Source organism: Rhizobium sp. 25PS6, from assembly GCF_032464655.1.
In the GTDB taxonomy this organism is placed as follows: Bacteria; Pseudomonadota; Alphaproteobacteria; order Rhizobiales; family Rhizobiaceae; genus Rhizobium; species Rhizobium laguerreae.
Map to the genome: position 1 here is coordinate 1 of NZ_JAWDIV010000013.1, position 54,778 is coordinate 54,778.

61 protein-coding genes and 1 pseudogene are annotated in these 54,778 nt (G+C 60.4%); 14 read left to right on the plus strand and 48 right to left on the minus strand.

From position 1 onward, the window contains the following. Positions 1–288: 288 nt before the first annotated feature. The 5 genes from RWK44_RS19215 to RWK44_RS19235 all read right to left on the minus strand — a co-directional run bounded on the left by RWK44_RS19215 (position 289) and on the right by RWK44_RS19235 (position 6,228). Positions 289–1,809, minus strand: a complete 1,521-nt coding sequence (locus tag RWK44_RS19215; RefSeq protein ID WP_316029269.1) for an aldehyde dehydrogenase family protein — start codon at positions 1,807–1,809, stop codon at positions 289–291. Then, the gene (locus tag RWK44_RS19220) at positions 1,809–2,588 is read right to left on the minus strand and encodes an enoyl-CoA hydratase/isomerase family protein (protein ID WP_316029270.1); all 780 of its coding nucleotides are present in this window, start codon (positions 2,586–2,588) and stop codon (positions 1,809–1,811) included. The genes RWK44_RS19215 and RWK44_RS19220 overlap by 1 nt, the downstream gene beginning before the upstream one ends. Continuing rightward, the gene (locus RWK44_RS19225; RefSeq protein ID WP_168326847.1) at positions 2,581–4,194 is read right to left on the minus strand and encodes an acyl CoA:acetate/3-ketoacid CoA transferase; all 1,614 of its coding nucleotides are present in this window, start codon (positions 4,192–4,194) and stop codon (positions 2,581–2,583) included. The genes RWK44_RS19220 and RWK44_RS19225 overlap by 8 nt, the downstream gene beginning before the upstream one ends. Before the next feature lie 9 nt (positions 4,195–4,203). Then, positions 4,204–5,250, minus strand: coding sequence for a LacI family DNA-binding transcriptional regulator (locus RWK44_RS19230; RefSeq protein ID WP_316029271.1), 1,047 nt, complete (start codon positions 5,248–5,250; stop codon positions 4,204–4,206). A gap of 519 nt (positions 5,251–5,769) precedes the next feature. After that, positions 5,770–6,228 (minus strand): cupin domain-containing protein, encoded by a 459-nt coding sequence (locus tag RWK44_RS19235; protein ID WP_168282594.1) that lies wholly within the window; start codon positions 6,226–6,228, stop codon positions 5,770–5,772. A gap of 242 nt (positions 6,229–6,470) precedes the next feature. Here RWK44_RS19235 and RWK44_RS19240 point away from each other — a divergent pair, with 242 nt between their 5' ends. Both RWK44_RS19240 and RWK44_RS19245 read left to right on the plus strand, forming a co-directional pair. Then, the gene (locus tag RWK44_RS19240; protein WP_316029272.1) at positions 6,471–8,006 is read left to right on the plus strand and encodes a sensor histidine kinase; all 1,536 of its coding nucleotides are present in this window, start codon (positions 6,471–6,473) and stop codon (positions 8,004–8,006) included. Positions 8,007–8,069: 63 nt separating this feature from the next. After that, the gene (locus tag RWK44_RS19245) at positions 8,070–8,687 is read left to right on the plus strand and encodes a carboxymuconolactone decarboxylase family protein (RefSeq protein WP_316029273.1); all 618 of its coding nucleotides are present in this window, start codon (positions 8,070–8,072) and stop codon (positions 8,685–8,687) included. Between the two features lie 39 nt (positions 8,688–8,726). On the opposite strand, the gene RWK44_RS19250 is transcribed toward RWK44_RS19245, so the two are convergent. After that, on the minus strand, positions 8,727–9,701 hold the full coding sequence (locus RWK44_RS19250; protein ID WP_316029311.1) for an alpha/beta hydrolase: 975 nt from the start codon (positions 9,699–9,701) through the stop codon (positions 8,727–8,729). A 467-nt stretch (positions 9,702–10,168) separates the two neighbouring features. Here RWK44_RS19250 and RWK44_RS19255 point away from each other — a divergent pair, with 467 nt between their 5' ends. Then, on the plus strand, positions 10,169–10,747 hold the full coding sequence (locus RWK44_RS19255) for a nucleoside 2-deoxyribosyltransferase (RefSeq protein ID WP_316029274.1): 579 nt from the start codon (positions 10,169–10,171) through the stop codon (positions 10,745–10,747). Positions 10,748–11,002: 255 nt separating this feature from the next. Further along, on the plus strand, positions 11,003–12,007 hold the full coding sequence (locus tag RWK44_RS19260; protein ID WP_316029275.1) for a ketopantoate reductase family protein: 1,005 nt from the start codon (positions 11,003–11,005) through the stop codon (positions 12,005–12,007). A 42-nt stretch (positions 12,008–12,049) separates the two neighbouring features. Here the strand turns inward: RWK44_RS19260 and RWK44_RS19265 are convergent, their stop codons facing one another. Further along, positions 12,050–13,045: an alpha/beta fold hydrolase gene (locus RWK44_RS19265; RefSeq protein WP_316029276.1), complete on the minus strand. Its 996-nt coding sequence runs from the start codon at positions 13,043–13,045 to the stop codon at positions 12,050–12,052. 135 nt (positions 13,046–13,180) lie between these two features. Between RWK44_RS19265 and RWK44_RS19270 the strand changes: the two genes are divergently transcribed. The 5 genes from RWK44_RS19270 (at position 13,181) to RWK44_RS19290 (ending at position 15,302) form a co-directional block, all read left to right on the plus strand. Next, positions 13,181–13,339, plus strand: coding sequence for a hypothetical protein (locus RWK44_RS19270; RefSeq protein ID WP_155247485.1), 159 nt, complete (start codon positions 13,181–13,183; stop codon positions 13,337–13,339). Positions 13,340–13,347: 8 nt separating this feature from the next. Next, on the plus strand, positions 13,348–14,268 hold the full coding sequence (gene dapA, locus RWK44_RS19275) for a 4-hydroxy-tetrahydrodipicolinate synthase (protein WP_316029277.1): 921 nt from the start codon (positions 13,348–13,350) through the stop codon (positions 14,266–14,268). Between the two features lie 117 nt (positions 14,269–14,385). Further along, entirely contained in the window at positions 14,386–14,568 is a 183-nt protein-coding gene (locus RWK44_RS19280) for a hypothetical protein (RefSeq protein ID WP_316029278.1), read from the plus strand. 25 nt (positions 14,569–14,593) lie between these two features. Then, on the plus strand, positions 14,594–14,857 hold the full coding sequence (locus tag RWK44_RS19285) for a hypothetical protein (protein ID WP_168326423.1): 264 nt from the start codon (positions 14,594–14,596) through the stop codon (positions 14,855–14,857). Between the two features lie 133 nt (positions 14,858–14,990). Further along, a complete protein-coding gene (locus RWK44_RS19290) occupies positions 14,991–15,302 on the plus strand; it encodes a DUF1883 domain-containing protein (RefSeq protein ID WP_316029279.1) in 312 nt (103 codons plus the stop codon). 13 nt (positions 15,303–15,315) lie between these two features. On the opposite strand, the gene RWK44_RS19295 is transcribed toward RWK44_RS19290, so the two are convergent. Both RWK44_RS19295 and RWK44_RS19300 read right to left on the minus strand, forming a co-directional pair. Then, positions 15,316–16,632, minus strand: a complete 1,317-nt coding sequence (locus tag RWK44_RS19295) for a replication-associated recombination protein A (protein ID WP_221951688.1) — start codon at positions 16,630–16,632, stop codon at positions 15,316–15,318. Continuing rightward, positions 16,629–18,032 (minus strand): DegQ family serine endoprotease, encoded by a 1,404-nt coding sequence (locus RWK44_RS19300; RefSeq protein ID WP_316029280.1) that lies wholly within the window; start codon positions 18,030–18,032, stop codon positions 16,629–16,631. Before RWK44_RS19300 ends, RWK44_RS19295 begins: the two co-directional genes overlap by 4 nt. A gap of 257 nt (positions 18,033–18,289) precedes the next feature. Here RWK44_RS19300 and RWK44_RS19305 point away from each other — a divergent pair, with 257 nt between their 5' ends. Together RWK44_RS19305 and RWK44_RS19310 are read left to right on the plus strand one after the other, a co-directional pair. Then, entirely contained in the window at positions 18,290–18,670 is a 381-nt protein-coding gene (locus RWK44_RS19305) for a YkvA family protein (RefSeq protein WP_131640318.1), read from the plus strand. A 23-nt stretch (positions 18,671–18,693) separates the two neighbouring features. After that, positions 18,694–19,047 carry a lysozyme inhibitor LprI family protein gene (locus RWK44_RS19310; RefSeq protein ID WP_011651430.1) on the plus strand — a complete coding sequence of 118 codons (354 nt, stop codon included), beginning with the start codon at positions 18,694–18,696 and terminating at the stop codon, positions 19,045–19,047. Between the two features lie 58 nt (positions 19,048–19,105). Here the strand turns inward: RWK44_RS19310 and ilvD are convergent, their stop codons facing one another. Beyond that, a complete protein-coding gene (gene ilvD / locus RWK44_RS19315) occupies positions 19,106–20,944 on the minus strand; it encodes a dihydroxy-acid dehydratase (RefSeq protein WP_168282613.1) in 1,839 nt (612 codons plus the stop codon). Positions 20,945–21,278: 334 nt separating this feature from the next. On the opposite strand from ilvD, the gene msrP reads away from it, so the two are divergent. Together msrP and msrQ are read left to right on the plus strand one after the other, a co-directional pair. After that, entirely contained in the window at positions 21,279–22,226 is a 948-nt protein-coding gene (msrP, locus tag RWK44_RS19320) for a protein-methionine-sulfoxide reductase catalytic subunit MsrP (RefSeq protein ID WP_020049541.1), read from the plus strand. Continuing rightward, positions 22,226–22,882 (plus strand): protein-methionine-sulfoxide reductase heme-binding subunit MsrQ, encoded by a 657-nt coding sequence (msrQ, locus tag RWK44_RS19325; protein WP_316029281.1) that lies wholly within the window; start codon positions 22,226–22,228, stop codon positions 22,880–22,882. The genes msrP and msrQ overlap by 1 nt, the downstream gene beginning before the upstream one ends. Positions 22,883–23,026: 144 nt before the next feature. On the opposite strand, the pseudogene RWK44_RS19330 reads toward msrQ, so the two are convergent. The 32 genes and pseudogenes from RWK44_RS19330 to rpsL all read right to left on the minus strand — a co-directional run bounded on the left by RWK44_RS19330 (position 23,027) and on the right by rpsL (position 42,600). Continuing rightward, positions 23,027–23,318, minus strand: a pseudogene (locus RWK44_RS19330) (DUF2809 domain-containing protein). Positions 23,319–23,402: 84 nt separating this feature from the next. Beyond that, the gene (gene rplQ / locus RWK44_RS19335; protein ID WP_003558556.1) at positions 23,403–23,825 is read right to left on the minus strand and encodes a 50S ribosomal protein L17; all 423 of its coding nucleotides are present in this window, start codon (positions 23,823–23,825) and stop codon (positions 23,403–23,405) included. A gap of 177 nt (positions 23,826–24,002) precedes the next feature. Beyond that, positions 24,003–25,013, minus strand: a complete 1,011-nt coding sequence (locus RWK44_RS19340) for a DNA-directed RNA polymerase subunit alpha (protein ID WP_003547579.1) — start codon at positions 25,011–25,013, stop codon at positions 24,003–24,005. A gap of 97 nt (positions 25,014–25,110) precedes the next feature. Next, positions 25,111–25,500 (minus strand): 30S ribosomal protein S11, encoded by a 390-nt coding sequence (gene rpsK / locus RWK44_RS19345; RefSeq protein WP_003547577.1) that lies wholly within the window; start codon positions 25,498–25,500, stop codon positions 25,111–25,113. Positions 25,501–25,633: 133 nt separating this feature from the next. Further along, positions 25,634–26,002 (minus strand): 30S ribosomal protein S13, encoded by a 369-nt coding sequence (gene rpsM, locus RWK44_RS19350; protein WP_003573772.1) that lies wholly within the window; start codon positions 26,000–26,002, stop codon positions 25,634–25,636. 222 nt (positions 26,003–26,224) lie between these two features. Continuing rightward, positions 26,225–26,875, minus strand: a complete 651-nt coding sequence (locus RWK44_RS19355) for an adenylate kinase (RefSeq protein WP_011651424.1) — start codon at positions 26,873–26,875, stop codon at positions 26,225–26,227. Further along, the gene (gene secY / locus RWK44_RS19360) at positions 26,872–28,212 is read right to left on the minus strand and encodes a preprotein translocase subunit SecY (protein ID WP_131664196.1); all 1,341 of its coding nucleotides are present in this window, start codon (positions 28,210–28,212) and stop codon (positions 26,872–26,874) included. The genes RWK44_RS19355 and secY overlap by 4 nt, the downstream gene beginning before the upstream one ends. 234 nt (positions 28,213–28,446) lie before the next feature. Continuing rightward, positions 28,447–28,923, minus strand: a complete 477-nt coding sequence (gene rplO / locus RWK44_RS19365) for a 50S ribosomal protein L15 (RefSeq protein ID WP_003547567.1) — start codon at positions 28,921–28,923, stop codon at positions 28,447–28,449. Positions 28,924–28,939: 16 nt separating this feature from the next. Further along, positions 28,940–29,149, minus strand: a complete 210-nt coding sequence (gene rpmD / locus RWK44_RS19370; RefSeq protein WP_003547566.1) for a 50S ribosomal protein L30 — start codon at positions 29,147–29,149, stop codon at positions 28,940–28,942. 14 nt (positions 29,150–29,163) lie between these two features. Then, positions 29,164–29,733, minus strand: coding sequence for a 30S ribosomal protein S5 (gene rpsE, locus RWK44_RS19375; RefSeq protein WP_003547565.1), 570 nt, complete (start codon positions 29,731–29,733; stop codon positions 29,164–29,166). Between the two features lie 131 nt (positions 29,734–29,864). Further along, complete coding sequence (gene rplR / locus RWK44_RS19380) at positions 29,865–30,227, minus strand: 50S ribosomal protein L18 (RefSeq protein ID WP_221946205.1); 363 nt, start codon at positions 30,225–30,227, stop codon at positions 29,865–29,867. Between the two features lie 12 nt (positions 30,228–30,239). After that, on the minus strand, positions 30,240–30,773 hold the full coding sequence (rplF, locus tag RWK44_RS19385; protein WP_112902575.1) for a 50S ribosomal protein L6: 534 nt from the start codon (positions 30,771–30,773) through the stop codon (positions 30,240–30,242). Positions 30,774–30,815: 42 nt separating this feature from the next. Beyond that, positions 30,816–31,214: a 30S ribosomal protein S8 gene (rpsH, locus tag RWK44_RS19390; protein ID WP_003547562.1), complete on the minus strand. Its 399-nt coding sequence runs from the start codon at positions 31,212–31,214 to the stop codon at positions 30,816–30,818. 12 nt (positions 31,215–31,226) lie between these two features. Next, the gene (gene rpsN, locus RWK44_RS19395) at positions 31,227–31,532 is read right to left on the minus strand and encodes a 30S ribosomal protein S14 (protein WP_003547561.1); all 306 of its coding nucleotides are present in this window, start codon (positions 31,530–31,532) and stop codon (positions 31,227–31,229) included. A gap of 32 nt (positions 31,533–31,564) precedes the next feature. Next, positions 31,565–32,122, minus strand: coding sequence for a 50S ribosomal protein L5 (rplE, locus tag RWK44_RS19400; protein WP_168282620.1), 558 nt, complete (start codon positions 32,120–32,122; stop codon positions 31,565–31,567). After that, positions 32,115–32,423, minus strand: a complete 309-nt coding sequence (gene rplX / locus RWK44_RS19405) for a 50S ribosomal protein L24 (protein WP_003547559.1) — start codon at positions 32,421–32,423, stop codon at positions 32,115–32,117. Before rplX ends, rplE begins: the two co-directional genes overlap by 8 nt. 11 nt (positions 32,424–32,434) lie before the next feature. Next, positions 32,435–32,803, minus strand: a complete 369-nt coding sequence (rplN, locus tag RWK44_RS19410; RefSeq protein WP_003547558.1) for a 50S ribosomal protein L14 — start codon at positions 32,801–32,803, stop codon at positions 32,435–32,437. A gap of 257 nt (positions 32,804–33,060) precedes the next feature. After that, positions 33,061–33,300 carry a 30S ribosomal protein S17 gene (gene rpsQ, locus RWK44_RS19415; protein WP_003547557.1) on the minus strand — a complete coding sequence of 80 codons (240 nt, stop codon included), beginning with the start codon at positions 33,298–33,300 and terminating at the stop codon, positions 33,061–33,063. A 12-nt stretch (positions 33,301–33,312) separates the two neighbouring features. After that, positions 33,313–33,513, minus strand: coding sequence for a 50S ribosomal protein L29 (rpmC, locus tag RWK44_RS19420; RefSeq protein WP_003547556.1), 201 nt, complete (start codon positions 33,511–33,513; stop codon positions 33,313–33,315). Between the two features lie 12 nt (positions 33,514–33,525). Next, positions 33,526–33,939, minus strand: a complete 414-nt coding sequence (gene rplP, locus RWK44_RS19425; RefSeq protein ID WP_003547555.1) for a 50S ribosomal protein L16 — start codon at positions 33,937–33,939, stop codon at positions 33,526–33,528. A 36-nt stretch (positions 33,940–33,975) separates the two neighbouring features. After that, positions 33,976–34,707 (minus strand): 30S ribosomal protein S3, encoded by a 732-nt coding sequence (rpsC, locus tag RWK44_RS19430; RefSeq protein ID WP_003547554.1) that lies wholly within the window; start codon positions 34,705–34,707, stop codon positions 33,976–33,978. Further along, positions 34,707–35,096, minus strand: coding sequence for a 50S ribosomal protein L22 (rplV, locus tag RWK44_RS19435; protein WP_003547553.1), 390 nt, complete (start codon positions 35,094–35,096; stop codon positions 34,707–34,709). The genes rpsC and rplV overlap by 1 nt, the downstream gene beginning before the upstream one ends. Before the next feature lie 2 nt (positions 35,097–35,098). Continuing rightward, positions 35,099–35,377, minus strand: coding sequence for a 30S ribosomal protein S19 (rpsS, locus tag RWK44_RS19440; RefSeq protein WP_003547552.1), 279 nt, complete (start codon positions 35,375–35,377; stop codon positions 35,099–35,101). Positions 35,378–35,392: 15 nt separating this feature from the next. Further along, a complete protein-coding gene (gene rplB / locus RWK44_RS19445; protein WP_077976456.1) occupies positions 35,393–36,229 on the minus strand; it encodes a 50S ribosomal protein L2 in 837 nt (278 codons plus the stop codon). 11 nt (positions 36,230–36,240) lie between these two features. Beyond that, positions 36,241–36,534, minus strand: a complete 294-nt coding sequence (locus RWK44_RS19450) for a 50S ribosomal protein L23 (protein ID WP_003547550.1) — start codon at positions 36,532–36,534, stop codon at positions 36,241–36,243. Next, positions 36,531–37,151 carry a 50S ribosomal protein L4 gene (gene rplD, locus RWK44_RS19455; protein ID WP_003547549.1) on the minus strand — a complete coding sequence of 207 codons (621 nt, stop codon included), beginning with the start codon at positions 37,149–37,151 and terminating at the stop codon, positions 36,531–36,533. The genes RWK44_RS19450 and rplD overlap by 4 nt, the downstream gene beginning before the upstream one ends. Before the next feature lie 13 nt (positions 37,152–37,164). After that, positions 37,165–37,806 (minus strand): 50S ribosomal protein L3, encoded by a 642-nt coding sequence (gene rplC / locus RWK44_RS19460; RefSeq protein WP_003547548.1) that lies wholly within the window; start codon positions 37,804–37,806, stop codon positions 37,165–37,167. Positions 37,807–37,845: 39 nt separating this feature from the next. Further along, positions 37,846–38,154 carry a 30S ribosomal protein S10 gene (gene rpsJ, locus RWK44_RS19465; protein WP_003547547.1) on the minus strand — a complete coding sequence of 103 codons (309 nt, stop codon included), beginning with the start codon at positions 38,152–38,154 and terminating at the stop codon, positions 37,846–37,848. Positions 38,155–38,308: 154 nt separating this feature from the next. Further along, positions 38,309–39,484, minus strand: a complete 1,176-nt coding sequence (gene tuf, locus RWK44_RS19470; RefSeq protein ID WP_020049533.1) for an elongation factor Tu — start codon at positions 39,482–39,484, stop codon at positions 38,309–38,311. A gap of 68 nt (positions 39,485–39,552) precedes the next feature. Next, positions 39,553–41,652 carry an elongation factor G gene (fusA, locus tag RWK44_RS19475; protein WP_018068032.1) on the minus strand — a complete coding sequence of 700 codons (2,100 nt, stop codon included), beginning with the start codon at positions 41,650–41,652 and terminating at the stop codon, positions 39,553–39,555. 29 nt (positions 41,653–41,681) lie between these two features. Then, positions 41,682–42,152 (minus strand): 30S ribosomal protein S7, encoded by a 471-nt coding sequence (gene rpsG, locus RWK44_RS19480; RefSeq protein WP_011651422.1) that lies wholly within the window; start codon positions 42,150–42,152, stop codon positions 41,682–41,684. Positions 42,153–42,228: 76 nt separating this feature from the next. Beyond that, positions 42,229–42,600 carry a 30S ribosomal protein S12 gene (rpsL, locus tag RWK44_RS19485; protein WP_003547537.1) on the minus strand — a complete coding sequence of 124 codons (372 nt, stop codon included), beginning with the start codon at positions 42,598–42,600 and terminating at the stop codon, positions 42,229–42,231. A gap of 497 nt (positions 42,601–43,097) precedes the next feature. Here rpsL and RWK44_RS19490 point away from each other — a divergent pair, with 497 nt between their 5' ends. Next, complete coding sequence (locus RWK44_RS19490) at positions 43,098–43,391, plus strand: hypothetical protein (RefSeq protein WP_003547528.1); 294 nt, start codon at positions 43,098–43,100, stop codon at positions 43,389–43,391. Positions 43,392–43,532: 141 nt separating this feature from the next. Here the strand turns inward: RWK44_RS19490 and rpoC are convergent, their stop codons facing one another. From rpoC to rplK, 6 genes are all read right to left on the minus strand, one after another. After that, positions 43,533–47,741 carry a DNA-directed RNA polymerase subunit beta' gene (gene rpoC, locus RWK44_RS19495; protein ID WP_026158635.1) on the minus strand — a complete coding sequence of 1,403 codons (4,209 nt, stop codon included), beginning with the start codon at positions 47,739–47,741 and terminating at the stop codon, positions 43,533–43,535. Positions 47,742–47,930: 189 nt separating this feature from the next. Further along, entirely contained in the window at positions 47,931–52,070 is a 4,140-nt protein-coding gene (gene rpoB, locus RWK44_RS19500; RefSeq protein WP_020049536.1) for a DNA-directed RNA polymerase subunit beta, read from the minus strand. A gap of 263 nt (positions 52,071–52,333) precedes the next feature. Then, positions 52,334–52,711, minus strand: coding sequence for a 50S ribosomal protein L7/L12 (rplL, locus tag RWK44_RS19505; protein WP_020049535.1), 378 nt, complete (start codon positions 52,709–52,711; stop codon positions 52,334–52,336). A gap of 58 nt (positions 52,712–52,769) precedes the next feature. Beyond that, the gene (gene rplJ / locus RWK44_RS19510; RefSeq protein ID WP_003547522.1) at positions 52,770–53,288 is read right to left on the minus strand and encodes a 50S ribosomal protein L10; all 519 of its coding nucleotides are present in this window, start codon (positions 53,286–53,288) and stop codon (positions 52,770–52,772) included. 329 nt (positions 53,289–53,617) lie between these two features. Further along, positions 53,618–54,319 (minus strand): 50S ribosomal protein L1, encoded by a 702-nt coding sequence (gene rplA / locus RWK44_RS19515; protein WP_003547520.1) that lies wholly within the window; start codon positions 54,317–54,319, stop codon positions 53,618–53,620. 4 nt (positions 54,320–54,323) lie between these two features. Beyond that, positions 54,324–54,755: a 50S ribosomal protein L11 gene (gene rplK / locus RWK44_RS19520; RefSeq protein WP_003547518.1), complete on the minus strand. Its 432-nt coding sequence runs from the start codon at positions 54,753–54,755 to the stop codon at positions 54,324–54,326. Positions 54,756–54,778 lie beyond the last annotated feature (23 nt).

Consider the following 54,778-nt stretch of genomic DNA (forward strand, 5'->3'; position numbering starts at 1 on the left):
ACATCTGCACTTCCTTGACGTCAGCGGCGTGGGCGGACACGCTGGCGCCGGCCAGAGCCAATGCGATCATTGCAGTCGTGGTCAAAAACCTGTTCATCGAAAGACCTCCCAGTCTTACATTTGGAAGGTGCGGGACCCATTCCCGCACCAGTCACCCGCCCTCCTCGAGCGTAGTTTGGCCGCCGTTACAGCGCCGCGCGTCTTTTCAGACGCGCAAAGGGCGCTGCAACACTTTGAATCGACGCATCGTGCTTTCCGAAAATCGATTCCGATTTTCGGGCCGATACGCTAAGCCAGCTTTTCTGTCTGCGGCATCCACCAGTTGGTGCGTTTGCCGATATGCATGTTGAGCGTCTTGGTCTCGGTGTAATCTTCAACCGCATGGCGGCCGAGCTCACGGCCGAGGCCGCTTTGCTTGTAACCGCCAAAGGGAAGTTCCGAGGCGCCGTCCATAAAGGTGTTCATCCAGACCGTCCCGGCTCGCACCGAGCGGCCGATGGTCAGGCAGGTGTCGAAATCGCGGCTCCAGACACCGGCCGACAGGCCGTAGTCGATGGAATTGGCGATGCTGATCGCTTCGGCTGCAGTTTCGAATGTCAGGACCGAAAGCACCGGGCCAAAGACTTCCTCGCGCGCCACTGCCATATCAGGGGTGACCTCTTCGAGGATCGTCGGCGACATGAACTGCCCCATGCCGAGGTCAAGCGTCTCGCCGCCATGCGCGACCCGGGCACCGCTGCCCCTCGCGCCGGCGACGTATCCTGATATCTTCACCAGATGCTCAGGCGTGATGATGGCGCCGACCTGCGTCGAAGGATCGAGCGGGTCGCCGACCTTCACCGCCTTCGACAGCTCGGCAATCCGCTTGACGACATCGGAAGCGATTGATTTGTGAAGGATCAGCCGCGAGCCGGCATTGCAGCACTCGCCGGCATTGAAGTATGCGCCGAAGACCGCGGCATCGATGAAGGCATCGAGATCGGCATCCGGAAAGACGATCTGCGGGTTCTTCCCACCAAGTTCCAACGAGACCTTCTTCAGCGTCTGTGCGGCATTCGACATCGTCAGCTTTCCGACACCGGTCGAGCCGGTGAAGGACACCATGTCGACGTCGGGATGCGACGTCATGACCGCGCCGACCTCAGGTCCCGTACCGGTGACAATGTTGACGACGCCATCCGGAATGCCTGCCTCTTGCAGAATCTCTCCCAGCACCAGCGTCGATCCTGAGGTCAGTTCCGAGGGCTTGACGACGGTCGTGCAACCTGCGGCCAAGGCGAATGGCAGCTTCTGGCCGACGATCAGGAACGGAAAGTTCCAAGGCGTGATGATCGACACCACGCCGATCGCTTCGCGCAAGACGACACCCAGGGTGCCATCGCCGAGCGTGTTGTAGCTTTCACCATGGAGGTCGCGGGCAAGAGCCGCCGCGTAGCGCCATATGTCGACGGAGCCTGCAATTTCTCCCCGCACCTGGGTGATCGGCTTTCCCGCCTCGATAGCATCGAGAAATGCCAACTCCTCTGCGCGCGCCGCGATCAAATCGGCAGCCTCGAGCAGGATGGCGGAACGTTCGGAAGCGGTCATTCGGGGCCACGGCCCGAGGTCGAACGCCTTGCGTGCCGAAGCGATCGCGCGCTCGGCGTCCCTCTTGCTGCCGGTCGGAAACCGGCTGACCACGACACCATGGCTTGGCGCGACACGCTCGATCGGATCGGAGGCGCCTGCCTCCCATTTGCCATCGATGAGCATCTTGAAATCACGCGCTTTGTGGTCGCTGAGCGCGGTGGGGTTGACGAGGACCGTCATTACCATTCTCCCTTGAACGTTGCCGGGCGCTTCTCGCTGAATGATGCGACGCCCTCCTTCAGATCGCCGGTCTTCGCAGCGAGGATCGAACCCAGGGCTTCGACCGCGGTTCCATTGTCTTCGCCGTTTGCCGATGCGATCATCAACTTCGCGATCTCCGTCGCAGCCGGCCCCCTTGCGGCAATCCGCCCAGCATAGTCCCTGGCAGCATTGAGTGCGTTTCCAGTGGGGACGACCGCGTCTACGATCCCGAGCAGGCGGGCCTCCTCGGCGGTGAATATCTCGCCGCCCAAGGCCATGCGCCGGACGGCCTGCGCCCCGAACCGGCGCACAAGACGCTGGGTCCCGGACCAGCCCGGCACCATGCCAAGGCCGGTTTCCGGGAGACCGATCTTGATCTGTTCCTCGGCAAGGCGAATGTCAGCGACTCCTGCAAGTTCAAGCCCTCCTCCAAGGGCATGGCCATTCAGAGCCGCGATCAGCGGCATCCGGAGCGTCGCCAATCTCTCGAAGATACGGTGGCCGTGGCGAACCCAGAGATGACCAAACTCCTGAGGCAACATTCCGCCCCAGGCCTTGATATCGCCGCCGGCGGAAAAGCCCTTTCCTTCGCCCGTGAGAATGGCAGCGCGCACATTGGCGTTCGCCTCTACCGCGTCGGCCGCGTCCGCCAACGCCTTGAGCATGTCGAGATCGAGCGCGTTCAGCTTCTCCGGACGAGAAATCGTCAGCGTCGCAACATGTCCATCGACGTCAATTCTGATTGTTCCGCTAGCCATGGAAGCTGCCCTCCAGCGTCCGTGCCCTCTTTTCTGGAAGGGACAGGCCGATGTTTGTCTCCTGGAAAAGCGCGGCGTCCATGACCTTCAGATCAGGCGCCACGATCAGCGGAAACTCCGACTGATCGAGGATGTGGGACTGGAGATCGACGCCTGGGGCAACCTCGGTGAGGACGACGCCACCGGGCGTCAGCTTCATCACGCACCGCTCGGTGACATAGGTGATGTCCTGCCCCTGCTCGATCGCGCGTTTGCCGCTGAAGGTGACATGTTCCACCTCGTTCACGAGCTTCTTCAGCTTGCCTTCCTTCTCGATGAGAAGAGCGCCATCGACGATCGAAAGCTTCGCTCCGGCATTGAACATGCCGGAGAAGACGATCTTCTTCGCGCGCGCCGTGATGTCGACGAAACCTCCGGCGCCAGCCGTCACATGCGGCCGGAAGGAGAGCTTGGAGACGTTGACCGAACCGTCTTTGCCGATCTCGAGGAAGGACAGCAGCGATGCATCGAAGCCTGCACCCTGGAAATAGGTGAACTGATAGGGCGACGGCATGTAGGCGTCGGCGTTGGAGGCGCAACCAAAGGCGAAGTCCAGCAGCGGCACACCACCGACCGCGCCTTGCTCGATGACCCAGGTGACCGCGCCGTGAAGCCCTTCCTCCAGCAGAATGCGCGGCACGTTGGCCGATATGCCAAAGCCGAGATTGACGCAGCTTCCCGCTTGCAGTTCCTGCGCAACACGGCGCGCGATGACTTTCTGAACATTGAATTCCGGAACGCTGAAACTATCGAGCGGGCGGAAGATCTCCCCGGAAATTGCCGGATCATATTGCGTCTGCGTCGTCTGCTTCTGTTCCGGATCGACGACCACATAGTCGACCAGCATTCCAGGCACCCGAACGTCATGGGGCTTCAGCGAGCCTTCCTTGGTGATCTGCTTGACCTGCGCGATGACGATGCCGCCGTTGTTGCGCGCGGCCAGCGCCTGATCGAGGCCGCCGAGATAGGCGCCTTCATGTTCGTATGTCAGGTTGCCGCGCTCGTCGGCGGTGGTGGCGCGGATGATGGCGACCTCAGGGGCGATCGAGGGAAAGAACAGCCAGTCGTCGCCCTCGAAGCTCACGCGCTTGACCACCGGATGTTCCGACGCCAGGCCGTTCATCGCGCAACCCTGCCGCTTGGGATCGACGAATGTGTCGATCCCGATCTTGGTCAGGACGCCTGGCCGCTTCGCGGCGGCCTCGCGATGAATATCGAAGAGGATACCCGAGGGAATGTTGTAGGCCGGGATTTCGTTGTTGGTGATCATTTGCCAGATCAGCGGCGGCTCTGACGATGACGGACCGGACGGATAGGAACCACCGATGATGCGCTTGAGCAGCCCCTTCTTGGCGATATGGTCGATGCCCTTGATGCCGCTCATGTCGCCGGCGGCGATAGGGTGAAGGGTCGTGATATCCCGCGGATGACCGGTCGCATCGAAACGCTCGCCAATCGCCTTCAGCATGAGGTCCGGGCAACCGAGACCGCTCGAGGAAGACACCGTTACAACAGCGCCATCCGGGATCAGCGCGGCCGCTTCGGTGGGGGTGAGATGCTTCTTCATCGGCATTACTCAGAGTCCTGTTTCGATTTTTACGCTCTGGCGGGCTCCGCAGCTCTCGCGAATGACCAGCCGAACGGCTGTTGTCACCGTCTCCGCCTCGGCCTTGCCTGCATTGATCTGCTTCAAAAGCAGTTGCGCGCCCCGGCGCCCGATGCCCTGCGGATCGACCGAGATCGTCGTGAGCGCGGGAACCGCTGCCTGAGCCTCGATGACGTCGTCGAAACCTACGACTGCGAAGTCGGAGCCGGGCTCCAGACGGCGCGCACGCAATCCATCGCAAACACCGAAGGCGACGGCATCGTTGAAGCAGACGGCTGCCGTGGGCTTGTCGGCAAGAAGGATTGCTTTTCCGATCGCCTCTACCCCGCCGGCTCGCGAAGGCGCGGACGAGATGACAAGTTCTTGGTGATGGTCGAGCCCGGCTGCCTCCATGCCGCTTCGGTAACCGGCAAGGCGGTCGTCGAAGACAGCGGTGTCGGGAAAGCCGCCGAGAAAAGCGATGCGCTTGTGGCCAAGCTCCGCCAAGTGCTTGACCGCGGACATCATGCCAGCCTGATTGTCGGAGACCACGGACGAGACTTTGGCGCCGGGCAGGTTTCGCACGACGACCACCACCGGAATCCCCGCGGCGACAAGCGGCTTGAAGTCTGCGGCATCGGTGGCGCGCGCCGGCGACACGATGAGCCCGGAAATGCCATGTTCCCGCATCGATGCGACAACCTCGCGCTGCCTGTCGATGCTCTCGCTGGTGTTCGACAGGAATTGCACGAACCCGGCCGACTGAACGACCATATCGACGCCGACCGCCAGTTCCGCGAAGAAGCTGTTCGTCAGGTCGTTCACCACGACCCCGATGATCCGCGATTTGGCGCCGGCCTGCCGAAGATTGGCTGCGCCGCGATTGTAGACATAGCCCAGCTCGCGCATCACGGCATTAACCTTGGTACGCGTCCCTTCATTGACCAGGGAGGAGCCCTGAAGCACCAGCGAAACCGTCGATTTCGAGACGCCGGCGGCCTTCGCGATGTCGATGACGGTTACCCGCGCCTTTGTCATTTCCCCTCCCGACACCAACGTCGACTGATTGCTTAAATATTTGGAACGTTCCAAATATGTCAAGAGAAATTTGTGCGGATTGTTATAAACCTACTCATTATGGCAGACTTTTGCCCTTCTCGTAGCGCTGGAATCCCATCTTAGAAATTGGAACGATCTAAAAATTGCCCTTGCCTGAGAAGCCTATGTCGATGTTTCTGCAAAAATGTGGAAGATTCGGGCTCGTCCGTTATTTCCGTCGAAGCGACAAGACCTTCTAAGAAAAACAGGAAGGGCTTCTGAAGTCCCTCGCCGCTGCCATTCCAAGAGGATTGAAAGAGTTAGAGCGTCTTTGTGCGTCCGAAAGAACGCACGGCGCTCTAGCAGACTTTCCTGGTCCAACAGGGACGACTATCTACTGCTCAGCCTGGCGTTCCATCTGAAGTCGACATACGGTTCGCCGCAGCCTGCCGGAGCAAGCAAAACAGCGTCTTCATTGAACCCTGGATCGGCTATCGCAATACGGTCGCGATAATCAAATCAAGCGGGCCAGTCGGACAGCAGGGTGATGCCAAATTTCGCGGAAGCCGTTCTGAGGCGTTCAACCTCCTCGGGTGTCGGCGGTACGGCCACTTCGCCTTGCCGGCGTTCGTGGCCAGCTTCTTCAAGGAACTGATCGAAGAGAGCCGGCGTATCGATCAGGATATAGCGTGCCGGCCGGCCGCTCATATTCATCAGTTGATGTGGCACCCCGCGCTCGAGAAAGATGCTCTGACCAGCGGTCAATCTGTGCCCTTCTCCGTTGACCACGGCGGTCAGGGCGCCCTCCATGACGTAGATGGTTTCGTCGTCCTCGGCGTGGACATGGATCGGCGTCTTCGTGTTTCCGCCGCTGATGTTTTCGAAGAGGCAGAACTGACCGTTGATCTGCCGGCCGGACAGTAGGCGTTTCATAACCACGCCGGCCAGAACAAACTCTTTCGTTTCCATGCTGCTCATAGCGATCATCCTTATTGGAATTTCGGGGTTTCGCTCCCACACGATCATTGCCAAGCGCTATCACCGGCAAACTAGCATGAGCCATTCGTCGGACAATAAAGCCAGTACAGGCCATGCTGCGGCGACCCGCTCTCTTCCAGGTTTCCGTCGAGGAATTCCCGACGATAGACATTAGCGAAACTTTATCGTTTCTGACGAATGCTACGGATACATGCAACGCGCCAGATCTGAAGCAGGACCGGATGATGCCACTCTTGTTTGAATCTATCCTGGAGAGCCTGCCTCAGGGCATTGTTCTGCTTGATCCTGCCGGTACGGTGACGGCTTTCAATTCCCGCACGCTTGATATTCTCGGCCTTGCGGAAGGAGCCATTCGCAAAGGCATGAATATCGACGGATTGCCGGGCACTGCGGACTGCCGTGCAGTGGCATCCCGCCGGTCGATGGCCGGTGCAGCGCCCACGTCTCAATTTGCCCTTTCCGACGGAGGGATGGTCGCATTGACCTGCGCGCCGTCGAAGGATGGAGGCTGGATCCTCAGCTACGAGGACATCTCGACCCTCATTCGCGTCGAAGACAGCCTGACTGAGCAACATCGCCGGTTCGACGCAGCCCTCAGCAATATGCCGCATGGGCTGTGCATGTTCGATTCGTCAAAGAATCTCATTCTGTGCAACGCCTCCTATGCACGAATGTACAATCTGCCGGACCTGCTGACGCAACCGGGAACGCCACTTGTGGATATCCTGGCCTATCGCAGCCGCGAGGGAAATGGCCCGGCCGATACCGCCGCCTATTTTGACGTGGTCTTCGAAGCGACCGCACGCGGTGCGCCGGCCAGCCAAAATATCGTCCTGGCCGATGGACGCGTTATCAAGATCACCCACAATCCGATGCAAACGGGTGGATATGTAGCCACGCATGAGGACGTGACAAAGACCGTGCGACTTGCCGAAGAGCTGCGCCGGCATCACGATCAGCTCGAAGCGACGGTTAAGAGCCGCACGGCGGAAGTCGAGCGGCAGGCGCGGGAGCTCGAGCGCATGCTGGCGCAGGAGCGGAACATCAACGAATTGCAACGGCAGTTCGTGGCGATGGCATCCCATGAATTCAGGACCCCGCTTGCCATCATCGACGCTGCTGCCCAGCGGTTGTTGCGAAAAAGGGGGGCGGTCGAGCCCGAATTTCTCAGCGACAAGGTCGATCAAATCCGCGCATCGGTGACCCGGATTGTCGATCTCATGGAGAGCATCCTGTCAGCCGGACGCCTTGATACCGGCAAGATCGATATCAATTACGACGCCTGCGCATTGAGATCATTGATAAAAACATGTTGCGAGCGGCAGTCGACGATTGCAAAATCGCACAGCTTTGTGTTGGATATCGATGGGTTGCCGGAGTTCATCGATGCCGATCCCCGCACGTTGGCCCAGGTCTTTACCAACCTGCTTTCCAATGCCGTCAAATACGCGCCTGGAACCTCCGAAATTCGCGTCACCGCATGGGCAGAGACGGGAAACGTCAAAGTTTCGATCAGCGATGATGGCGTGGGGATCGATGCCGAAGACGTGCCCCGGCTGTTCCAGCGCTATTTTCGTGCCCGGACGTCGACCGGGATTGCTGGAACCGGTATCGGCCTCAATCTGGTGAAGCAGATCGTTGAACTGCACAACGGCTCGATAGAGGTTCGAAGCGCAAGAGGATGCGGATCGACGTTTACCGTAACCCTTCCCATCAAGAGAAGTGGCAATGCTTCCGCGGCCAATAACGCTGCCTGACGTTTCAGGATTGCTGTCCTGCATATCTACCCTATCCTTCTCACTATAGAGGAGGATCACGCCATGGCTTTCATTCACACCCCCAACGCATCCGCCAGCGAGAAGACGACGTCGATGTATGCGTCGGCCGAGGCGAATTATGGTTATCTGCCGAACATGTACCGGGCCTTCGGCCATCGGCCGGAGGTGATGGAGAGCTGGGCGGCGCTGCTATCGAGCATTCGCGGCCATATGAGCTTGCGGCGCTACGAACTGGTGACGCTGGCGGCGGCCAAGGAGCTCAAATCCTCCTATTGCATGCTGGCGCACGGCTCGGTGCTGCTGCGCGAGGGTTTCACCAGCGACGGGCTGACGGCTGTTGTCAACGAGACGGAAAAGGCGCCGATCGATGCCGGCGAACGCGCGATCATGGCTTTTGCCGCCAAGGTGGCGCGCGATGCGACGTCGGTGACGCAGCAGGATATAGACGGGCTAAAGAAACATGGGCTGAGCGACGCCGATGTCTTCGACGTCACGGCTGCGGCAGCGGCCCGGTGTTTCTTCTCGAAAATGCTGGATGCGCTGGGCGCTGCACCCGACCACGCCTATATCGAGCTGCTGGAACCGAATGTGCGAAAGGCGCTCAGCGTCGGCCGGGAAGTCGAGCGGCCTCTGGCGCCGTCACCGTCTCGCGCGCAATGATGCGATGACGGAGGCGCCAGGACGCCTGGTCCTGCGGCCCTATTCCTGCGGTTTGTCGGCAAAATGCCGGATCGCAAATTCGGCGATATTCTGGCTCGACCGATCGGCATCGTCGAGCAGAGAGGGAAACAGCTGCCACTGATGGGGCATGCCCGGCCAGACCTCGGTGGTGACATCCACGCCCGCCTGGCGCGCCTTGTCGGCGAGCCGCAGCGTGTCGTCCAGCAGGACTTCGCCGGAGCCGACCTGCAGCAGCAGCGGCGGAAAACCGATCATGTCGGCATAGAGCGGCGACGCCTGGGGATCGGTCGGAGATCGGCTGCCGAGATAAGTCTTGCGCAAGCTCTCGATTGACATCTTGCTGACCAGCGGATCGCTTTCGGCATTCGATGTCATCGAGCCGCCCGTCGCGGCAAGATCAGTGATGGGGCTGAGTGCAATCACCGCCGCCGGCAGCGGTTTCGCCGCTCGCATCTGCCGCAGCACCGTCTCGATCGCGATATTGCCGCCGGCGCCGTCTCCGGCCACGATGACATTCTCGCTCCGATAGCCGTTGTCGAGAAGCCAGCGATAGGCGGTCAGCGCGTCGTTGATCTGCGCGGGATAGCCATATTCCGGCATCAGCCGATAATCAATGAGAAGAATGTCGCTGGATGCGGCCTTGGCGAGCGAGCCGGCAAGCAGGCTATGTGTGCGAATGGAGCCACTGGAAAAACCGCCGCCATGAATATAGAGAATTACCCTTTGGCCGATCGGGTGATGAAGACGGGCAGGCCACATCAGCTCGGCGTCGACGCCGTCGGCATCGACCTGCCGCACCTGGATGCGCGTCGGCCCCGGCGTCGTCTCCATCAGCGTCCTGAAGGCCGTTCGCTGCTGCTGCAGGCTATCGGCGCCGGCAAAGTGATCTTTCCAGAGGCCGACGAGTTTTTCGACCTGTTCGCGCGAGGCCGGGCTTTGCGGCCCAATGTCCCGCCCGACCGCCGCCGAGGCGAGCAGCGTCAGTGCAGCCAAAGCGGGGAACAGACATTTGAGCCGCTTTGGGGCTCTTCGAATACCAGCTGGCAAAATCCGACCGTTCATCAACCTCTCCCGACGATGCTGGCCAAGGTGGCATCTTTGGCCGGTTCGTCCACCGGAGTCAAAAGGGTGACAGGCGCGAACCCCCAGCTTTTTCATTCCACGAACATCGCCGCACCCGTCCGGGCCTGGGTGCGGTCGATGCCGCCTTGAGGGCCGTCCATATCAGGCGGCTGCTCGATGACGGAGATAGGGCGGATCCTCTGGACGTCCCTCCGCTCTGCCTGGAATGAAAGTCGGCAGCTGCCCGTTCCCTGTGGATTCGTCAGACTGCTCTTAAAAAATTGAACAATGGCTGCCAGCATGGCTTGCCATTTGCCGCGCTTCCGTCGGAAATGGACGACGTGCCTGGTTGTCCCCTGCCCTCGGCGCCTCGTCTTGCTTGTGAGTGAAGGATACCGATGACCACCATTTACCTTGCCGGCCCGGAAGTCTTTCTTCCGGACGCCATGCCCATCATGGCCGAGAAACGCCGATTGGCGCGCCAGTTCGGCTTCGAGCCGACCGGTCCCGGTAGCGACGAAAACCAGACGCCGGTGAAGCGGACGGCCGCAGAGATCTACGCACGCAATGACGACGCCATGCGTCGAGCCGAGATCTGCCTTGCCAACATCACTCCTTTTCGAGGCGTCAGCGCCGATCCGGGTACGGTCTACGAGATCGGCTTCATGATTGCGCTGGGAAAAGCGGTCTTCGCCTATACCAATCATCCCGACAACTATGGTCTGCGTGTTCGCTCGATCTGGTATGCGGGACTCGATATCGATGAGACGAGCGGGCGCCCACGCGGACCGGATGGCATTGCGATCGAAAACCACGGGATGGCCGACAACCTGATGATCGACGGAGGGGTTGAGGCGACGGGAGGCAAGGTGTTTCGTGCGGCCGCGCTCCCGGCGGATCCTGCCCGCGACCTGGCGGTTTATTTTGAAGCGATTCAGACGATTGCCGGAATGCGTGCTGATGGCAGTCAGCTTTGACATTGGATCGCGCTGACGGCACCGACTTCTTCCCTGTCAACGCTTCTCGTTGATATCAGAGAGCCCGGTCCGCCAGCACGCTCGCGAGCGAGAAGAGGACCGCAGCGATACGGTGGCCATAATCGAAGAGCAGCATGCGATCGCGCAAAGGCTCACCGTCTGGCGCCCGCTCGCCTTGCTTGCGGCAAATTAGCATTCGCCTTACGCCTTTCATGGCCTAGATCTAGGTTCGATCACCACCATGAAGAGGCGAGCATGTCCATCAAGTCCATCTGCATCTATGGCGCTGGGGCGCTCGGCGGCGCTATCGCCGCCAAGCTGGCACGCCAGGCCGGAAACGACGCCACCATCTCCGTCGTCGCGCGTGGGGCGCATCTCGACGCCATCCGCGACAACGGTCTCCGCCTGCGCGAAGCCGATGCGGAAAGGCCGCTCAATGTCCGCCTCACCGCGACCGACGATCCCATGACATTGCCGCCGCAGGATCTCGTCATCACCGGCCTCAAGGGGCATCAGCTGGCACCCGCTGCCGAAGGCATTGCAGGCCTCCTCAAGGAGGGCACCCGCGTCGTCATGATCCTCAACGGCATCCCGTGGTGGTATTTTCACCGCGATACCCAGAGCCGGCATGCCGAGCTGCAGTTCGATGAGCTCGATCCCGGCGGCAGGCTCTGGCGGCTGATCGGGCCGGAGCGCGTCATCGGCTGCGTCGCTTATCAGGGTGCCGAGGTGATCAACCCCGGCGAGATCCAGCTTTCCCACAACGGCAGCTTCGTGCTCGGCGAGCCCTCCGGCGACATCTCGCCCGATCTCGAGGCGATCGCCGCGGTGCTGACCGGCGCCGGCCTCAGCATTACGACGACAGCTGATATCCGCGGCGAGATCTGGAGCAAGCTGATGGGCAACGCCGCCTTCAACCCGATCAGCGCGCTGACCAGGGCGCTGATGACCGACATCATGGCGGATCCCGCCCTTTCGGCTACGGTCGGCAGGGTGATGAGTGAGGTCCGCGCCGTCGGCGAGGCCTTGGGTGCGCGGTTCAGCATGACCGTCGAACAGCGGCTGGAACAATCGCGCCATATCGGCGGCGTGCGCACATCGATGCTACAGGATCTGATCGGCGGCAAGGCGCTCGAAATCACGCCGCTGGTCGGCATGGTGGTGGCGCTCGGACGCCTGAGCGCCGTGCCGACGCCGGTTTCGGAAACGATCCTGGCGCTGGTGACCCAATTGGATCGGGAAAACCAGCGCGGCAGCTGATTGCGGAGGAAGGGCGGCCGGGAAAAACCCAGCCGCCTTCGCTTACTTTCCGACCTGGTCGGCCCAGTTCGGCGCCTTGCCGCCACCAGCGAGGAAGGTCATCGCCACATTCGCCATGAGGGGCGAGGCGAAGGTCTCGTAGTGGGTAAGATCGGGCAGGATCGCCAGCCGGTTCTTCGACATGTTTTCCCGCATCCAGCCCGCATCGCGCAGACCGCCGCCGAGCTTGTGGTAGAAGTCGATCATGTGCTCGGGCCGGATCATGTCGGCATCGCCATAGATCAGCATAACCGGCATGGTGAGCTTGGCGACGGCATCGCTATAGTCGATGGGTTCGCGCATCAGCGCGCCCATGGCGTCGAGCAGCTTCGGAAATTCCGAAACGTCAGGCGCCACCGCCTTGTAGGAGAGGAACATCGGCGTGTCCTTCATCATGTCGGCCATACCGGCGCCGACGGCCGCCTGCTGCGGCAGCATCTCCGGGAAGAAGCCGTTCTGCGCATAGGGTGCCGAGAGTATCACCAGCCGGCGCACCTGGTCGGGCGCGTTCGCCGCCATGTTCAACGCCACCCCGCCGCCGAAGGAATAGCCGAAGACGTCGAGCTTGTCGTAACCGAGCTGCTTCACCAGGATTGCGAGATCGGCGCCGATGGCCGGAAGCTCGATCGGCCGGTTGCCGAGCGGGGTGCGGCCATGGCCCTGCAGGTCGACGGCGATCACCTGCCGGTGGTCGGCGAAAACAGGCATGACCGGCGCGAACATCTCGATCTGCCCGAGGCCGCCGTGAAGGAGCAGCAGCGGTTCGCCCTCGCCGCGGATCTCGTAATAATAATCGATGCCGTTGACCGGCAGACTTCCCTTCCTGACAATCGGCGCTGCAGCCTTCTTCTCCTCGATAACAGGCGTGCTGCTGTCGGCGCCCGATATACCGGGCGCTGCCAGGAATGCGGCAGCCGTTGCGATCATCGAAATCAGCGTCATCTTCGACATGTCCTTGCTCCGTGTTTGCATCGATACCGCAAGGACGGCGGCGCTCATGTCTTTCCGACAGCACGCTTCGAAATTTCGCGCATCGGCCTTTATGCCGTTCCTATATTTTCGTGCCCCGCTCCGAATGGATTTCCTATCGCGCCCAGCAGTAGGCTTTCGCCATCACTGCAAAGGTCAAATGCCATGCGAAATGTCATGTCCTCCGGTTTCCAGCGCTTTCGCCCACACAGGGTCAAGCGCGGCAGCCGGCAGATGCGCGAAAAGCGCACCGCCCAGGCGCTGATCGTCTTTGGCGTGGTGCTCGCCTGCGTCGAACTCTACGTCATTTTCGGCGCGCTCTGAGATCCGCCATGGAAACGGCGAGAATGCCGCGCCTTGGCGGCGCGATCACCGCTCTTGTCACGCCTTTTCGCCATGGCGGCCTCGACAGGCCGGCGTTTCGGGCGCTTGCAGAATGGCAGATCCTCAGCGGCGTCGACGGGCTTGCTGTCTGCTCCGTGTCAGGGGAAGGCCCGACGCTTTCGCCGCAGGAGCGCGCTGAGGTGATCGACCTCAGCATCCGGTCCGCGGCCGGCCGCGTTTGCGTCATCGCCGCCACCGGCACCAACTCCACCGAAAGCACGATCGCACTCACCCGCGAGGCCGAAGCGCTCGGCGCCGCCGCCGCACTCGTCACCGTGCCCTATTATTCCAAACCCGGGCAGAAAGGCATCATCCACCACTTCGAGCAGGTGGCAGCGGCGAGCCGACTGCCTGTCATCGTCGACCATGCGCCGGCGCAGGCGGCGAGCGATCTTTCGACGGACACGTTCTTCAGCCTGGCCGCCATCCCGGGGATTGTCGGCATTCGCGACGCGACGGGCGACATCGCTCGCTTCGCCGGGCTTTCGCCGATCCTGCGACAGCGCTTCCGCTTCTTTTCCGGCCATGACCCTTCCGCGCTCGCCTTCACCATCGCCGGCGGCGACGGCGTGATCTCGCCGGGCGCCAACGTTCTGCCAAGGCTCTTCACTTCGATGCAGCAGGCAGCACGGGCCGGAAACCTTTTGGCCGCGCGTTCTCTGCAGGATCGGCTGCTGCCGCTGATATCGGCCCTCGGGCCGGAGGGCGATCCGGCGAGGATCAAACACGCGCTTCGGCTGATGCGCGGCCTTGAGGCCGAGCTTCGCCTTCCGCTTGTCGCTGCCGAGCCGGAGATGCGTTTCGCCATCGGCAAGGCGCTTGCGCCCTTCGTTGACGAAAGCAGCGCGAAGATGGCGTTATCCGTATGAGATTTTTATATCTTCGTTTTCGCCGCCAAATGGAAACCCTATCCACCCGAGCTTATTTTTGAAGCGTGACACCGCCGCTCGATCAAGCGGCGGCTGAGACTTCGAAAGGACAAACCGATGTCACACCTGACTGAACCGAGTGCCGAGAGCGACCCGCTGCAACGCAGCCGCCTCAGCACACTCGCCGCCGATCCCTCCCATTCGATGCTCTCCGGCCTTGCCGCGATTGCGCCCCGCCTTGCGATGACGCTGGCCTTTGCTGGCCTGGTCCAGATGATGTTCGACCTCATCTCCCGTTGAGCATCAGGACCGAAGGATCACCACAATGGCAAACGCACAGCAACGCCGCAGCCTTCCCGCTACGCCACCCTCGCCTTCCGCCCGCTTCACCGTCGGCCGAGAGAGAAGCGGCCACTGGATCGTCCACGACCGCGAAGGCCTCGTCGGCGGGCTCTTCATCAATGAAGCGGCCGCCCTCCATTTCGCAGCTGGGGAATGCAACTGCCCCTCCGCCGATATCCACAGGGCGGCCGCAGGCACGGTGCTCGAATTCGCGCCCTTTGCGCGCGGCACCGCGAATATCCACTAAATCTTGCCGTACTCCCGCTGTTTTCATGCAGCGGGAGTGCGAAGACATGAGCTGAACGGCCGATTTCCAACTTTTCCTTAACCCACATTCTGGTAAAATCCCCGGCGCAGAGACTTCAGACGCCACGAGACCGATGCCGAAACCGAATTTCCGCTTCACCCATTACGATCTCAAGGAACAACGCACCGGAACGATCATCGAGGTGTCGTTGAATGCCGTGAACAATGTCCGCCTGATGACGGCCCCGAATTTCCAGCGGTTCACCGAGGTTCTCGATTTCAAATATATCGGCGGCGTGGCACGCAAATCGCCGATCAAGATCGCGGTTCCGGAAAGCGGTCACTGGCATGTCATCGTCGATATGGAAGGTCATCACGGGCTTGCGGAATCTTCCGTCAAGGTGATCGCCGCGCCGGCAAATCAGAAGACGCCGCGCGCTTCCTGAGGTTTGCCCGGTTTCAGCGCGGATTACGCTCCTTGCGGAGTTTTGCCCACCATTCCAGCCGCTTGCGGATATCGCGCTCGAAGCCGCGTTCCGGCGGATCGTAGAAGATCTGGCGGCCCATCTTCTCCGGGAAATAATCCTGGCCGGAAAAGGCATCCGGCTCATCGTGATCGTAGCGATAGCCCTCGCCGTACCCCTCGCCCTTCATCAGCTTGGTCGGCGCGTTGAGGATATGCTTCGGCGGCAACAACGAGCCGTTCTGCTTTGCCGCCTGGCTTGCCGCCTTGAAGGCGTTGTAAACGGCATTCGATTTCGGGGCGGTGGCGAGATAGACGCAGGCCTGCGCCAGTGCCAGCTCGCCTTCCGGCGAGCCGAGATACTCATAGGCATCCTTGGCGGCATTGCAGATCACCAGCGCCTGCGGATCGGCAAGACCGATATCCTCCACCGCCATGCGCACCAGCCGCCGGCCGAGATAGAGCGGGTCCTCGCCGGCATCGAACATGCGGGCGAGATAATAGAGCGCGGCATCGGGATCCGAGCCGCGCACGGATTTATGCAGCGCCGAGATCAGATTGTAATGGCCATCCTGTGCCTTGTCGTAAACCGGGGCACGGCGCTGAACGATGCGCGTCAGGCCTTCGGTATCGAAGCTCTCGCCTTCGCGCGCTGCGCGCCAGACTTCTTCGGCAAGCGTCAGCACCGCGCGGCCATCGCCATCGGCCATGCGGATCAGGCTGGCGCGGGCATCCTCCGTCAGCGGCAGCGGCTTCTGCTCGATCGCCTCGGCACGCTTCAGCAGTTCCTCGAGACTCTCCTCGTCATGCGACTTGAAGGTGAGCACACGGGCACGCGACAGCAGAGCGGCGTTGAGTTCGAAGGATGGGTTCTCAGTGGTGGCGCCGACGAGGATGACGGTTCCATCCTCCATGACGGGCAGGAAACTATCCTGCTGGGCGCGGTTGAAACGATGGATCTCATCGACAAAGAGCAGCGTCTGACGGCCGTCCATACGCCGCAAACGGGCTGTCTCGAACACCTTCTTCAGATCGGCGACGCCGGAGAAGATCGCCGATATCTGCTCGAAGGCCAGTCCCGCCTCGCCCGAAAGCAGCCGTGCCACCGTCGTCTTGCCGGTGCCCGGCGGACCCCAGAAAATCATCGAACCAAGCGAGCCGCTTTCGATCATCCTTTTCAACACGCCATCCTCACCGGTCAGGTGTTCCTGACCGGTGACATCAGCGAGCGTCTTCGGCCGCAGCCGGTCGGCAAGCGGCCGCCTGGCGGCGACCTCCTCCGGAACGCGCGGCGCGAAGAGATCGTTGCTCATCGGAAAAATTGCCGGATGCGCTGGCCGTCGCGCTCTATCTCGACCCGCCAGAAGCCGGGGTCGCTATCGGCCATCTCGGACAGGTCGCCGGTCGACTTCACATCGGTGCCGTTGATCGAGACGATGATATCCTTCGGTTCGAAACCGAGACGGGCAGCAGGCGAATCCTCCTTTACCTCGGATACGACGACGCCCGACGATTCCGGCGGCATGCGCAGCTCGTCGGCGACACGCGGCGACAGGTTCTCGACGACGGCGCCGGTAAACGGCGTGTGTCCGCCGATGGTGCGCTGGTCGCGCGGCGAGGTTTCCGGGGCGCGGGCGAGCGTCAACGGCAGTTGCTCCTCGCGGCCGTTCTCGATGACGGTGAGCTTGACCGAATTGCCGAGACCGGCTGTGGTCAGCCGGTAGAGCAGCGCGTCGGGATGCTCGACGGAAATCCCGTCAACGGCGGTGACGATCTCGCCGGCCTTCAGCCCGGCTTTGGCCGCCGGCCCACCTTCCGAAACCTTGACGACGAGCGCTCCGCGAGCCTTGTTCAGCCCCAGCGCCTCAGCCACTTCCGAGGTCACCGCATCGAAGCTTGCGCCGACATAGGGGCGCTCGAAGGATTTGATGCCGGCATCGGCAGACGCGAGGAAGACCTTGACCAGATTGGCAGGAATGGCGAAACCGATGCCGTTCGAGCCGCCGCCGCGCGAGAAGATCGCGGTGTTGATGCCGATCAGTTCGCCCTTCATGTTCATCAGGGCGCCGCCGGAATTGCCGGGATTGATCGAGGCATCGGTCTGGATGAAGAAGCCGAATTCGTTCCTGATCACCTGGTTGCGGGCAAGCGCTGAGACGATGCCGCTCGTCACCGTCTGGCCGACACCGAAGGGATTACCGATCGCCAGCACGAGATCGCCGACCTCGACTGAATCGGAATTGCCGATCGGCAGCGCCGGAAAGCTTGCCGTGGTGTCGATCTTCAGCACGGCAAGATCGACGCGATCATCGCGCAGCACCACTTTGCAGGGGAACTCGCGGCCGTCCGAGAGGGCAATCTTGATGTCATCGGCGCCCTCGATGACGTGATTGTTGGTGACGACAGTGCCGTTCGCCTCGACGATGACGCCGGAGCCGAGCGAAGACTGCTTCTCCGAACGGTTCGGCATCTGCTGGCCGAAAAACTGCTCGAAGAAAGGATCGCCGGCAAAGGGCGACTGCCGCCGGATAGTCTTTTCCGCATAGACATTGACGACGGCACCCGACGTCTGTTTGACGAGCGGCGCGAAGGAGAGCTGCATCTGCATCTGGCTCTCGGGTATGGCCTTTGCCGTCTGCGCATGGGCAGCAATCGGCAGAACGAGCATGAGAGCGAATAGCGAGACGGAGGCGCGCTTGAACAGGCCTTGCATGGGTATCCCTTTTGAATCCTCTTGAGCAACGTTTTAGAGCATGATGCCGAAAAGTGTGAGCGGTTTTCGGACGGCATCATGCTCTAACTATTTAATAGCGAACAGGATTCAGATTTTAGGCCGAACCGGCCCAAAATCATCCTGTTCTGCGGCCCGACGCTAGAAAGGAAAGAGGGCGGAAGCATGGAAGAACAAGGCGAGAGGGCGTCTTGGAAACCGGTTGAAGTCATTGTGAATTTGATTCAGGAAGATTGGCCATGCAACTGATATCAAAAGCCAAAAACTGGGCGAAGTCACTGAAGCGTGACATCGTGGCCCTATGGCTTGCCGCCCGCGATCCCCGCGTACCGTGGCATGCCAAAGCGGTGGCCGGCGCCGTTGCCGCCTACGCGCTGTCGCCCATCGATCTCATCCCCGATTTCATCCCCATCCTCGGCTATCTCGACGATCTCTTCATCGTGCCGCTCGGTATCATGCTGGCGATCCGGCTCGTGCCAGTAGAGGTGATGAACGAGCTTCGTATGGAGGCGACAAGGCGCACCGAGCGTCCCTCCGGCCGGGTCGGACTGATCTTCATCCTTGCCGTCTGGCTCATCTGCATCATCTTCCTGGCTCTGGCACTGCGGAAGCTAACCTGACCGGCAGCAATGGGAACATATGAATGATCACGACAAGAACGACGACAGCGGCCCTCGGCTTTGCGATCCTGCTCATTGGATCGAACCTGGCACAGGCAGCAAGCTTCGATTGCGATGCGAAAGAATTGAAGGCGGATGAAAAAGCGATCTGCGACAACCGCGCCCTCAACGACGCCGATGTGAAGATGGTGACGACTTTCGAGTTGCTCTCCGGCCTGCTGGCGATGGGTTCGCGCGGAACATTGCAGGACGAACAGACGGCCTGGCTGAAGAAACGGCAGGAATGCGGGGCAGATGCAACTTGCATCAAGGCTGCCTATGACGAGCGGCTGAAGCAACTCGGCGAGTCTTATAAAAACATCAACCGGCCGCTTTGAATGCGACCGGTCGGTAGAGCACTTGACTTCTAATCAGTAGATCGTCGGTTCAGATGAGTCAGCGGGCGTTCAGATCGCGCACGGCACCGCGGTCCGCACTCGTTGCGAAGGCGGCGTAGGCCTTCAGGGCGGTCGTGACGTTGCGCTTGCGGACTTCTGTGGGATACCAGCCTTTGGCGTCCTGTTCGGCGCGGCGGGCGGCGAGCTCGGTCTCGCTGACACGGAGGCTGATCGTGCGGTTTGGGATGTCGATGTCGATCATGTCGCCTTCGCGCACCAGGCCGATCGTGCCGCCATTTGCCGCTTCCGGCGAGGCGTGGCCGATCGAGAGGCCGGAGGTGCCGCCGGAGAAGCGGCCGTCGGTGATCAGCGCGCAGGCCTTGCCGAGGCCCTTCGACTTCAGATAGCTCGTCGGATAGAGCATTTCCTGCATGCCTGGGCCGCCCTTCGGGCCTTCGTAGCGGATGACGACGACGTCGCCGGCCTTCACCTCGTTGGCAAGGATCGCCTTGACCGACGCATCCTGGCTTTCGAAGACGCGGGCGGGGCCGGAGAACTTCAGGATCGATTCATCGACGCCGGCGGTCTTGACGATGCAGCCGTCAATCGCAAGGTTGCCCTTGAGCACGGCAAGGCCGCCATCCTTGGAGAAGGGATGCTCGACCGAGCGGATGACGCCGTTCTCGCGATCGGTGTCGAGATCGTTCCAACGGGCTTCCTGGCTGAAGGCGACCTGGGTCGGGATGCCGCCGGGTGCGGCACGATAGAAGTTGCGCACGGTTTCGCTGTTGGTGCGGGTGATATCCCAGCGATCGATCGCATCGCCCAGCGTCTCGGCGTGGACCGTCGGGCAATCGCGGTTCAAGAGACCGCCCTTGTCGAGTTCGCCGAGGATCGACATGATGCCGCCGGCGCGATGGACGTCTTCCATATGCACATCACTCTTGGCGGGAGCGACCTTTGACAGGCACGGCACCCGACGCGACAGCGCATCGATATCGGTCATGGTGAAATCGATCTCGCCTTCGTGAGCGGCAGCAAGGATGTGCAGAACCGTATTGGTGGAACCGCCCATGGCGATGTCGAGCGCCATGGCATTCTCGAAGGCCTGCTTGGAGGCGATGGTGCGCGGCAGCGCCTTGACGTCGTCCTGCTCGTAATAACGGCGGGCGAGATCGACGATCAGATGGCCGGCCTCGACGAAGAGGCGCTTGCGGTCGAGATGGGTGGCGAGCGTCGAGCCGTTGCCGGGCAGCGACAGGCCGAGCGCTTCCGTCAGGCAGTTCATCGAGTTGGCGGTGAACATGCCGGAGCAGGAGCCGCAGGTCGGACAGGCGGAGCGTTCGATGGTCTGAACGTCCTCGTCGCTGATCTTGTCGTCGGCTGCGGCGACCATGGCGTCGACGAGGTCGAGCGCATGCGTCTTGCCGTGGAGCACGACCTTGCCGGCTTCCATCGGGCCGCCCGAGACGAAGACGGTCGGAATATTGAGGCGCAGCGACGCCATCAGCATTCCGGGGGTGATCTTGTCGCAGTTGGAGATGCAGACCATGGCGTCGGCGCAATGGGCATTGACCATGTATTCGACGCTGTCGGCGATGAGCTCGCGCGAGGGCAGCGAATAAAGCATGCCGTCATGGCCCATGGCGATACCGTCATCGACGGCGATCGTGTTGAATTCCTTGGCAACACCGCCGGCCGCCTCGATCTCGCGGGCAACGAGTTGGCCGAGGTCCTTCAGGTGCACATGGCCGGGCACGAACTGGGTGAAGGAATTCACCACCGCGATGATCGGCTTGCCGAAATCCGAATCCTTCATGCCCGTCGCGCGCCAAAGGCCGCGGGCGCCCGCCATGTTGCGGCCATGGGTCGTGGTTCTGGAACGGTAAGCTGGCATCGGTGTCTTCCTCAACGTGTCGGAATTATCAGGCGAAGCCGGGCGGCATGGAGCCTGCGGGCCGGGCAAACGCTGCTTTTTGGAATTGTCCTAATCCAATCGACGGGGGCTGTCACTACCGGGAAGCCCAAATCCGGTACGCCGGGGAGAAGCGCCATGAGGCGCATCGATCATATACGGTTCGACGCGACGTTTTGTTACAGCCTATTCCATCACGACCGAACACAAAAAATTGGCTTCACGTCTGTAATATTCAAGGCTTAGACACTAATCCGAACATGCGGGCGGGTCGTTTAAAGACTATATTGTAGAAATCCGCCCAGGAGATTTCAACATGCCAACCTATCGCCCAACGAAGATCGCCTCATCAGAGATCACGCCGCGCCAGATCTATCTGCGGCGTCGTGAATTCCTCGGCGCGGCAGCGCTTGGCGCCATGGGGCTCTACAGCGCCGGCAAGGCGAGTGCTGCGGCCCTCTCCGCCATTGAGAGCAAGTACAAGGTCGACGAGAAGGCGACGCCGATCAAGGACGTCACGACCTACAATAATTTCTATGAATTCGGCCTCGACAAGGGCGATCCCGCCGCACTTTCCGGCGATTTCAAGCCGCTGCCCTGGACGGTTAAGGTGGACGGCATGGTCAACAAGCCAGGCACCTTCGACCTCGAGGCGCTGATCAAGGAATTCCCGATCGAGGAGCGCACCTACCGGATGCGCTGCGTCGAGGCCTGGTCGATGGTCATCCCCTGGGACGGCTTTCCGCTGGCATCGCTGCTCGACAAAGTCGAGCCACTCGGCAGCGCCAAGTACGTCGCCTTCGAAACCGTGGTGCGGCCAGACGAGATGCCGGGTCAGAAGGGCTTCTTCCAGTCGCTCGACTGGCCCTATGTCGAAGGTCTGCGCCTCGACGAGGCGCGCCACCCGCTGACGCTGCTGGCCGTCGGGCTCTATGGCGAAACGCTGCCGAACCAGAACGGCGCGCCGATCCGCCTCGTCGTGCCGTGGAAATACGGCTTCAAGGGCATCAAGTCGATCGTCAGGATCACGCTCACCGACCAGCAGCCGAAGAATACCTGGCAGGTCACCAATCCGCAGGAGTATGGCTTCTACGCCAATGTCAACCCTGAGGTCGACCACCCGCGCTGGAGCCAGGCCAGCGAACGGCGCATCGGCGAGAGCGGCTTCTTCGGCGCGAGCCGCCATCCCACCCTGCCCTTCAACGGCTATGCCGACGAAGTCGCAAGCCTTTATGCCGGCATGGACCTGAAGGCGAATTTCTGATGGCGGAACTGTCGCTCGCCATCCCGAAGCGCTGGCAGCCCGCCTCCGTCTGGCTGCTTTATGTCGTCGGGCTCGTGCCTGCGGCCTGGACTTTCTATCTCGGCGCGACCGATCAGCTCGGCGCCGATCCGGTCAAGACCTTCGAGCTTTTCCTCGGCATCTGGACGATCCGTTTCCTGATCGCAACACTTGCCATTTCCCCTGCCCGTGAGCTCTTCGGCTGGAACTATCTGCGTTACCGCCGCGCGCTTGGCCTGCTGACCTTCTATTACGCGCTGATGCATTTCACCGTCTACATGGTGCTCGACCAGGCGATGGATATTACCGCCGTCATCAACGACGTGCTGAAGCGCCCCTTCATCATGTTCGGCATGGCCGGGCTTGCGATGCTCATTCCGCTGGCGCTGACATCCAACAATTTCTCGATCCGCCGGCTCGGCAAGAACTGGATCTGGCTGCATCGCCTCGTCTACATCATCGCCGCCTGCGGGGCGCTGCACTTCGCGCTCTCAACCAAGATCCTCGACCTCGAGCAATATATCTATGTCGGGCTGATCATCGCGCTGATCCTCTACCGCTCCTACCGACCGATCGCACGCAACAGACAGAAGGGCAAAGGGCGGACGCGCAATCGCGCAATGGCTTCGGCCTCGTGAGACGGCAGGTTTAGTGCATAACCCCGAAAATCGGAATCGATTTTCGGAAAGGATTATGCGCAGATTCAAAGTGATAGAGCGTCCTTAGCGCGTCTGAAAAGACGCGCGGCGCTGCAACGCAGTCCGGCGTTCCGGATCGAAGGCTCAGGCCGCAGCTATGCCGATTGCGTAAGCCAGCATGTTCCAAAGCGAAAAGACCCGGCCAAGCAGCAGGGCGCCTGCCGTGGTCAGCCGAACGCGTCGAGCCAGGGCGTGTGATAAAGCCGGAACAATTCCACTGAGATCGCGCTAAGTAGCGCTGTGACAGCTATTGCTGCCGGCGTGACTTTGCGGCTGCATTGCCAAACCGCCTGAGCATCAGTCCGAAAACGATGACAAGAAACAAGGTGGCCAGACGAAGGAACTGCGGACAGCGAGCCTGAATGATTTTGCGCAATGGAGCCGGTCCCGTCACTATATCAGAAACAAAAACAGCCGGGCTTTGCAGCCCGGCTGTTTTGTTTCCGCCGGAGCGAAAGATTTAAGCGGCGACGGCCTGCTCTTCGGCAGCGACGCGGGCCTTGTCGGCTGCGCCCTTGGCATAGGCATCGCGGTCAACGAATTCGATCACAGCCATGGCGGCATTGTCGCCCTGGCGGAAGCCGGCCTTCATGATGCGCAGGTAGCCGCCGTTGCGGGTGGCGTAGCGCGTTGCGATCGTGTCGAACAGCTTCGAAACGACGGCAGCATCGCGGATCTGCGAGATCGCCTGACGGCGAGCATGCAGGTCGCCGCGCTTGCCGAGCGTGACGAGCTTCTCGACGATCGGACGGATTTCCTTGGCCTTCGGCAGGGTCGTGACGATCTGCTCGTGGGTAATCAGCGAAGCCGCCATGTTGGCGAACATCGCCTTGCGGTGGCTTGCAGTTCTATTCAGCTTGCGGCCGGCTTTACCATGGCGCATTGCTATTCTCCTTTAATGCAGGTGCCCTTACGCTAAGTAGGCCTGCCGTTTCCTGGCACATGCAGGCGATCGGCCTGCTGTTTGACGGGGAAAGGCAGCCGAAAGAGCCTGCCTTTTGTTATGTTCTTGCGATCGGCGTGAGAGCGGAAAACCGCTTTACACTTTTCCTCACGCCGCTCAGTACTGGTCTTCGTAACGCTTGGCGAGATCTTCGATGTTCTCGGGCGGCCATGCCGGCACTTCCATGCCGAGGTGCAGGCCCATGGAAGCGAGAACTTCCTTGATTTCGTTCAGCGACTTGCGACCAAAATTCGGTGTGCGGAGCATTTCTGCTTCGGTCTTCTGAATGAGGTCGCCGATGTAGACGATGTTGTCGTTCTTCAGGCAGTTTGCCGAACGGACCGACAGTTCGAGTTCGTCCACCTTCTTCAGGAGAGCCGGGTTGAAAGCGAGTTCGGTGACTGCTTCCTCTTCGGTTTCCTTCTGCGGCTCGTCGAAGTTGACGAAGACGCCAAGCTGATCCTGGAGGATGCGCGCCGCAAACGCGACGGCGTCTTCGCCGGTGATCGAGCCATCGGTTTCGATGGTCATGTTCAGCTTGTCGTAGTCGAGAACCTGTCCTTCGCGGGTATTTTCAACCTTGTAGGACACCTTCTTGACCGGCGAATAGAGGCTGTCGACCGGGATGAGACCGATCGGAGCATCTTCCGCACGATTGCGTTCGGCCGGAACGTAACCCTTACCGTTGTTGACGGTGAATTCCATGCGGATCTCGGCGCCCTCGTCGAGCGTGCAGATGACATGCTCGGGGTTGAGGATTTCGATATCGCCGACCGTCTGAATGTCGCCAGCCGTGACAACGCCCGGGCCCTGCTTACGCACGACCATGCGTTTTGCATCATCGCCATCCATCTTGATGGCGATTTCCTTGATGTTGAGCACGATGTCCGTGACGTCTTCGCGGACGCCCGGAATCGAGGAAAATTCATGCAGCACGCCATCGATCTGCACCGCCGTGACGGCAGCACCGCGCAGCGAGGAGAGCAGAACGCGGCGAAGCGCGTTGCCGAGGGTGAGGCCGAAGCCGCGCTCCAGCGGTTCGGCAACAAGCGTCGCCCTGGTGCGCGAGCTCGAAGAGAACTCCACCTTGTTCGGCTTGATCAGTTCCTGCCAGTTCTTCTGAATCATGAGATTGCCTTCCGTTCGTTGCCACCATCCAATCGTGGCAACCGAGCTTGAAAACCACCGGGAGCGCGCAGGCGCTCACCGGTGACGAGAGCGATGATCAGACGCGGCGCTTCTTGCGCGGACGGCAGCCATTGTGCGGGATCGGGGTCACGTCGCGGATGGACGTGATCATGAAACCTGCAGCCTGGAGCGCGCGCAGAGCCGATTCACGACCCGAACCCGGACCGCAGACTTCGACTTCCAGCGACTTCATGCCGTGCTCCTGGGCCTTCTTGGCGCAGTCTTCGGCAGCGATCTGGGCAGCGAACGGGGTCGACTTGCGCGAGCCCTTGAAGCCCTTGGCGCCAGCCGACGACCAGGCGATCGCATTGCCCTGCGCATCGGTGATGGTGATCATCGTGTTGTTGAAGGTCGAGTTGACGTGAGCGACACCCGACGAGATATTCTTGCGCTCGCGACGGCGAACGCGGACGGCTTCCTTAGCCATGGTATTCCTTTCGTTGATCTCTTCACCGCCGTAATGCCAGCGGCTACACCGGAACGGCGCCTATATGGTCCCGCTCCAAACTCAAAGGAGGCCGGCGCAGACCGCCAGCCTCCCCACCCCGGTTTCCCGGAAATTACTTCTTCTTGCCAGCGATTGCCTTTGCCGGGCCCTTGCGGGTGCGGGCATTGGTATGCGTGCGCTGACCGCGAACCGGAAGGCCGCGGCGATGACGCAGGCCGCGGTAGCAGCCGAGGTCCATCAGGCGCTTGATGTTCATCGCGGTATCGCGACGAAGATCGCCTTCGACCTGATAGTCGCGGTCGATGGCTTCGCGGATCTGAAGGACTTCTGCGTCCGTCAGCTGATGCACACGACGTTCGGCCGGGATACCGACCTTTTCGACGATTTCCTGTGCGAATTTCGGACCGATCCCGTGAATGTAGGTCAGCGCAATAACAACGCGCTTCGCAGTCGGGATGTTGACGCCAGCGATACGTGCCACGCCTGTTCTCCTTGCATTCCAGTTGCCATCCGGCAAGTGGGCTTCGTTATGCGGCTCTTGAGAACCGCCCGTTCAGATTTACGTCCGTAACATGTCAAAACGACCGCACCCGGACTTCCCTGGGAAATCCGCGCCGATCGCATGGAATGTCGCGAGTTGGCGCGGTGTTTAGCGGAATCACTGCTGAAAAGCAACCGTTCCGCCAAGTTTATTTTCAAAGCCTTAAAGCTTGGAAAGAATGCTTTCAACTTCGGCCGTCACCTGATCGATCTCTGCCATCCCGTCCACGGACTTGAGCTTGCCCTTGGCATGGTAATAGCCGATCAGCGGTGAGGTCTCCTTGTAGTAGACCTGCAGACGAGCCGTCATGGTCTCCGGAGTGTCATCAGGACGGCGCTTGAAGTGCGTGGAACCGCACTTGTCGCACACGCCCTCGGCAGCCGGAACCTTATCGGTATCGTGATAGACGCTGCCACACTGTGCACAGGAGTAGCGACCGGCAACGCGACGAACCAACTCGTCGTCATTGACACGGAATTCGATGACGACCGAAAGGTCGAGGCCTTTTGCCTTCAGCATCGCCTCGGTGGCGTCCGCCTGGACAAGCGTCCTGGGGAATCCGTCGAGGATGAAGCCGTTGGCGCAATCGGGTTGATCGATACGCTCGGAAACGATGGCAATGACAATCTCATCCGAGACGAGCTTGCCGGCGTCCATGACCGCCTTCGCGCGCTTGCCGACATCGGTGCCGGCGTTAACCGCTGCACGCAGCATGTCCCCCGTGGAAAGCTGCGGAATGCCGTGCTTTTCCACGATCCGCTGGGCCTGGGTTCCCTTACCCGCGCCCGGCGGCCCCAAAAGGATAAGTCTCATCGCCCCCTCTTTCCTCCACGCAACTTCGATTTCTTGATCAGGCCTTCGTATTGCTGCGCGATCAGGTGACCCTGGATCTGTGCAACCGTATCAAGAGTTACGCTAACCACGATCAAAAGCGAAGTCCCACCAAGGGCTAATGGAATGCCGGTTTGCGACACCAATATCTCCGGAAGGATGCAGACGAAGACGAGATAGAGCGCGCCGATCACCGTGATTCGGGTCAGCACGTAGTCGATATATTCGGCGGTGCGCTCGCCCGGACGGATGCCGGGAATGAAGCCGCCATGCTTCTTCAGATTATCAGCCGTGTCCTTCGGATTAAAGACGATGGCCGTATAGAAGAAGGCGAAGAAGGCGATCAGCGCCGCATAGAGCACCATATAGAGTGGCTGGCCATGACCGAGGGCCGCGACGATCGATGTCGCCCAGGAGGGCATTGCCGTGGTGCTGGCAAAACCCGCAATCGTTGCCGGCAGAAGCAGCAGCGACGATGCGAAGATTGCCGGAATGACACCTGATGTGTTGAGTTTCAACGGCAGGTGGGACGTATCGCCCTGGAACATCCGGTTGCCGACCTGGCGCTTCGGATACTGGATCAGCAGTCGGCGCTGGGCGCGCTCGACGAAGACGATGATGGCGATGACGGCGATCGCGACGATGATCACGAGCAGGATCAGCGGGGTCGACAGCGCGCCGGTGCGGCCGAGTTCGAGCGTGCCGGCAAGAGCAGTGGGAAGGCCGGCGGCGATGCCGGCGAAGATGATCAGCGAGATGCCGTTGCCAATGCCGCGCGAGGTGATCTGCTCACCGAGCCACATCAGGAACATCGTGCCGCCGAGCAGCGTCAGAACGGTGGAGACGCGGAAGAACCAGCCCGGGTCGACGACCAAGCCTTGGCCGCTTTCAAGGCCGGCGGCAATGCCATAGGCCTGCAGCGCACCGAGGATAACGGTACCGTAGCGGGTATACTGGTTGATGATCTTACGGCCCTGCTCGCCTTCCTTCTTGAGGTTTTCGAGCGCCGGCACGACCGAAGTCATCAGCTGCACGATGATCGAGGCGGAGATATAAGGCATGATGCCGAGCGCGAAGATTGCCATGCGCTCAACGGCGCCGCCCGAAAACATGTTGAAAAGGCCGAGAATGCCGCCTGCCTGGCCGCGGAAAGCCTGGGCATAGGCTTCGGGATTGAGGCCTGGAAGCGGAATATGCGTGCCGAGTCGGTAGACGAGGAGAGCTGCCAGTGTGAACCACAAGCGCTTCTTCAAATCCTCGGCTTTGGCGAAGGTCGAAAAATTGAGGTTGGATGCCAATTGTTCCGCTGCAGAAGCCATGCATTTCTCCGCGCTACCAATTCCGGCGTCTCTGGGGGACAGACCGGACCCGGAATCAGTATGAAATTATTCAAAACCGGGCTTAGGACGGATTGCAACGCAACCCCATGCCTCACCCTTGTTTTCGAGTCTTACCGGCATGACGCGGGCGCGCCAGCCAAGTTTTTGTGAGGCCCACATATGGGAGCAAAATCGCCCGGTGTGAAGCACCCCGGGCGATATATCATCAGATTATTATTCGGCTGCAGCCGGAGCCGAAAGCAGCGTCACGGTGCCGCCGGCCTTTTCGATCTTCTCGACGGCAGGCTTGGAGGCGCCTGCAACGACGATGGTGATCTTGGCCTTGATCTCGCCATCGGCGAGAACGCGAACGCCATCCTTGACGCGGCGGATGACACCAGCAGCCTTGAGGGCAGCTGCGTCAACGGTCGTCTTGGCATCGAGCTTGCCGGCGTCGATCGCCGTCTGGATACGGGCCAGCGATACGACAACAAAATCAGAAGCGAAAATGTTGTTGAAGCCGCGCTTCGGCAGGCGACGATAGATCGGCATCTGGCCGCCCTCGAAGCCGTTGATGGCGACGCCCGAACGGGACTTCTGACCCTTCACGCCGCGACCACCAGTCTTGCCAGAACCCGAGCCGATACCGCGGCCGAGGCGCTTGCGGCTGTGGGTCGAGCCTTCGTTGTCTTTAATTTCATTGAGTTTCATGAGCGTTTCCTCCGTCTCACTTCTCGTCGACGACGCGAACGAGATGCTGGACAGCACGGATCATGCCACGAACGGAAGGGGTATCCTCCAGCGTGCGGCGACGGTGCATCTTGTTCAGTCCGAGACCGATCAGCGTGCGCTGCTGGACATCCGGACGGCGAATCGGGCTGCCGATCTGTTCGATCGTGACAGTCTTCGCTTCAGCCTTCTTGGTAGCCTTGGCCATCTGTCAAACTCCTCTTATTCTTCAGAGGCGTTGCCGGAGGCGCTACGACGAGCCTGCAGCGTTGCATACTTGATGCCGCGCTGAGCTGCGATGTCCTTCGGGTGAACCTGGTGCTTCAGAGCGTCGAAGGTGGCGCGAACCATGTTGTAGGGGTTCGACGAACCGGTCGACTTGGCGACGACGTCGTGCATGCCGAGCGTCTCGAATACGGCGCGCATCGGGCCGCCGGCGATGATGCCGGTACCGACCTTGGCCGAGCGCAGCAGAACCTTGCCGGCGCCGTGGCGGCCATGAACGTCGTGATGCAGCGTACGGCCGTCACGCAGCGGTACGAAGATCAGTTCGCGCTTGGCGGCTTCGGTTGCCTTGCGGATGGCTTCCGGCACTTCACGCGCCTTGCCATGGCCGAAGCCGACGCGGCCCTTCTGGTCGCCGACGACGACGAGTGCTGCGAAACCGAAACGACGGCCGCCCTTGACGACCTTGGCGACGCGGTTGATCGCGACAAGCTTGTCGACGAATTCGCTATCGCGCTCTTCACGGCTCTGGCGGTCGTCCCGCTGCGGCCTTCTTTCCTGTGCCATTGTCCTCTTCCTTTTTCTTTTCCGGGTGCAATCGGCAAACAAATGTGGACCGCATCAGCCTCCCCTTTCGGAGAGTGCCTGCGGTCCGGCGAAAATCCGGCCGGCGCTTGAGGCGTCCGGCCGGAAACTGATCAGAAGGTGAGACCGCCTTCGCGGGCCGCTTCGGCGAGAGCCTTGATGCGGCCGTGATAGATGAAGGCGCCACGGTCGAACACGACTTCCGTAACACCGGCCTTGGAGGCGCGCTCTGCGAGGAGCTTGCCCACAACGGTAGCGGCGGCGGTATCGGCACCGGTCTTCAGAGAACCGCGCAGATCCTTCTCGAGGGTGGAGGCAGACGCAAGCGTCTTGCCGGCCACGTCATCGATGACCTGGGCGTAGATGTTCTTCGAGGAGCGATGAACCGACAGGCGTGGACGGCCATTGGCCACCAACTTGAGATGACGGCGCACGCGGTTGGCACGACGTGCAAGTGCTTCTTTCCTGCTAGCCATTTCGCGTGATCCTTACTTCTTCTTGCCTTCTTTGCGGACGATCCGCTCGTCAGCGTACTTGACGCCCTTGCCCTTGTAGGGCTCGGGACCGCGATATTCGCGGATTTCGGCGGCAACCTGACCGACCTGCTGCTTGTTGATGCCGCTGACGACGATTTCCGTCGGCTTCGGAACAACGATCGAGATACCGATCGGCGGCTCGTAGATCACGTCGTGGCTGAAACCGAGGGCCAGCTGCAGGTTCTTGCCCTGCATGGCGGCGCGGTAACCGACGCCGTTGATTTCAAGCTTGCGCTCGAAACCGTCCTTGACGCCCTTGAAGATGCCTTCGATCATCGTGCGGGACATGCCCCACTTTGCGCGCGCATCCTTGGTCTGGTTCACCGGCGTCACGACGACGGCGTTATTTTCAAGCTTGAGGCTGATTTCGTCGTTAGCAACGAAAAACAGCTCGCCCTTCGGGCCCTTTGCAGTCACCTTCTGGCCATCGACCGTAGCCGTGATCCCAGCAGGCACCTGAACGGGCTTCTTACCGATACGAGACATGTTTCAATCCTGTCTGTTCGCTATGGAGATCCCTGCCCGATCTTAGAAGACCGAGCAAAGAACCTCGCCACCAACGTTCTGTTCGCGAGCCTGGTGATCGGCCATCACACCCTTCGGAGTCGAAAGGATGGTGATGCCGAGACCGTTCGCGACCTGCGGAATGGACTTGACCGAGACATAAACCCGGCGGCCCGGCTTGGACACACGGCCGATCTCACGGATCACCGATGCGCCTTCATAATATTTCAGCTCGATGCTGAGTTCCGACTTGCCATTGCCAAAATCGACAACGGAATAGCCACGGATGTAGCCTTCGGACTGCAGAACATCGAGAACACGTGCACGGAGCTTCGAAGCAGGCGTCGAAACCGACGACTTGCGGCGGGAAGCGCCGTTACGGATGCGAGTGAGCATATCGCCCAACGGATCAGTCATTGTCATGTAACCTGCTCCTTACCAGCTCGACTTGACGATACCCGGCACCTTGCCGAGATTGCCGAGTTCACGCAGCGCAATACGCGACATGCGCAGTTTGCGGTAATATGCGCGCGGACGCCCCGAAACTTCGCAACGGTTGCGAATACGGGTCTTCGATCCATCACGCGGCAGGGATGCCAGCTTGATCGAGGCCTTGAACCGCTCTTCGATCGGAAGAGCCTGGTTCATGATGATCGCCTTCAACCCAGCCCGCTTAGCGGCCTGGTTAGCGACCGTAGTACGGCGGCGCTTGTTCTTTTCAACTGCGCTTGTCTTCGCCATGTCAGGTTCCTTTTCTACGCTCGTCGTTACGGTTATTGACGGAACGGGAAGCTGAACTCTTTCAGAAGAGCCCGTGCTTCGTCGTCGGTCGTCGCCGTCGTGCAAACGATGATGTCCATGCCCCACATCTGATCAACCTTGTCGTAGTTGATCTCAGGGAACACAATGTGCTCCTTGATGCCCATGGCGAAGTTGCCACGGCCGTCAAAGCTTTTCGGGTTCAGGCCGCGGAAGTCGCGAACGCGCGGGAGCGCGATGTTCACGAGACGGTCCATGAACTCGTACATGCGGGCGCCGCGCAGGGTGACCTTCGCGCCGATCGGCATCTGTTCGCGGAGCTTGAAGCCTGCGATAGAGTTACGTGCGCGGGTGATGACCGGCTTCTGGCCGGCAATCGCTGCGAGGTCGGCGGCAGCTACCGTCGGCTTCTTCGAGTCAGCGGTCGCTTCGCCGACACCCATGTTGATCACGATCTTGTCGAGCTTCGGAATCATCATCTCGTTGACGTAGGAGAACTGCTCCTGCATCGCCTTGCGGATGCGCTCGACATATTCCTTCTTGAGCCGCGGCTCATATTTTGCCTCAGCCATCGATCACTTCTCCAGAACGCTTGGCCACACGGACCTTCTTGCCGTCAACAACCTTGAAACCGACGCGGGTCGGCTTGCCGTCCTTGTCGATGATTGCAACGTTGGAGAGGTGAACCGGGGCTTCTTTGTTGATGATGCCGGCTTCCTGGGTCTGCGTCTGGCGCTGGTGGCGCTTGACGACGTTGACGCCACGAACAACGGCACGATCTTCCTTCGGCATGACCTGGACAACTTCGCCGGTACGGCCCTTGTCCTTGCCAGCGAGCATGACGACCTTGTCGCCCTTACGAATCTTCTGCATCGCTTCGCTCCTTACAGTACTTCGGGAGCCAGCGAGATGATCTTCATGTGGTTCTTGGCGCGAAGTTCGCGCGGAACCGGTCCGAAGATACGGGTGCCGATCGGCTCTTTCTTGTTGTCGATGAGGACTGCTGCGTTGGTGTCGAAGCGGATGACGGAGCCATCCGCACGACGGATGTCCTTGGCGGTGCGAACGACAACCGCCTTCATCACGTCACCCTTCTTCACACGGCCGCGCGGGATCGCTTCCTTGATCGAAACGACGATGACGTCGCCGATCGAGGCATACTTGCGCTTCGAGCCGCCCAGCACCTTGATGCACATGACACGACGTGCGCCGGAATTATCCGCGACGTCGAGGTTTGTTTGCATCTGAATCATATCAGGTCGCCTTCTTGGTTTACCGGAATGGTTGGGCTAGCCCCCTACTCCGGCTTATGAAAATTTCGCCGGCCGAGCTGCCATGAGGCAGCACAGACGCGGCAATAGCTGAATAGCGCGGGATCGATCGTGCCAGGGTGGTTTCCCGAACGGGACCTTCCGTGCGCTCAAAGCAAAAGAACGCCCGGCATTCGAGCGTTCTGACGCTGCTTCATACAGATATTTCGGCGAGACGCAAGGCCCCGCGCAAAATTCTGTTACTTGCCCTGGGCGGAAATCACCGTCCAGCGCTTGTCCTTGGAGATCGGCGCGCATTCCTCGATGGATACGGTATCGCCAATCTTGTACTGATTGTTCTCGTCGTGGGCCTTGTACTTCTTGGAACGACGAACGGTCTTCTGGAGCAGCGGATGAGCGAAACGACGCTCGACACGAACCACTACCGTCTTCTCGTTCTTGTCGCCAACGACGACGCCCTGCAGGATGCGCTTCGGCATATTTTTCTTCCTTTAGGCCTTAACTTCTGCCGCCTTCTGGCGGGCAATGGTTTTCACGCGGGCGATGTCCTTGCGGACTTCGTTGATGCGCGAGGACTTTTCGAGCTGGCCGGTCGCCTTCTGGAAGCGCAGGTTGAACTGCTCCTTCTTCAGCTTGGCAAGCTCGTCCTTGAGTTGGTCGGCGGTGAACCCGCGAACGTCTGAGGCTTTCATGAGCTCAATCCCTTACTCTGCAATGCGCTGAACGAAGCGCGTCTTGACCGAGAGCTTGGCAGAGCCGAGGCGAAGCGCCTCACGGGCGATTTCTTCGCTGACACCGTCGATCTCGAACATCATACGGCCAGGCTTGACCTTGCATGCCCAATATTCAACGGAGCCCTTACCCTTACCCATACGGACTTCGGTCGGCTTTTTGGTTACCGGAACGTCCGGGAACACGCGGATCCATACACGGCCGGCGCGCTTCATATAACGCGTGATCGCGCGGCGGGCCGCTTCGATCTCGCGCGCATTGACGCGGTTGGGTTCCTGTGCCTTCAGGCCGAATTCGCCGAATGCCAGGTCAGAACCGCCCTTGGCGACGCCCTTGATGCGGCCCTTGAACTGCTTGCGGTACTTGGTACGCTTTGGCTGCAACATTTTCTTATTCTCCGAACTTCTCTGCCACGCGCGCTATCAAGCGTTGTCGCGGCGACGGTCTCTGTCGCGGTCACGATCACGGCTTGCCGGACCCTGGGCGTCACCTTCCATCGCGCGGCGCTCGGAAGCCATCGGATCATGCTCAAGGATTTCGCCCTTGAAGATCCAGACCTTGATGCCGCAGATGCCGAACGCGGTTTCTGCTTCAGCCGTGCCGTAGTCGATGTCGGCGCGCAGCGTGTGCAACGGCACACGACCTTCGCGGTACCATTCCGTACGGGCGATTTCAGCGCCGCCGAGACGGCCAGCGCAGGTGATCTTGATGCCTTCGGCGCCAAGACGCATCGCGGACTGAACGGCGCGCTTCATGGCGCGACGGAAAGCCACGCGACGCTCGAGCTGCTGGGCGATCGACTGAGCGACCAGCGTCGCATCGACTTCGGGCTTGCGCACTTCGACGATGTTGAGGTGCGTTTCCGAATTGGTCATCTCCGACAGCTTCTTGCGGAGCTTGTCGATGTCAGCGCCCTTGCGGCCGATGATCAGGCCCGGACGTGCCGAGTGGATCGTGACGCGGCACTTCTTGTGCGGACGCTCGATGACCACCTTGGAGATCCCGGCCTGCTTCAGTTCGCTCATGACGAACTTGCGCATCTTCAGGTCTTCGTGCAGCAGCTGACCGTACTCGGCATTGTCCGCAAACCAGCGGCTATCCCAGGTACGGTTGATTCCGAGACGGAAACCGATTGGATTGATTTTCTGACCCATTATGCGGCCTCCTCTGCTGCCTGCACTTCACGAACGACGATCGTCAGGTGCGCGAAGGGCTTTTCGATGCGCGACGCGCGACCGCGGCCACGAGCGTGGAAACGCTTCATGACGATCGACTTGCCGACATAGGCCTCGGCGACAACCAGCGAGTCGACGTCGAGATCGTGGTTGTTCTCGGCGTTGGCGATCGCAGATTCGAGCGTCTTCTTGACGGCGCCTGCGATGCGCTTGCGGGAGAACTCCAGCTCAGCGAGTGCGCGCTCGACCTTCTTGCCGCGGATAGCCGCAGCAACCAGGTTGAGCTTCTGGGGGCTGACGCGGAGCGTGCGGGCGACTGCTTGCGCCTCGTTGTCCTTCAGCCGGCGTTCGGCTTTTGCCTTGCCCATTGTTACTTCCTCTTCGCCTTCTTGTCCGCGCCGTGACCGTAGTAGGTGCGGGTCGGAGAGAATTCACCGAATTTGTGACCGACCATGTCTTCATTGACACTGACCGGGATATGCTTGCTGCCGTTGTAGACGCCGAAGGTGAGACCGACGAACTGCGGCAGGATCGTGGAGCGACGGCTCCAGATCTTGATCACTTCACTACGACCGCCTTCACGAACCTTCTCAGCCTTCTTGAGAAGATAGCCGTCAACGAACGGACCTTTCCATACTGAACGAGCCATTGGAGACTTCCTCTCTTACTTCTTACGCTGATGACGCGAGCGCATGATCATCTTGTCGGTCGACTTGTTCGACCGGGTGCGCTTGCCCTTGGTCGGCTTGCCCCACGGTGTCACCGGATGGCGACCACCGGAGGTGCGGCCTTCACCACCGCCGTGCGGATGGTCGACCGGGTTCATGACGACACCGCGGTTATGCGGACGCTTGCCGCGCCAAACGGTACGACCGGCCTTGCCGTCGTTGATGTTGGCGTGATCAGGGTTGGAGACGGCGCCGATCGAAGCAAGGCAGGAGCCATGGACGAGACGCTGTTCACCGGAGTTCAGGCGAAGGATCGCCATGCCCTGGTCGCGGCCAACGAGCTGTGCGTAACCACCGGCGGAGCGAGCGATCTGACCACCCTTGCCCGGCTTCATTTCCACGTTGTGGATGATGGAGCCGACCGGGATGAACTGCAGCGGCATGGTGTTGCCGGGCTTGACGTCGACAGCCTTCTCGGAAGCGATGACCTTGTCACCGGCAGCGAGGCGCTGAGGAGCGAGGATATAAGCCTTCTCGCCGTCAGCATAGTTCACCAGCGCGATGAAAGCCGTGCGGTTCGGATCGTATTCGATACGCTCGACCGTGCCTTCGACGTCGAACTTGCGACGCTTGAAGTCGACTAGACGATAGGTGCGCTTGTGACCGCCGCCGATGAAGCGGGCGGTGATGCGGCCGAGGTTGTTACGACCGCCACTCTTGGTCAGACCTTCCGTCAGCGCCTTGACCGGCTTGCCCTTGTAGAGGGCGGAGCGGTCGACGATGACCAGCTGGCGCTGGCTCGGGGTGATCGGATTGAAAGTTTTCAATGCCATTTTCTTATACCTCAGAGACCGGTGGAGACGTCGATCGTCTGGCCTTCAGCCAGCGTCACAACAGCCTTCTTCACGTCCTTCTGCTTGCCGACGAAACCGCGGAACCGCTTGGTCTTGCCTTTGCGCAGCAGAGTGTTGACAGCCGTGACCTTAACGCCAAACAGCGCCTCGACCGCAGCCTTGATTTCCGGCTTCGTCGCCTGCTTGGCGACATTGAAAACAACCTGATTGTTTTCGGATACCAGCGTGGACTTTTCGGTGATCGCCGGAGAGACGATCACATCGTAGTGGCGAAGATCGGTCACTTGAATCGCTCCTCTAGCGCTTCAACCGCAGCCTTGGAAAGCACGAGCTTGCCGCGGCGCACGATGTCGTAAACGTTGATGCCCTGAATCGGCAGAACATCGATGTTCGGGATGTTCTGAGCTGCGAGCTTGAAGTTGCCGTCAAGCTCTGCGCCGCCGATGAAGAGGGCGTTGGTCAGGCCGAGCGTCTCGAAAACGGACGCGAGCGACTTGGTCTTGGCTTCAGCGGCAACCAGGTTGTCGATGACGATGACGTCATCGGCCTTGATCTTGGCCGAAAGTGCGTGGCGAAGGCCGAGTGCGCGAACCTTCTTCGGAAGATCGTGCTCGTGGCTGCGGACAACCGGGCCGTGAGCCTTGCCGCCGCCGCGGAACTGCGGAGCGCGAGCCGAATGGTGGCGGGCGCGGCCCGTACCCTTCTGCTTGTACATCTTGGCGCCGGTGCGCGAAACTTCCGCGCGGCCCTTAGCCTTGTGCGTGCCCTGCTGCTTCTTGGCAAGCTGCCAGCGGATGACGCGGGCGAGAATGTCTTCGCGGGGCTCGAGGCCGAAAATAGCGTCCGAAAGGGAAACCTTCCCGGCGTCTTTTCCCTCGAGGGTCTTGACGTTGAATTCCATTGATCTGGCTCCCTTACTTCGCGGCCGACTTGACGGCGTCGCGCACGATGATCCAAGCACCCTTGGAACCAGGAACAGCACCCTTGATCAGGATCAGACCACGATCTTCGTCGGTCGAAACTACTTCCAGGTTCTGCGTCGTGACGCGCGTCTGGCCCATGTGACCAGCCATCTTCTTGTTCTTGAAAACCTTGCCCGGATCCTGGCGCGAGCCGGTCGAACCGTGCGAACGGTGAGACACCGACACACCGTGCGTGGCACGCAGACCGCCGAAACCGTGACGCTTCATGGCGCCGGCAAAACCCTTACCGATCGTCGTGCCCGTCACGTCGACGAGCTGACCGGCTGCAAAGTGACCCGCCTTGATCTCAGTGCCGACCTCAAGCAGTTGATCTTCCGACACGCGGAATTCCGTCAGCTTGGCCTTCGGCTCGACGTTGGCAATGGCAAAGTTGCCGCGCATCGCCTTCGACGTGTTCTTCACCTTCGCCTGGCCGGCACCGAGCTGAACTGCGGTATAGCCATTCTTTTCGACAGTGCGCGTGGCTACGACCTGGCAGCCTTCCATACGCAGTACCGTTACCGGGACATGCTCGCCGGCGTCGTTATAGACGCGGGTCATTCCCACCTTCTGTGCAATCACACCTGAACGCATCGGTTCAATCCTTCTCACTCAGCCCGAAGACCCGAGGTCTCAGAGCTTGATCTCAACATCGACACCGGCGGCGAGATCGAGCTTCATCAGCGCGTCTACCGTCTGCGGGGTCGGGTCAACGATATCGAGAAGGCGCTTATGCGTGCGCATCTCGAACTGTTCGCGGCTCTTCTTGTCGATGTGCGGGGACCGGTTGACCGTAAACTTCTCGATGCGGGTCGGAAGCGGAACGGGGCCCCGGACGCTTGCACCGGTGCGCTTAGCCGTCGATACGATCTCACGCGTTGAGGCGTCGAGAATCCGGTGATCGAACGCCTTCAGGCGGATGCGGATATTCTGGCCGTTCATTCGACTTTATCCTTGTGTCTGTTATCCGCGTGTCACCGCTTAGGGACACGACTTACCTTCAGTTACGTTAGCGGGCCACCGGTTTCAAAGATCGAGAGGGACACCGAGATCGGCGTCCCTATCCTTTCCTTGGGCCAGGTGGCCCAGCCGCTAATTACTCGACGATCGACGCGACGATACCGGCGCCGACGGTGCGGCCGCCTTCGCGGATGGCGAAACGCAGCTTTTCTTCCATCGCGATCGGAACGATCAGCTCGACCGATACCGTGACGTTGTCGCCCGGCATGACCATCTCCGTACCTTCCGGCAGCGTCACGATGCCCGTCACGTCGGTCGTGCGGAAGTAGAACTGCGGACGATAGTTGGTGAAGAACGGCGTATGACGGCCACCCTCTTCCTTCGTCAGGATGTAGGCTTCTGCCATGAACTTCTTGTGCGGCTTGACTGAACCCGGCTTGCACAGAATCTGGCCACGCTCAACGCCATCACGGGTGACGCCGCGGATCAGCGCACCGATGTTGTCGCCAGCCTGGCCCTGATCGAGCAGCTTGCGGAACATTTCAACGCCGGTCACCGTCGTCTTCGTCGTCGGGCGGATGCCGACGATCTCGACTTCTTCGCCAACCTTGACGATGCCACGCTCGACGCGGCCGGTCACAACCGTGCCGCGGCCAGAGATCGAGAACACGTCTTCGATCGGCAGCAGGAACGGCAGGTTGATCGGACGCTCAGGCGTCGGGATGTAGGCGTCGACAGCGGCCATCAGTTCGCGGATCGCGTCTTCGCCGATCTTCTTGTCCGAATCTTCGAGAGCAGCAAGCGCCGAACCCTTGACGATCGGAATATCGTCGCCCGGGAAGTCGTAGGACGACAGCAGTTCGCGCACTTCGAGCTCGACCAGTTCGAGAAGCTCGGCGTCGTCAACCTGGTCGACCTTGTTCAGGAACACCACGATTGCCGGAACGCCGACCTGGCGAGCCAGCAGGATGTGTTCGCGCGTCTGCGGCATCGGGCCGTCAGCGGCCGAGCATACCAGGATCGCGCCGTCCATCTGGGCAGCACCGGTGATCATGTTCTTGACGTAGTCGGCGTGGCCGGGGCAGTCGACGTGGGCGTAGTGGCGCGCCGGCGTCTCGTACTCAACGTGGGCCGTCGAAATCGTGATGCCACGCGCCTTCTCTTCCGGAGCCGCGTCGATCTGATCGTACGCCTTGTACTCACCGAAGTACTTCGTGATCGCTGCCGTCAGAGACGTCTTGCCGTGGTCAACGTGGCCAATCGTGCCAATGTTGACGTGCGGCTTGTTGCGCTCAAACTTACTCTTTCCCATTTTCGGGTCTCCGTTTTGCTAGTCCCCGAAGGGATCTAATTCTTGTTATCGGTCAATTGGTATTCCGGTCACTTCTGACCGGAATACTTTGCCTGGATTTCAGTTGCGACGTTCGACGGGACCGGCGAATAGTGATCGAAGGTCATCGTGTACTGGGCGCGGCCCTGGGACATGGAGCGCAGGTTGTCGACGTACTTGAACATATTCGCGAGCGGGACGTTCGCGTTGATGACGACGGCGATACCACGGCTTTCCTGGCCCTGGATCTGACCGCGACGGGAGTTCAGGTCGCCGATAACGTCGCCGACGTAATCTTCCGGGGTGACGACTTCGACCTTCATCATCGGCTCAAGCAGCTGAGCGCCGGCCTTCTTGGCTGCTTCACGGAAGCAGGCACGCGATGCGATTTCGAAGGCGAGAACCGAGGAGTCGACGTCGTGGAAGGCGCCATCGATGAGGGTTGCCTTGACGCCGAGCATCGGGAAGCCTGCGAGCGGACCCGAAGACAGAACGCTTTCGATGCCCTTCTGGACGCCGGGGATGTATTCCTTCGGAACGGAACCGCCGACGATCTTCGATTCGAATTTGAATTCGTCGCCTTCCGGGTTCGGTTCGAAGACGATCTTGACGCGCGCGAACTGGCCGGTACCACCGGACTGCTTCTTGTGCGTGTAGTCTTCTTCATGCGTCCGGGTGATGGTTTCACGGTAGGCAACCTGCGGCGCGCCGACGGTTGCTTCGACCTTGAATTCACGACGCATGCGGTCGACGATGATGTCGAGATGCAGTTCGCCCATGCCGGCGATGATGGTCTGGCCTGATTCCTGGTCGGTCTTGACGCGGAAGGACGGATCTTCAGCAGCCAGGCGGTTGAGCGCGAGGCCCATCTTTTCCTGGTCGCCCTTGGTCTTCGGCTCGATGGCGATCTGGATGACCGGCTCCGGGAATTCCATGCGCTCGAGGATAACCGGTTTCAGCGGATCGCAGAGCGTGTCGCCTGTCGTGGTTTCCTTGAGGCCGGCGAGAGCCACGATGTCGCCTGCGAAGGCTTCTTCGATGTCTTCACGCGAGTTGGAGTGCATCTGCAGCATACGGCCGACGCGCTCGCGCTTGTCCTTGACCGTGTTGATGACCGACGCGCCCTTTTCGAGCTTGCCGGAGTAGATGCGGGCGAAGGTCAGCGAACCGACGAAGGGGTCATTCATGATCTTGAAGGCGAGCATGGAAAGCGGCTCGCTGTCGTCGGCATGACGCTCGATTTCGGCTTCCGTCTTGAAGTCGATGCCCTTGATCGCCGGGATGTCCATCGGTGACGGCAGATAGTCGACGACGGCGTCGAGCAGCGGCTGCACGCCCTTGTTCTTGAAGGCAGTGCCGCAGAACATCGGGTGGAACTTGACGTCGATCGTGCCGCGGCGAACCAGCGCACGGATCTGATCGTTGTCGGGCAGAATACCTTCGAGGTATGCTTCGGTGGCGGCTTCGTCGATGTCGACGACCGTCTCGATCAGCTTTTCGCGATATTCTTCAGCCTTGGCCTTCATGTCCTCGGGGATCTCGACGACATCCCACTGGGCGCCGAGCGACTCGTCGCGCCAGATGAGTGCGTTCATCTCGACCAGGTCGATGACGCCCTTAAATTCGGTCTCCGCACCGATCGGCAGCTGCATGACGACAGCCGTTGCACCGAGACGGGTCTTGATCATCTCGACGGAGCGGTAGAAGTCCGCGCCGGTCTTGTCCATCTTGTTGCAGAAGATCATCCGCGGGACATTGTACTTCTCGGCCTGACGCCAGACGGTTTCCGTCTGCGGCTCAACACCGGCGTTGGCGTCGAGCAGCGCGATGGCGCCGTCGAGAACGCGCAGCGAACGCTCGACTTCAATGGTGAAGTCGACGTGGCCGGGAGTGTCGATGATGTTGAAGCGGCGCATTTTGCCGTCACGGCCCTTCCAGTAGGTCGTGGTGGCAGCAGAGGTGATCGTGATGCCACGCTCCTGCTCCTGCTCCATCCAGTCCATGGTGGCTGCGCCGTCGTGGACTTCGCCGATCTTGTGCGACTTGCCGGTGTAATAAAGAATACGCTCGGTGGTCGTGGTCTTGCCGGCGTCGATATGCGCCATGATACCGAAATTGCGGTAGTCTTCGATCTTATATTCGCGAGCCATTGTGGACTGCCTTTCGATACCGTTCGGAATTACCAGCGATAGTGCGAGAACGCACGGTTGGCGTCAGCCATCTTGTGCGTGTCTTCGCGCTTCTTGACGGCGGAGCCGCGGTTGTTGGACGCATCGAGCAGTTCGCCGGAAAGGCGGTCAACCATAGTCGTTTCATTGCGCTTGCGGGCAGCAGCGATCAGCCAGCGAATAGCAAGAGCCTGGCGGCGCTCCGGACGAACATCGACAGGGACCTGATAGGTCGCACCACCGACACGACGCGAGCGAACTTCAACGTGCGGCGCAATGTTCTCAAGCGCAGAATGGAATACCGTGAGCGGCTCCTGCTTGGCCTTGCCCTGGACAACGTCGAACGCACCGTAGACGATGTTTTCAGCAACGGACTTCTTGCCGTCGAGCATGATGGCATTCATGAACTTGGTGACGACGAGATCGCCGAACTTCGGGTCCGGATTGATTTCGCGCTTTTCTGCTTTATGACGTCTGGACATATTTTGTCTCTTCAACCGTTAAGGCGCTTCATGACGCGGAGGACCTCGCGCAGCGCCGGATTATTCAAAAACCGAATTACTTCGGACGCTTCGCGCCGTACTTGGAGCGGCGCTGCTTGCGGTTCTTGACACCCTGAGTATCGAGAACGCCGCGGATGATGTGATAACGGACACCCGGAAGGTCCTTGACGCGGCCGCCACGGATCATGACGACGGAGTGTTCCTGAAGGTTGTGACCTTCGCCGGGGATGTAACCAATGACTTCGAAGCCGTTGGTCAGGCGGATCTTTGCGACCTTACGCAGAGCCGAGTTCGGCTTCTTCGGCGTCGTCGTGTAGACGCGCGTGCAAACGCCGCGCTTCTGCGGGTTCTCCTGGAGTGCGGGAACCTTGTTACGCTTTACGTTCGCCTGGCGAGGCTTGCGGATCAGCTGGTTTACGGTAGGCATTCAACCATCCCTTACGTTTTATCTCAGTACCCTTGCGGGCTTGAACTCGCGCCGTCTCCGGCAGTGACGCATGCTTTCCGTCAATGCGCAAAATATGGCCCGATCCGCTTCCGCAGATGGACCACAAGGAGCAGAGGACGCATAGAATATGCGTCGTGCGTGCAGCATCATGACTTCAACGTGCGTTTAGAACCTTGTTTGAGGTGAACTTCAGGGCGAGTCGCCCCGAACAGCCAAGCCTCACATGGGATCTGATGGCCGGGGTACTACTGGTTTCCACCCGTCTCGTCAAGGCCGGTTAAGAAATAAACTCGCCGTATCGCCTTGATATGCCGGCCGAACGCCCTGTTTCATCCTTCTAGACGAATTGACGGGCGTGCACCAAGATAAAAACTTGGGCATTGCAGCAAAAACAGTTAAGGAATCAGCAATTGCGGCGTTCGGCCCTCACAGCAGGATTCGAGCGACCGAATCGTCAAAGAGCCGAAGGACAGGCGATGATCACAACACCTGATAACGACAATAATTTCGACGGCCCGATGATCTTCATCATCATCGGCAAGGGCTACGAGTCCGACGCCAGCGAAGGCATCGACCTGCACATCATGCTGAAGGCGCCTGACGACGACACTGCCGTACGCGAGGCCTTGAACGCCCTTGCCGAGGAAGGCTTCATCGAGGCCGATCTCGACCAGATCGGCATGCTGACCGAGGTCCCGGCCGAAGAGCCACACGCATCTGCCTACCAGGGCGCCGTCGAAGGGGAAGTCGCGATCATCCGGTTCAACTGAAGGGAGCCGCCGCTCACGCTGTCAAGGCAGCATAAGCGGAAGCAGCCTCCCTCCCCGCCCGTCCTATCAGAGCAACCTAAATATGAAAAACCGCCCGGATCGCTCCGGGCGGTTTTTCAATTCATCGACTTCAGCTGCGGATTATTCCGCAGCCGGAGCCTTTTCGGCCATGTCCTGCAGCATGGGCGTGGCGACGGCAGCACCCGTGCCCTTGCGGCGCTCTTCGAGGATCATCTCGTCGCGCGACGTGGCGATGCGGCGGATCTGGGTCATGGTGCCGCCGGTACCGGCCGGGATAAGGCGGCCGACGATGACGTTTTCCTTCAGACCCTGCAGGCCATCGGTCTTGCCGGCGATCGCAGCTTCCGTCAGCACCTTCGTCGTTTCCTGGAAGGACGCGGCCGAGATGAAGGACGGGGTCTGCAGCGATGCCTTGGTGATGCCGAGAAGAACCGGATCGCCATAGGCTGGCTTCTTGCCCTGCTCGATCAGGTGATCGTTGACGTCTTCGAGCTCGATCCGGTCGACATTGTCGCCGACGATATAGGTCGAGTCGCCTGCATCGGTGATCTCAACCTTCTGCAGCATCTGACGGACAATCACCTCGATGTGCTTGTCGTTGATGACGACGCCCTGCAGGCGGTAGACTTCCTGGATCTCGTTGACGAGGTAGGAGGCCAGAGCCTCCACGCCCTTGATCGCCAGGATGTCGTGCGGAGCCGGGTTACCGTCGAGGATGTAGTCACCCTTTTCGATATAGTCGCCTTCCTGAAGGTGGAAGGGCTTGCCCTTCGGGATCAGGTATTCGACAGGCTCGACACCGTCTTCCGCCGGCTCGATGATGACGCGACGCTTGTTCTTGTAGTCACGGCCGAGACGGATCGTACCATCGATCTCTGCGATGATGGCATGGTCCTTCGGACGGCGGGCTTCGAACAGCTCGGCAACACGCGGCAGACCGCCGGTGATGTCCTTGGTCTTGGCGCTTTCGAGCGGCGAACGGGCGAGAACGTCACCCTGGGAGACCTTCGTGCCCGGCTCGACCGACAGGATCGCATCGACCGAGAGGAAGAAGCGAGCGTCACCGCCACGAGACAGCTTCGCGATATTGCCGCTGGCATCCTTGATGACGATCGCCGGCTTGAGGTCCGAGCCGCGCGGGGTCGAACGCCAGTCGATGACCTGACGCTTGGTGATGCCGGTCGATTCGTCGGTCGCTTCCAGAACGGAAAGACCGTCGACCAGATCCTCAAACTGAACGGTACCGGCCACTTCCGTCATCATCGGACGGGTGTAGGGGTCCCACTCTGCCAGGCGCTGGCCGCGCTTGACCTTGTCGCCTTCGTCGACATGCAGCTTCGAACCGTAGGCCACGCGCTGCGACGACCGCTCGACACCACGTTCGTCCAGGATCTGGACGGTCATGTTGCGGCCCATGGCAACGAGGTTGCCATCGGAGTTGCGCAGGATGTTGCGGTTCTTGATCTGCACCGTACCTTCGTACGAGGCTTCGAGGAACGACTGGTCGACCACGGTTGCTGTACCACCAAGGTGGAAGGTACGCATGGTGAGCTGGGTGCCCGGCTCGCCGATCGACTGAGCAGCGATGACGCCGACGGCTTCGCCCATATTGACCGGCGTACCGCGCGCGAGGTCGCGGCCGTAGCAGACCGAGCAGACGCCCGTCTGGATTTCGCAGGTCAGTGCCGAGCGGATGCGGATCGACTGGATGCCGGCCTTCTCGATTTCGACGACGTCGGGCTCGAGGATCATCCTGCCGGCATCGACGATGCGCTCACCCGTGACCGGATGATCGATGTCATCGAGCGCCGTGCGGCCGAGGATACGGGCGCCGATCGAGGCAACCACCTGGCCGGCATCGACGATGGCGGTCATGGTGAGGCCCGTCTGCGTTCCGCAATCGACATGCGTGACGATGCAATCCTGCGCGACGTCGACGAGACGGCGGGTCAGGTAGCCGGAGTTGGCGGTCTTCAGGGCGGTGTCTGCCAGACCCTTACGGGCGCCGTGCGTCGAGTTGAAGTACTCGTTGACGGTCAGGCCTTCCTTGAAGTTCGAGATGATCGGCGTCTCGATGATTTCGCCCGACGGCTTGGCCATGAGGCCACGCATGCCGCCCAGCTGGCGCATCTGGTTCGGAGAACCGCGGGCACCGGAGTGGCTCATCATGTAGATCGAGTTCATCGGCTTCTGGCGACCGGTCTTCTCGTCGAATTCAACCGCCTTGATGCGGGCCATCATCTCTTCGGCGACCTTTTCGGTCGCCTTGCCCCAGGCGTCGACAACCTTGTTGTACTTCTCGCCCTGAGTGATGAGGCCGTCATTGTACTGCTGCTCGTATTCCTTCACCAGGTTTTCGGTGTCGGCAACGATCTTGGCCTTGGCATCCGGAATGACCATGTCGTCCTTGCCGAATGAAATGCCGGCGCGGCAGGCGTGGGCGAAGCCGAGCTGCATGATGCGGTCGCAGAAAATGACCGTGTCCTTCTGGCCGCAATGGCGATAGACCGTGTCGATCATCTTCGAGATGTTCTTCTTGGTCATTTCCTGGTTGCAGATATCGAAGGGAACCTTGCCGTTCTTCGGCAACAGTTCGCCGATGAGCAACCGGCCAGGCGTCGTCTCATAGATCTTCGAGTAAGGCTTGCCATCCTCGTCGACCGACTTGAAGCGGCCGCGGATCTTGGTGTGCAGCGTCACGACCTTGCTTTCGAGGGCGTGATGCAGCTCGCCGAGATCGGAGAAGGCCATGCCTTCGCCCGGCTCGTTCTGGTTGAGGATCGACAGATAGTAGAGGCCGAGAACCATGTCCTGCGAGGGAACGATGATCGGCGCGCCGTTGGCCGGATGCAGGATGTTGTTGGTCGACATCATCAGCACGCGGGCTTCGAGCTGGGCTTCGAGTGACAGCGGCACGTGGACGGCCATCTGGTCGCCGTCGAAGTCAGCGTTGAAGGCCGTGCAGACGAGCGGATGCAGCTGGATCGCCTTGCCTTCGACCAGGATAGGTTCGAAGGCCTGGATGCCCAGGCGGTGCAACGTCGGTGCGCGGTTCAAGAGAACCGGATGCTCGCGGATGACCTCGTCGAGGATATCCCAGACTTCCGGCTTTTCCTTTTCGACCAGCTTCTTGGCCTGCTTGACGGTCGAGGAGTAACCCTTGGCGTCGAGGCGGGCATAGATGAACGGCTTGAAGAGCTCGAGCGCCATCTTCTTCGGCAGGCCGCACTGGTGCAGCTTCAGTTCCGGACCGGTGACGATGACCGAACGGCCGGAATAGTCGACGCGCTTGCCGAGCAGGTTCTGGCGGAAGCGGCCCTGCTTGCCCTTCAGCATGTCGGAGAGCGACTTCAGCGGACGCTTGTTGGCGCCGGTGATGACGCGGCCGCGACGGCCGTTGTCGAACAGCGCGTCAACGGATTCCTGCAGCATGCGCTTTTCGTTGCGGATGATGATGCCAGGCGCACGAAGCTCGATCAGGCGCTTCAGACGGTTGTTACGGTTGATGACGCGGCGGTAGAGATCGTTCAGATCCGACGTCGCGAAACGGCCGCCGTCGAGCGGCACCAGCGGACGCAGATCCGGCGGGATGACCGGAACGACCTTCATGATCATCCATTCCGGACGGTTGCCCGACTCCATGAAGTTCTCGACGATCTTCAGGCGCTTCATCAGCTTCTTCTGCTTGAGATCCGACGTGGTGTCGGCAAGCTCGGCGCGAAGGTCGCCAGCGATCTTTTCGAGGTTCATCGAGGCCAGCATCTCGTAGATCGCCTCGGCGCCGATCATCGCGGTGAACTGGTCTTCGCCGTATTCGTCGACGGCGAGCATGTACTCTTCTTCCGAAAGGAGCTGGTGCTCCTTCAGGGCGGTCAGGCCCGGCTCGGTGACGATGTAGTTTTCGAAGTAGAGGACGCGCTCGACATCCTTCAGCGTCATGTCGAGCAGCGTCGAAATGCGTGATGGCAGCGACTTCAGGAACCAGATGTGGGCAACGGGAGCAGCGAGCTCTATATGGCCCATGCGCTCACGGCGAACGCGCGACAGCGTGACTTCGACGCCGCACTTTTCGCAGATGATGCCCTTGTACTTCATGCGCTTGTACTTGCCGCACAGGCATTCGTAGTCCTTGATCGGCCCGAAGATGCGCGCGCAGAACAGACCGTCGCGTTCCGGCTTGAACGTACGGTAGTTGATGGTTTCCGGCTTCTTGATCTCACCGTAAGACCAGGAGAGGATCTTCTCCGGAGACGCGATCGAAATCCGAATGGAATCGAAATTCTGTGCAGGCACCTGCGGATTGAAAAGATTCATGACCTCTTGGTTCATGCCTGTCTCCTTCATGGGCTAAAGCGCCCTCAAAATGCGATGGTCGGCGGCGAATTCCCGGGAGCCGCCTCCCTCGCTTAAACGAGAATAACCGCTGGATGCGGCGAAACTTCCCTTCCGGGCCGACACGGATCGGCGCCCGGTGGGACCGGCGTGCGCCGCATTGGCAGCGCACGCCCTATCAAGTGCTTACTCGGCCGCGTCGGGCAGCTGAGCTGCCTGCGCCTCGTCAAGCTTGGTGTTCTCGAGCTCGACGCTGAGGCCCAGCGAGCGCATTTCCTTGACGAGAACGTTGAAGCTTTCCGGAATACCGGCTTCGAACGTGTCGTCTCCGCGGACGATGGCTTCGTAGACCTTGGTGCGGCCGGCGACGTCGTCCGACTTCACCGTCAGCATTTCCTGCAGCGTGTAGGCCGCGCCGTATGCTTCGAGCGCCCAGACTTCCATTTCGCCGAAGCGCTGGCCGCCGAACTGCGCCTTGCCGCCCAGCGGCTGCTGGGTCACTAGCGAGTAAGGACCGATCGAACGAGCATGGATCTTGTCGTCGACCAAGTGGTTGAGCTTCAGCATGTAGATGTAGCCCACGGTCACCTGGCGGTCGAACTGTTCGCCGGTACGGCCGTCATAGAGCGTCGACTGACCGCTATCCTTGAGACCTGCCAGACGCAGCATGTCGTTGACGTCGGCTTCGTTCGCGCCGTCGAAAACAGGCGTCGCAATCGAAACGCCGCGCTTCCACTGGTCGGCGAGACGCAGAACCGAGTCATCGTCGAACTCGTGGACCTGTTCGGCCTTGGGGCCGTCTCCGACGACATCGCCGATGGTCTTGCGCAGCGGCTCAATGTTGCCATTGGCCTTGTATGCGTCGATCAGTTCGCCGATTTGGCGACCCATGCCGGCGCAAGCCCAACCCAGATGGGTTTCCAGGATCTGGCCGACATTCATGCGCGAAGGCACGCCGAGCGGGTTCAGAACGACGTCGACATGCGTGCCGTCTTCGAGGAACGGCATGTCCTCCACCGGAACAATGCGCGAGACGACGCCCTTGTTCCCGTGACGGCCGGCCATCTTGTCGCCCGGCTGGATCTTGCGCTTTACGGCGACGAAGACCTTGACCATCTTCATGACGCCAGGGGGCATTTCATCGCCGCGCTGGACCTTTTCGACCTTGTCCATGAAGCGCTGTTCGAGGCGCGACTTGGATTCGTCGTACTGACCGCGGAGCGCTTCGAGCTCGCTCTGGACCTTTTCGTCTTCGACCGCGAACATCCACCACTGCGAGCGGGGATATTCGGAGACGACGGCGTTCGAAAGCTCGGCTCCCTTCTTGAAGCCCTTCGGGCCGGCAATAGAGGCCTGGCCGCGCAGCATCTCGATCAGACGGCCGTAGACGTTACGGTCGAGGATCGCCTGCTCGTCGTCACGATCCTTTGCCAGACGTTCGATTTCTTCGCGCTCGATCGCCATCGCGCGCTCGTCCTTTTCAACGCCGTGGCGGTTAAAGACGCGGACTTCGACGATGGTGCCGTAAGTGCCGGGCGGCATGCGCATGGATGTGTCGCGCACGTCGGAGGCCTTTTCGCCGAAGATGGCGCGCAGAAGCTTTTCTTCCGGCGTCATCGGGCTTTCGCCCTTCGGGGTGATCTTGCCGACGAGGATATCGCCCGGCTGAACTTCGGCGCCGATATAGACGATGCCGGCTTCGTCGAGGTTCTTCAGCGCTTCTTCCGAAACATTCGGAATATCGCGGGTGATTTCCTCAGGACCAAGCTTGGTGTCGCGCGCCATCACTTCGAATTCCTCGATGTGGATGGAGGTGAACACGTCGTCGGCAACGATACGCTCGGAGAGCAGGATCGAGTCTTCGTAGTTGTAGCCGTTCCAGGGCATGAACGCGACGAGCGCGTTGCGGCCGAGCGCCAGGTCGCCGAGATCCGTCGACGGGCCGTCGGCGAGGATGTCGCCGCGGTTGACCTCGTCACCGACAGTGACCAGCGGGCGCTGGTTGACGCAGGTGTTCTGGTTCGAACGCTGGAACTTCTGCAGGCGGTAGATATCGACGCCGGACTTTCCGGCTTCGAGGTCTTCCGTGGCGCGGATAACGATACGCGTCGCGTCGACCTGGTCGACCACGCCGCCGCGGCGGGCGCCAATGGCGGCGCCAGAGTCACGGGCAACGACCGGCTCCATGCCGGTCCCGACGAACGGAGCTTCGGCACGCAGCAACGGCACTGCCTGACGCTGCATGTTCGAGCCCATGAGCGCGCGGTTGGCGTCGTCGTTTTCCAGGAACGGGATGAGCGCGGCTGCGACCGAAACGACCTGCTTCGGCGAGACGTCCATCAGGTTCATGCTGTCGCGCGGGGCGAGCATGACTTCGCCGGCGTGACGGCAGACGACGAATTCGTCGACGAAGGAACCGTCAGCGTTCATCTCGGCATTGGCCTGGGCGACGTAGTACTTCGCCTCTTCCATGGCGGAGAGGTAGAGCACGTCGCTCGTCACCTTGCCGTCGACGATGCGGCGGTACGGGCTTTCGATGAAGCCGTACTTGTTGACGCGGGCAAAGGTCGCAAGCGAGTTGATCAGACCGATGTTCGGGCCTTCCGGCGTTTCGATCGGGCAGATGCGGCCATAGTGAGTCGGATGCACGTCGCGGACTTCGAAGCCGGCGCGCTCACGGGTCAGACCGCCCGGGCCAAGAGCCGAAAGACGGCGCTTGTGGGTGATTTCCGAGAGCGGGTTGACCTGGTCCATGAACTGCGAGAGCTGCGAGGAACCGAAGAATTCGCGCACGGCAGCAGCTGCCGGCTTGGCATTGATCAGATCCTGCGGCATCACCGTGTCGATCTCGATCGAGGACATGCGTTCCTTGATCGCGCGCTCCATGCGCAGCAGGCCGAGACGGTACTGGTTTTCCATCAGCTCGCCGACCGAACGGACGCGACGGTTGCCGAGGTTGTCGATGTCGTCGATCTCGCCCTTGCCGTCGCGCAGTTCGACCAGCATCCTGACCACGGCCAGGATGTCGTCCTTGCGCAGGATGCGGACGGTGTCTTCGACGGTCAGGTCGAGGCGCATGTTCATCTTGACGCGGCCGACGGCGGAGAGGTCGTAACGCTCCGCATCGAAGAACAGCGAATTGAACATGGCTTCGGCCGATTCCATGGTCGGCGGCTCACCCGGACGCATGACGCGGTAGATGTCGAACAGAGCGTCCTGACGGTTCTCGTTCTTGTCGGCTGTCAGCGTGTTGCGGATATAGGCGCCGACATTGATGTGGTCGATGCCGAGAACCGGGATCTCGTCGAAGCCGTTCGCCAGGATGATGCCGAGCGTCTTCTCGTCGATTTCGTCGCCGGCCTCGAGGTAGATCTCACCCGTCGAGTAGTTAACGATGTCGCCGGCAAGATAGTTGCCGTAAAGATCGTCATCGGCGGCCTTGAGTGCCTTCAGGCCCTTGTCGGAGAGCTGGCGCAGCAGGCGCGGGGTCAGCTTCTTGCCGGCTTCCACGACGACTTCGCCGGTATCGGCGTCGACCATCTCGGTGATCGCCTTGGCACCCTTCAGCGTTTCCGGCTTGAAGGGAATGCGCCAGCCTTCGCCGTCGCGCTTGTAGAGCGACTTCGTGTAGAAGGTGTCGAGAATTTCCTCGCCGTCCATGCCGAGCGCCATCAGCAGCGACGTCACGGGGATCTTGCGACGGCGATCGATACGAGCGTAGACGATGTCCTTGGCGTCGAATTCGATATCGAGCCAGGAACCGCGATAAGGGATGACGCGCGCAGCAAAGAGCAGCTTGCCGGACGAATGGCTCTTGCCCTTGTCGTGGTCGAAAAAGACGCCCGGCGAACGGTGCATCTGGGAGACGATGACGCGCTCGGTGCCGTTGACGATGAACGTGCCGTTGTTGGTCATGAGCGGCATGTCGCCCATGTAAACGGACTGTTCCTTGATGTCCTTGATCGACTTCGCGCCGGTATCCTCGTCGATATCGAACACGATGAGGCGCAGCGTCACCTTCAGCGGCGCTGCATAGGTCAGGTCGCGCTGACGGCATTCGTCAACGTCGAACTTCGGCGGTTCGAACTCGTAGGACACGAATTCCAGCATGGATGCGCCGGAGAAATCGGTGATCGGGAAAACCGACTTGAAGACGGCCTGAAGACCCTCATCGGGTCGGCCGCCCTTCGGCTCTTCAACCATCAGAAACTGGTCGTAGGATGCCTTCTGAACCTCGATGAGGTTCGGCATTTCTGCGACTTCGGGGATCTTACCAAAAAACTTGCGTACGCGCCTGCGACCGTTGAACGAAAGGGTCTGAGCCATCGTCGCTCCTTCAAAATCTTGCACCCGGGCCTGCAACGGACGGGAACCGATGGCCAGTCGATCCCGTCAATCAATGAGTAGTTCAATCTCGTCCGACCCCAGAAAACGCTCAGCTCGGATTGCTGTGCTGCCCTCGGTGCGAGACCATCCTTTTGAAGAACCCATTACCCAAAAGCCGTTTCGACGCGGCTTTTGGGTAATTCGTTCAGAAAAACGGCAAATGGGAGGCAGTAGAGATACTGCCTCCCAAAAGCAGTTCAAGATTACTTGACGTCGGCCTTGGCGCCAGCGTCTTCAAGCTTCTTCTTGATGTCAGCGGCTTCAGCCTTGTTGACGCCTTCCTTGACAGCCTTCGGAGCGGCTTCAACGAGATCCTTGGCTTCCTTGAGGCCGAGACCAGTGATGGCGCGGACTTCCTTGATGACGTTGATCTTGTTGGCGCCGACATCCGTGAGGATGACGTCGAATTCAGTCTTTTCTTCTTCAACGACAGCAGCAGCAGCACCGCCGGCAGCGGCAGCAACAGCTACCGGAGCAGCAGCGGAAACGCCCCACTTTTCTTCGAGAAGCTTCGACAGTTCTGCAGCTTCCAGAACGGTCAGCGAGGAGAGGTCGTCAACGATCTTTGCGAGATCAGCCATTTTACTAGTTCCTTTTGTTCGGTTCGAACCGGTTGATTATAAACAGCGAAAAACCGCCTTACGCGGCTTCGTCCTTCTTGGCGTAGGCCGCAAACACGCGGGCAAGCTGGCTTGCCGGTGCTGCAACAACCCCTGCGATGCGGGTAGCCGGTGTCTGGATCATGCCCAGCAGCTTCGCACGCAGCTCATCGAGCGAAGGCAGGGTCGCAAGCGACTTGACTGCATCGGCGTTGAGCGTGGTTGTTCCCATGGCGCCGCCCAGAACAATGATCTTGTCATTGGTCTTGGCGAAATCCATGACGACCTTCGGAGCGGTGATCGGATCGGTGCTGTATGCAATCAGCGTCTGACCCTTGAAGAGATTGGACATCCCTTCCGCTTCCGTACCCTGAAGGGCAATCTTGGCCAGGCGGTTCTTCGCGACTTTGACGGTGCCGCCAGCTGCGCGCATCTTCGAACGAAAATCGTTCATCTGCGCGACTGTGGCACCAGCATAGTGGGCCACGACAACTGAGCCCGAAGCCTTGAAGACTTCGTTCAGTTCCGTGACGAATTCGCGTTTTTCCGCTCTTTCCACTGCCTATCTCCAGTTGGCGGGACCGAAAATGGGCCCGCCGGTTGCCTTTTGCCTCCTGGGATCATGCGAGATCCCAAGCGACGCTTGAGGATCCTGTCCCCCCGCGCTCTCGCGCCAATCAAGGCTAAAGAGGCACAAGGCATCCAAGGCTCGAACCGAGTTCCTAGAAGCGAACTTCTTGCAATTCGGGTCTTACCCGTCTCATGCAGGCACAGTGATTAAGGGAAAACCACCTGCAATCTCGGACAGGATTCCGGATTTCTCCGGAATATTCCGGCCCCTTGCGAGGCCGGAAATTCAGTCGCCGGACTTAAAGCCCGGCCATAAACTTACGCAGCCGGAGCACCGGTGACCGAGCCGGGCTCGATCTTGACGCCCGGACCCATGGTCGACGAAATCGCCACGCGCTTGACGTAGTTGCCCTTGGCGCCAGCCGGCTTCGCCTTGATGACGGCGTCAGCAAAGGCGCGGATGTTTTCTTCCAGAGCCTTGGCGTCGAACGAGGCCTTGCCGATACCGGCATGGACGATGCCAGCCTTCTCGACGCGGAACTCGACAGCGCCGCCCTTGGAAGCCTTGACGGCTCCGGCGACATCCATGGTGACGGTGCCGACCTTCGGGTTCGGCATCATGCCGCGGGGCCCGAGAACCTTACCGAGACGGCCGACGAGCGGCATCATGTCGGGGGTGGCGATGCAGCGATCGAATTCGATCTTGCCGCCCTGGACGATTTCGACGAGGTCTTCGGCGCCGACGATATCGGCACCTGCGGCCTTGGCTTCGTCAGCCTTGGCGCCACGAGCGAAGACGGCGACGCGAACCGTGCGGCCCGTGCCGTTCGGCAGGTTGACGACGCCGCGAACCATCTGGTCCGCATGGCGCGGGTCGACGCCGAGATTCATCGAGACTTCGATGGTTTCGTCGAACTTGGCGACAGCCCGTTCCTTGACCATGCCGATGGCCAGGGTCAGAGCGTAGAGCTTGGTGGGATCAACACCTTCGTTGATCTTCTGCGTGCGCTTACCAGCCATGATCTTAACCCACCACTTCCAGGCCCATGGCGCGGGCAGAGCCCTCGATCATCGCCATTGCACCTTCGATATCCGCTGCGTTCAGATCCTTCATCTTGGCTTCTGCGATCGACTTGATCTGAGCCTTGGTGAGGGAGCCGGCCTTGGCGCCCTTGCCGGGCGTCTTGGAACCGGACGTGATCTTCGCTTCCTTCTTCAGCCAGTAGCTGACCGGCGGCTGCTTCATCGCGAAGGTGAAGGACTTGTCCTGGTAATAGGTAATGACGACCGGAATCGGCATGCCCTTTTCCATTTCCTGCGTGGCGGCATTGAACGCCTTGCAGAATTCCATGATGTTAATGCCACGCTGACCAAGCGCCGGACCAATCGGCGGGGACGGGTTTGCCGATCCTGCCTTGACCTGAAGCTTGAGCTGGCCTGCAACTTTCTTAGCCATATCTCTCTGCCTTTCATGAACGG

Excerpts from the sequence above, each read along its gene's own strand:
- RWK44_RS19215 (WP_316029269.1), bottom strand. The coding sequence starts at position 1,809 with ATGACGGTCCTCGTCAACCCCACCGCGCTCAGCGACCACAAAGCGCGT.
- RWK44_RS19220 (WP_316029270.1), bottom strand. The coding sequence starts at position 2,588 with ATGGCTAGCGGAACAATCAGAATTGACGTCGATGGACATGTTGCGACG.
- RWK44_RS19225 (WP_168326847.1), bottom strand. The coding sequence starts at position 4,194 with ATGAAGAAGCATCTCACCCCCACCGAAGCGGCCGCGCTGATCCCGGAT.
- RWK44_RS19230 (WP_316029271.1), bottom strand. The coding sequence starts at position 5,250 with ATGACAAAGGCGCGGGTAACCGTCATCGACATCGCGAAGGCCGCCGGC.
- RWK44_RS19235 (WP_168282594.1), bottom strand. The coding sequence starts at position 6,228 with ATGAGCAGCATGGAAACGAAAGAGTTTGTTCTGGCCGGCGTGGTTATG.
- RWK44_RS19240 (WP_316029272.1), top strand. The coding sequence starts at position 6,471 with ATGATGCCACTCTTGTTTGAATCTATCCTGGAGAGCCTGCCTCAGGGC.
- RWK44_RS19245 (WP_316029273.1), top strand. The coding sequence starts at position 8,070 with ATGGCTTTCATTCACACCCCCAACGCATCCGCCAGCGAGAAGACGACG.
- RWK44_RS19255 (WP_316029274.1), top strand. The coding sequence starts at position 10,169 with ATGACCACCATTTACCTTGCCGGCCCGGAAGTCTTTCTTCCGGACGCC.
- RWK44_RS19260 (WP_316029275.1), top strand. The coding sequence starts at position 11,003 with ATGTCCATCAAGTCCATCTGCATCTATGGCGCTGGGGCGCTCGGCGGC.
- RWK44_RS19265 (WP_316029276.1), bottom strand. The coding sequence starts at position 13,045 with ATGAGCGCCGCCGTCCTTGCGGTATCGATGCAAACACGGAGCAAGGAC.
- RWK44_RS19270 (WP_155247485.1), top strand. The coding sequence starts at position 13,181 with ATGCGAAATGTCATGTCCTCCGGTTTCCAGCGCTTTCGCCCACACAGG.
- dapA (WP_316029277.1), top strand. The coding sequence starts at position 13,348 with ATGGAAACGGCGAGAATGCCGCGCCTTGGCGGCGCGATCACCGCTCTT.
- RWK44_RS19280 (WP_316029278.1), top strand. The coding sequence starts at position 14,386 with ATGTCACACCTGACTGAACCGAGTGCCGAGAGCGACCCGCTGCAACGC.
- RWK44_RS19285 (WP_168326423.1), top strand. The coding sequence starts at position 14,594 with ATGGCAAACGCACAGCAACGCCGCAGCCTTCCCGCTACGCCACCCTCG.
- RWK44_RS19290 (WP_316029279.1), top strand. The coding sequence starts at position 14,991 with ATGCCGAAACCGAATTTCCGCTTCACCCATTACGATCTCAAGGAACAA.
- RWK44_RS19295 (WP_221951688.1), bottom strand. The coding sequence starts at position 16,632 with ATGAGCAACGATCTCTTCGCGCCGCGCGTTCCGGAGGAGGTCGCCGCC.
- RWK44_RS19300 (WP_316029280.1), bottom strand. The coding sequence starts at position 18,032 with ATGCAAGGCCTGTTCAAGCGCGCCTCCGTCTCGCTATTCGCTCTCATG.
- RWK44_RS19305 (WP_131640318.1), top strand. The coding sequence starts at position 18,290 with ATGCAACTGATATCAAAAGCCAAAAACTGGGCGAAGTCACTGAAGCGT.
- RWK44_RS19310 (WP_011651430.1), top strand. The coding sequence starts at position 18,694 with ATGATCACGACAAGAACGACGACAGCGGCCCTCGGCTTTGCGATCCTG.
- ilvD (WP_168282613.1), bottom strand. The coding sequence starts at position 20,944 with ATGCCAGCTTACCGTTCCAGAACCACGACCCATGGCCGCAACATGGCG.
- msrP (WP_020049541.1), top strand. The coding sequence starts at position 21,279 with ATGCCAACCTATCGCCCAACGAAGATCGCCTCATCAGAGATCACGCCG.
- msrQ (WP_316029281.1), top strand. The coding sequence starts at position 22,226 with ATGGCGGAACTGTCGCTCGCCATCCCGAAGCGCTGGCAGCCCGCCTCC.
- rplQ (WP_003558556.1), bottom strand. The coding sequence starts at position 23,825 with ATGCGCCATGGTAAAGCCGGCCGCAAGCTGAATAGAACTGCAAGCCAC.
- RWK44_RS19340 (WP_003547579.1), bottom strand. The coding sequence starts at position 25,013 with ATGATTCAGAAGAACTGGCAGGAACTGATCAAGCCGAACAAGGTGGAG.
- rpsK (WP_003547577.1), bottom strand. The coding sequence starts at position 25,500 with ATGGCTAAGGAAGCCGTCCGCGTTCGCCGTCGCGAGCGCAAGAATATC.
- RWK44_RS19355 (WP_011651424.1), bottom strand. The coding sequence starts at position 26,875 with ATGAGACTTATCCTTTTGGGGCCGCCGGGCGCGGGTAAGGGAACCCAG.
- secY (WP_131664196.1), bottom strand. The coding sequence starts at position 28,212 with ATGGCTTCTGCAGCGGAACAATTGGCATCCAACCTCAATTTTTCGACC.
- rplO (WP_003547567.1), bottom strand. The coding sequence starts at position 28,923 with ATGAAACTCAATGAAATTAAAGACAACGAAGGCTCGACCCACAGCCGC.
- rpmD (WP_003547566.1), bottom strand. The coding sequence starts at position 29,149 with ATGGCCAAGGCTACCAAGAAGGCTGAAGCGAAGACTGTCACGATCGAA.
- rpsE (WP_003547565.1), bottom strand. The coding sequence starts at position 29,733 with ATGGCACAGGAAAGAAGGCCGCAGCGGGACGACCGCCAGAGCCGTGAA.
- rplR (WP_221946205.1), bottom strand. The coding sequence starts at position 30,227 with ATGGCTAGCAGGAAAGAAGCACTTGCACGTCGTGCCAACCGCGTGCGC.
- rplF (WP_112902575.1), bottom strand. The coding sequence starts at position 30,773 with ATGTCTCGTATCGGTAAGAAGCCCGTTCAGGTGCCTGCTGGGATCACG.
- rpsH (WP_003547562.1), bottom strand. The coding sequence starts at position 31,214 with ATGACAATGACTGATCCGTTGGGCGATATGCTCACTCGCATCCGTAAC.
- rpsN (WP_003547561.1), bottom strand. The coding sequence starts at position 31,532 with ATGGCGAAGACAAGCGCAGTTGAAAAGAACAAGCGCCGCCGTACTACG.
- rplE (WP_168282620.1), bottom strand. The coding sequence starts at position 32,122 with ATGGCTGAGGCAAAATATGAGCCGCGGCTCAAGAAGGAATATGTCGAG.
- rplX (WP_003547559.1), bottom strand. The coding sequence starts at position 32,423 with ATGCAGAAGATTCGTAAGGGCGACAAGGTCGTCATGCTCGCTGGCAAG.
- rplN (WP_003547558.1), bottom strand. The coding sequence starts at position 32,803 with ATGATTCAGATGCAAACAAACCTCGACGTCGCGGATAATTCCGGCGCA.
- rpsQ (WP_003547557.1), bottom strand. The coding sequence starts at position 33,300 with ATGCCGAAGCGCATCCTGCAGGGCGTCGTCGTTGGCGACAAGAACGAG.
- rpmC (WP_003547556.1), bottom strand. The coding sequence starts at position 33,513 with ATGAAAGCCTCAGACGTTCGCGGGTTCACCGCCGACCAACTCAAGGAC.
- rplP (WP_003547555.1), bottom strand. The coding sequence starts at position 33,939 with ATGTTGCAGCCAAAGCGTACCAAGTACCGCAAGCAGTTCAAGGGCCGC.
- rpsC (WP_003547554.1), bottom strand. The coding sequence starts at position 34,707 with ATGGGTCAGAAAATCAATCCAATCGGTTTCCGTCTCGGAATCAACCGT.
- rplV (WP_003547553.1), bottom strand. The coding sequence starts at position 35,096 with ATGGGCAAGGCAAAAGCCGAACGCCGGCTGAAGGACAACGAGGCGCAA.
- rpsS (WP_003547552.1), bottom strand. The coding sequence starts at position 35,377 with ATGGCTCGTTCAGTATGGAAAGGTCCGTTCGTTGACGGCTATCTTCTC.
- rplB (WP_077976456.1), bottom strand. The coding sequence starts at position 36,229 with ATGGCATTGAAAACTTTCAATCCGATCACCCCGAGCCAGCGCCAGCTG.
- rplD (WP_003547549.1), bottom strand. The coding sequence starts at position 37,151 with ATGGAATTCAACGTCAAGACCCTCGAGGGAAAAGACGCCGGGAAGGTT.
- rplC (WP_003547548.1), bottom strand. The coding sequence starts at position 37,806 with ATGCGTTCAGGTGTGATTGCACAGAAGGTGGGAATGACCCGCGTCTAT.
- rpsJ (WP_003547547.1), bottom strand. The coding sequence starts at position 38,154 with ATGAACGGCCAGAATATCCGCATCCGCCTGAAGGCGTTCGATCACCGG.
- tuf (WP_020049533.1), bottom strand. The coding sequence starts at position 39,484 with ATGGGAAAGAGTAAGTTTGAGCGCAACAAGCCGCACGTCAACATTGGC.
- fusA (WP_018068032.1), bottom strand. The coding sequence starts at position 41,652 with ATGGCTCGCGAATATAAGATCGAAGACTACCGCAATTTCGGTATCATG.
- rpsG (WP_011651422.1), bottom strand. The coding sequence starts at position 42,152 with ATGTCCAGACGTCATAAAGCAGAAAAGCGCGAAATCAATCCGGACCCG.
- rpsL (WP_003547537.1), bottom strand. The coding sequence starts at position 42,600 with ATGCCTACCGTAAACCAGCTGATCCGCAAGCCTCGCCAGGCGAACGTA.
- RWK44_RS19490 (WP_003547528.1), top strand. The coding sequence starts at position 43,098 with ATGATCACAACACCTGATAACGACAATAATTTCGACGGCCCGATGATC.
- rpoC (WP_026158635.1), bottom strand. The coding sequence starts at position 47,741 with ATGAACCAAGAGGTCATGAATCTTTTCAATCCGCAGGTGCCTGCACAG.
- rpoB (WP_020049536.1), bottom strand. The coding sequence starts at position 52,070 with ATGGCTCAGACCCTTTCGTTCAACGGTCGCAGGCGCGTACGCAAGTTT.
- rplL (WP_020049535.1), bottom strand. The coding sequence starts at position 52,711 with ATGGCTGATCTCGCAAAGATCGTTGACGACCTCTCCTCGCTGACCGTT.
- rplA (WP_003547520.1), bottom strand. The coding sequence starts at position 54,319 with ATGGCTGGTAAGCGCACGCAGAAGATCAACGAAGGTGTTGATCCCACC.
- rplK (WP_003547518.1), bottom strand. The coding sequence starts at position 54,755 with ATGGCTAAGAAAGTTGCAGGCCAGCTCAAGCTTCAGGTCAAGGCAGGA.